At 65.0% G+C, this 56,106-nt stretch carries 53 protein-coding genes (1 of these 53 only partly in view); 28 read left to right on the top strand and 25 right to left on the bottom strand.

Annotation, left to right across the window (positions count from 1 at the left end):
- Window positions 1-162: the final stretch of a darcynin family protein gene (locus tag ABJO18_RS14780; RefSeq protein WP_348509193.1), read on the top strand. Its footprint begins 183 nt before the window's first position; 162 of the gene's 345 nt are visible here — the last part of the coding sequence; its start codon lies beyond the left edge, outside the window; its stop codon occupies window positions 160-162.
- Window positions 163-180: 18 nt separating this feature from the next.
- Window positions 181-2,409 (top strand): phosphoribosylformylglycinamidine synthase subunit PurL, encoded by a 2,229-nt coding sequence (gene purL, locus ABJO18_RS14775; RefSeq protein WP_271185948.1) that lies wholly within the window; start codon window positions 181-183, stop codon window positions 2,407-2,409.
- Window positions 2,410-2,994: 585 nt separating this feature from the next.
- Here purL and ABJO18_RS14770 read toward each other — a convergent pair.
- A complete protein-coding gene (locus ABJO18_RS14770; RefSeq protein ID WP_348506683.1) occupies window positions 2,995-3,939 on the bottom strand; it encodes a M20/M25/M40 family metallo-hydrolase in 945 nt (314 codons plus the stop codon).
- Window positions 3,940-4,025: 86 nt separating this feature from the next.
- A complete protein-coding gene (locus ABJO18_RS14765) occupies window positions 4,026-4,535 on the bottom strand; it encodes a YHS domain-containing (seleno)protein (protein WP_348515985.1) in 510 nt (169 codons plus the stop codon).
- Between the two features lie 121 nt (window positions 4,536-4,656).
- Here ABJO18_RS14765 and ABJO18_RS14760 point away from each other — a divergent pair, with 121 nt between their 5' ends.
- The 3 genes from ABJO18_RS14760 to grxD are packed head-to-tail and all read left to right on the top strand — an operon-like array spanning window position 4,657 to window position 6,083.
- Window positions 4,657-4,893 carry a BolA family transcriptional regulator gene (locus tag ABJO18_RS14760; RefSeq protein WP_348506679.1) on the top strand — a complete coding sequence of 79 codons (237 nt, stop codon included), beginning with the start codon at window positions 4,657-4,659 and terminating at the stop codon, window positions 4,891-4,893.
- A gap of 6 nt (window positions 4,894-4,899) precedes the next feature.
- Entirely contained in the window at window positions 4,900-5,721 is an 822-nt protein-coding gene (locus ABJO18_RS14755; protein WP_348506677.1) for an aldo/keto reductase, read from the top strand.
- 32 nt (window positions 5,722-5,753) lie between these two features.
- Window positions 5,754-6,083, top strand: a complete 330-nt coding sequence (gene grxD, locus ABJO18_RS14750; RefSeq protein ID WP_348506676.1) for a Grx4 family monothiol glutaredoxin — start codon at window positions 5,754-5,756, stop codon at window positions 6,081-6,083.
- 28 nt (window positions 6,084-6,111) lie between these two features.
- Here the strand turns inward: grxD and ABJO18_RS14745 are convergent, their stop codons facing one another.
- On the bottom strand, window positions 6,112-6,492 hold the full coding sequence (locus ABJO18_RS14745) for a hypothetical protein (protein ID WP_348506674.1): 381 nt from the start codon (window positions 6,490-6,492) through the stop codon (window positions 6,112-6,114).
- 399 nt (window positions 6,493-6,891) lie between these two features.
- On the opposite strand from ABJO18_RS14745, the gene ABJO18_RS14740 reads away from it, so the two are divergent.
- Complete coding sequence (locus tag ABJO18_RS14740; RefSeq protein WP_348506672.1) at window positions 6,892-8,103, top strand: potassium/proton antiporter; 1,212 nt, start codon at window positions 6,892-6,894, stop codon at window positions 8,101-8,103.
- Between the two features lie 78 nt (window positions 8,104-8,181).
- Here ABJO18_RS14740 and rpsD read toward each other — a convergent pair whose 3' ends face one another.
- Complete coding sequence (rpsD, locus tag ABJO18_RS14735) at window positions 8,182-8,799, bottom strand: 30S ribosomal protein S4 (RefSeq protein ID WP_348506670.1); 618 nt, start codon at window positions 8,797-8,799, stop codon at window positions 8,182-8,184.
- 255 nt (window positions 8,800-9,054) lie between these two features.
- Here rpsD and ABJO18_RS14730 point away from each other — a divergent pair, with 255 nt between their 5' ends.
- Window positions 9,055-10,155 (top strand): serine hydrolase domain-containing protein, encoded by a 1,101-nt coding sequence (locus tag ABJO18_RS14730; RefSeq protein WP_348506668.1) that lies wholly within the window; start codon window positions 9,055-9,057, stop codon window positions 10,153-10,155.
- Here the strand turns inward: ABJO18_RS14730 and ABJO18_RS14725 are convergent.
- Window positions 10,152-10,925 carry an RNA methyltransferase gene (locus ABJO18_RS14725; protein WP_348506666.1) on the bottom strand — a complete coding sequence of 258 codons (774 nt, stop codon included), beginning with the start codon at window positions 10,923-10,925 and terminating at the stop codon, window positions 10,152-10,154. The two genes, ABJO18_RS14730 and ABJO18_RS14725, sit on opposite strands and share 4 nt — an antisense overlap.
- Before the next feature lie 48 nt (window positions 10,926-10,973).
- Window positions 10,974-11,318: an EamA family transporter gene (locus tag ABJO18_RS14720; RefSeq protein ID WP_348506665.1), complete on the bottom strand. Its 345-nt coding sequence runs from the start codon at window positions 11,316-11,318 to the stop codon at window positions 10,974-10,976.
- Between the two features lie 163 nt (window positions 11,319-11,481).
- Between ABJO18_RS14720 and ABJO18_RS14715 the strand changes: the two genes are divergently transcribed.
- Together ABJO18_RS14715 and ABJO18_RS14710 are read left to right on the top strand one after the other, a co-directional pair.
- Complete coding sequence (locus ABJO18_RS14715) at window positions 11,482-12,492, top strand: glycosyltransferase family 2 protein (protein WP_348506663.1); 1,011 nt, start codon at window positions 11,482-11,484, stop codon at window positions 12,490-12,492.
- Complete coding sequence (locus ABJO18_RS14710) at window positions 12,485-15,028, top strand: hypothetical protein (protein WP_348506661.1); 2,544 nt, start codon at window positions 12,485-12,487, stop codon at window positions 15,026-15,028. The genes ABJO18_RS14715 and ABJO18_RS14710 overlap by 8 nt, the downstream gene beginning before the upstream one ends.
- 97 nt (window positions 15,029-15,125) lie before the next feature.
- Here ABJO18_RS14710 and ABJO18_RS14705 read toward each other — a convergent pair whose 3' ends face one another.
- On the bottom strand, window positions 15,126-16,565 hold the full coding sequence (locus ABJO18_RS14705; protein WP_348506659.1) for a hypothetical protein: 1,440 nt from the start codon (window positions 16,563-16,565) through the stop codon (window positions 15,126-15,128).
- Between the two features lie 206 nt (window positions 16,566-16,771).
- Between ABJO18_RS14705 and ABJO18_RS14700 the strand changes: the two genes are divergently transcribed.
- The 3 genes from ABJO18_RS14700 to ABJO18_RS14690 all read left to right on the top strand — a co-directional run bounded on the left by ABJO18_RS14700 (window position 16,772) and on the right by ABJO18_RS14690 (window position 18,998).
- Window positions 16,772-17,995, top strand: coding sequence for an NADP-dependent isocitrate dehydrogenase (locus ABJO18_RS14700; protein WP_271185933.1), 1,224 nt, complete (start codon window positions 16,772-16,774; stop codon window positions 17,993-17,995).
- 116 nt (window positions 17,996-18,111) lie between these two features.
- On the top strand, window positions 18,112-18,501 hold the full coding sequence (locus tag ABJO18_RS14695; RefSeq protein ID WP_348506657.1) for a hypothetical protein: 390 nt from the start codon (window positions 18,112-18,114) through the stop codon (window positions 18,499-18,501).
- A gap of 86 nt (window positions 18,502-18,587) precedes the next feature.
- The gene (locus ABJO18_RS14690) at window positions 18,588-18,998 is read left to right on the top strand and encodes a hypothetical protein (RefSeq protein WP_348506655.1); all 411 of its coding nucleotides are present in this window, start codon (window positions 18,588-18,590) and stop codon (window positions 18,996-18,998) included.
- Here ABJO18_RS14690 and sigJ read toward each other — a convergent pair.
- Both sigJ and ABJO18_RS14680 read right to left on the bottom strand, forming a co-directional pair.
- Window positions 18,995-19,870, bottom strand: coding sequence for an RNA polymerase sigma factor SigJ (gene sigJ, locus ABJO18_RS14685; protein WP_348506653.1), 876 nt, complete (start codon window positions 19,868-19,870; stop codon window positions 18,995-18,997). The two genes, ABJO18_RS14690 and sigJ, sit on opposite strands and share 4 nt — an antisense overlap.
- Window positions 19,867-20,796 (bottom strand): hypothetical protein, encoded by a 930-nt coding sequence (locus ABJO18_RS14680; protein WP_348506651.1) that lies wholly within the window; start codon window positions 20,794-20,796, stop codon window positions 19,867-19,869. Before ABJO18_RS14680 ends, sigJ begins: the two co-directional genes overlap by 4 nt.
- A gap of 167 nt (window positions 20,797-20,963) precedes the next feature.
- Here ABJO18_RS14680 and ABJO18_RS14675 point away from each other — a divergent pair, with 167 nt between their 5' ends.
- Window positions 20,964-21,947, top strand: a complete 984-nt coding sequence (locus ABJO18_RS14675) for a glycerophosphodiester phosphodiesterase family protein (protein WP_348506649.1) — start codon at window positions 20,964-20,966, stop codon at window positions 21,945-21,947.
- Here the strand turns inward: ABJO18_RS14675 and ABJO18_RS14670 are convergent.
- From ABJO18_RS14670 to recA, 3 genes are all read right to left on the bottom strand, one after another.
- Entirely contained in the window at window positions 21,944-22,402 is a 459-nt protein-coding gene (locus ABJO18_RS14670) for a nuclear transport factor 2 family protein (RefSeq protein ID WP_348515984.1), read from the bottom strand. The genes ABJO18_RS14675 and ABJO18_RS14670 overlap by 4 nt on opposite strands.
- Window positions 22,402-25,056, bottom strand: a complete 2,655-nt coding sequence (alaS, locus tag ABJO18_RS14665; protein ID WP_348515983.1) for an alanine--tRNA ligase — start codon at window positions 25,054-25,056, stop codon at window positions 22,402-22,404. The genes ABJO18_RS14670 and alaS overlap by 1 nt, the downstream gene beginning before the upstream one ends.
- Before the next feature lie 299 nt (window positions 25,057-25,355).
- Window positions 25,356-26,432, bottom strand: a complete 1,077-nt coding sequence (gene recA / locus ABJO18_RS14660; protein WP_348508573.1) for a recombinase RecA — start codon at window positions 26,430-26,432, stop codon at window positions 25,356-25,358.
- A 161-nt stretch (window positions 26,433-26,593) separates the two neighbouring features.
- On the opposite strand from recA, the gene mltF reads away from it, so the two are divergent.
- Window positions 26,594-27,964 (top strand): membrane-bound lytic murein transglycosylase MltF, encoded by a 1,371-nt coding sequence (gene mltF / locus ABJO18_RS14655; protein ID WP_348515982.1) that lies wholly within the window; start codon window positions 26,594-26,596, stop codon window positions 27,962-27,964.
- A gap of 6 nt (window positions 27,965-27,970) precedes the next feature.
- On the opposite strand, the gene ABJO18_RS14650 is transcribed toward mltF, so the two are convergent.
- Entirely contained in the window at window positions 27,971-28,822 is an 852-nt protein-coding gene (locus ABJO18_RS14650) for a DUF5694 domain-containing protein (RefSeq protein ID WP_348508575.1), read from the bottom strand.
- 116 nt (window positions 28,823-28,938) lie between these two features.
- Here ABJO18_RS14650 and ABJO18_RS14645 point away from each other — a divergent pair, with 116 nt between their 5' ends.
- The 3 genes from ABJO18_RS14645 to ABJO18_RS14635 are packed head-to-tail and all read left to right on the top strand — an operon-like array spanning window position 28,939 to window position 30,355.
- Window positions 28,939-29,472 carry a DUF305 domain-containing protein gene (locus ABJO18_RS14645; RefSeq protein ID WP_348508576.1) on the top strand — a complete coding sequence of 178 codons (534 nt, stop codon included), beginning with the start codon at window positions 28,939-28,941 and terminating at the stop codon, window positions 29,470-29,472.
- 31 nt (window positions 29,473-29,503) lie between these two features.
- Window positions 29,504-29,767, top strand: coding sequence for a Rho termination factor (locus tag ABJO18_RS14640; protein ID WP_348508577.1), 264 nt, complete (start codon window positions 29,504-29,506; stop codon window positions 29,765-29,767).
- Window positions 29,768-29,785: 18 nt separating this feature from the next.
- Window positions 29,786-30,355, top strand: a complete 570-nt coding sequence (locus tag ABJO18_RS14635) for an NAD(P)H-dependent oxidoreductase (RefSeq protein WP_348508578.1) — start codon at window positions 29,786-29,788, stop codon at window positions 30,353-30,355.
- Here the strand turns inward: ABJO18_RS14635 and ABJO18_RS14630 are convergent.
- Genes ABJO18_RS14630 through fliQ form a run of 4 tightly spaced genes read right to left on the bottom strand, consistent with a single transcriptional unit; the run spans window position 30,352 to window position 35,058 of the window.
- Window positions 30,352-32,898, bottom strand: a complete 2,547-nt coding sequence (locus ABJO18_RS14630) for an ATP-binding protein (RefSeq protein WP_348508579.1) — start codon at window positions 32,896-32,898, stop codon at window positions 30,352-30,354. The genes ABJO18_RS14635 and ABJO18_RS14630 overlap by 4 nt on opposite strands.
- Before the next feature lie 36 nt (window positions 32,899-32,934).
- Window positions 32,935-34,035 carry a flagellar biosynthesis protein FlhB gene (gene flhB / locus ABJO18_RS14625; protein WP_348508580.1) on the bottom strand — a complete coding sequence of 367 codons (1,101 nt, stop codon included), beginning with the start codon at window positions 34,033-34,035 and terminating at the stop codon, window positions 32,935-32,937.
- 10 nt (window positions 34,036-34,045) lie between these two features.
- Window positions 34,046-34,798, bottom strand: a complete 753-nt coding sequence (gene fliR, locus ABJO18_RS14620; RefSeq protein ID WP_348508581.1) for a flagellar biosynthetic protein FliR — start codon at window positions 34,796-34,798, stop codon at window positions 34,046-34,048.
- Window positions 34,795-35,058, bottom strand: coding sequence for a flagellar biosynthesis protein FliQ (gene fliQ, locus ABJO18_RS14615; RefSeq protein WP_271185914.1), 264 nt, complete (start codon window positions 35,056-35,058; stop codon window positions 34,795-34,797). The genes fliR and fliQ overlap by 4 nt, the downstream gene beginning before the upstream one ends.
- Before the next feature lie 112 nt (window positions 35,059-35,170).
- On the opposite strand from fliQ, the gene ABJO18_RS14610 reads away from it, so the two are divergent.
- The 4 genes from ABJO18_RS14610 (at window position 35,171) to ABJO18_RS14595 (ending at window position 43,084) form a co-directional block, all read left to right on the top strand.
- Window positions 35,171-37,084, top strand: a complete 1,914-nt coding sequence (locus ABJO18_RS14610; RefSeq protein ID WP_348508582.1) for a DUF885 domain-containing protein — start codon at window positions 35,171-35,173, stop codon at window positions 37,082-37,084.
- A 166-nt stretch (window positions 37,085-37,250) separates the two neighbouring features.
- Window positions 37,251-39,143, top strand: coding sequence for a DUF885 domain-containing protein (locus ABJO18_RS14605; RefSeq protein WP_348515981.1), 1,893 nt, complete (start codon window positions 37,251-37,253; stop codon window positions 39,141-39,143).
- A gap of 11 nt (window positions 39,144-39,154) precedes the next feature.
- The gene (locus ABJO18_RS14600; RefSeq protein WP_348507137.1) at window positions 39,155-41,071 is read left to right on the top strand and encodes a DUF885 domain-containing protein; all 1,917 of its coding nucleotides are present in this window, start codon (window positions 39,155-39,157) and stop codon (window positions 41,069-41,071) included.
- 159 nt (window positions 41,072-41,230) lie between these two features.
- Window positions 41,231-43,084, top strand: a complete 1,854-nt coding sequence (locus ABJO18_RS14595; RefSeq protein WP_348507138.1) for a DUF885 domain-containing protein — start codon at window positions 41,231-41,233, stop codon at window positions 43,082-43,084.
- A 65-nt stretch (window positions 43,085-43,149) separates the two neighbouring features.
- On the opposite strand, the gene fliE is transcribed toward ABJO18_RS14595, so the two are convergent.
- Genes fliE through flgB form a run of 3 tightly spaced genes read right to left on the bottom strand, consistent with a single transcriptional unit; the run spans window position 43,150 to window position 44,372 of the window.
- Window positions 43,150-43,464 (bottom strand): flagellar hook-basal body complex protein FliE, encoded by a 315-nt coding sequence (fliE, locus tag ABJO18_RS14590; protein WP_291886713.1) that lies wholly within the window; start codon window positions 43,462-43,464, stop codon window positions 43,150-43,152.
- Window positions 43,465-43,502: 38 nt separating this feature from the next.
- Window positions 43,503-43,916, bottom strand: coding sequence for a flagellar basal body rod protein FlgC (gene flgC, locus ABJO18_RS14585; RefSeq protein WP_348507139.1), 414 nt, complete (start codon window positions 43,914-43,916; stop codon window positions 43,503-43,505).
- Window positions 43,917-43,931: 15 nt separating this feature from the next.
- Complete coding sequence (flgB, locus tag ABJO18_RS14580; protein WP_348507140.1) at window positions 43,932-44,372, bottom strand: flagellar basal body rod protein FlgB; 441 nt, start codon at window positions 44,370-44,372, stop codon at window positions 43,932-43,934.
- A 106-nt stretch (window positions 44,373-44,478) separates the two neighbouring features.
- Here flgB and ABJO18_RS14575 point away from each other — a divergent pair, with 106 nt between their 5' ends.
- From ABJO18_RS14575 to ABJO18_RS14565, 3 genes are read left to right on the top strand one after another with little or no spacing between them, the layout of a single operon-like run.
- Window positions 44,479-44,808 (top strand): flagellar biosynthetic protein FliO, encoded by a 330-nt coding sequence (locus ABJO18_RS14575; RefSeq protein WP_348507141.1) that lies wholly within the window; start codon window positions 44,479-44,481, stop codon window positions 44,806-44,808.
- On the top strand, window positions 44,805-45,560 hold the full coding sequence (fliP, locus tag ABJO18_RS14570; protein WP_348507142.1) for a flagellar type III secretion system pore protein FliP: 756 nt from the start codon (window positions 44,805-44,807) through the stop codon (window positions 45,558-45,560). The genes ABJO18_RS14575 and fliP overlap by 4 nt, the downstream gene beginning before the upstream one ends.
- 13 nt (window positions 45,561-45,573) lie before the next feature.
- Window positions 45,574-45,924: a hypothetical protein gene (locus ABJO18_RS14565; RefSeq protein ID WP_348507143.1), complete on the top strand. Its 351-nt coding sequence runs from the start codon at window positions 45,574-45,576 to the stop codon at window positions 45,922-45,924.
- Between the two features lie 12 nt (window positions 45,925-45,936).
- Here ABJO18_RS14565 and ABJO18_RS14560 read toward each other — a convergent pair whose 3' ends face one another.
- From ABJO18_RS14560 to ABJO18_RS14540, 5 genes are read right to left on the bottom strand one after another with little or no spacing between them, the layout of a single operon-like run.
- On the bottom strand, window positions 45,937-49,383 hold the full coding sequence (locus ABJO18_RS14560; RefSeq protein ID WP_348507144.1) for a hypothetical protein: 3,447 nt from the start codon (window positions 49,381-49,383) through the stop codon (window positions 45,937-45,939).
- Entirely contained in the window at window positions 49,367-50,128 is a 762-nt protein-coding gene (locus ABJO18_RS14555; protein WP_348507145.1) for a hypothetical protein, read from the bottom strand. The genes ABJO18_RS14560 and ABJO18_RS14555 overlap by 17 nt, the downstream gene beginning before the upstream one ends.
- A gap of 3 nt (window positions 50,129-50,131) precedes the next feature.
- Window positions 50,132-50,533, bottom strand: coding sequence for a DUF6468 domain-containing protein (locus tag ABJO18_RS14550; RefSeq protein ID WP_348507146.1), 402 nt, complete (start codon window positions 50,531-50,533; stop codon window positions 50,132-50,134).
- The gene (gene fliM, locus ABJO18_RS14545; RefSeq protein WP_348507147.1) at window positions 50,530-51,663 is read right to left on the bottom strand and encodes a flagellar motor switch protein FliM; all 1,134 of its coding nucleotides are present in this window, start codon (window positions 51,661-51,663) and stop codon (window positions 50,530-50,532) included. Before fliM ends, ABJO18_RS14550 begins: the two co-directional genes overlap by 4 nt.
- Window positions 51,664-51,684: 21 nt before the next feature.
- Window positions 51,685-52,260: a flagellar basal body-associated FliL family protein gene (locus tag ABJO18_RS14540; RefSeq protein ID WP_348507148.1), complete on the bottom strand. Its 576-nt coding sequence runs from the start codon at window positions 52,258-52,260 to the stop codon at window positions 51,685-51,687.
- Between the two features lie 257 nt (window positions 52,261-52,517).
- Between ABJO18_RS14540 and ABJO18_RS14535 the strand changes: the two genes are divergently transcribed.
- The 4 genes from ABJO18_RS14535 to flgH are packed head-to-tail and all read left to right on the top strand — an operon-like array spanning window position 52,518 to window position 55,792.
- Window positions 52,518-53,270 (top strand): flagellar hook-basal body complex protein, encoded by a 753-nt coding sequence (locus ABJO18_RS14535; RefSeq protein ID WP_348507149.1) that lies wholly within the window; start codon window positions 52,518-52,520, stop codon window positions 53,268-53,270.
- A gap of 14 nt (window positions 53,271-53,284) precedes the next feature.
- Window positions 53,285-54,070, top strand: coding sequence for a flagellar basal-body rod protein FlgG (gene flgG, locus ABJO18_RS14530; RefSeq protein WP_271185899.1), 786 nt, complete (start codon window positions 53,285-53,287; stop codon window positions 54,068-54,070).
- A gap of 12 nt (window positions 54,071-54,082) precedes the next feature.
- Window positions 54,083-55,027: a flagellar basal body P-ring formation chaperone FlgA gene (gene flgA, locus ABJO18_RS14525; RefSeq protein WP_348507150.1), complete on the top strand. Its 945-nt coding sequence runs from the start codon at window positions 54,083-54,085 to the stop codon at window positions 55,025-55,027.
- A gap of 18 nt (window positions 55,028-55,045) precedes the next feature.
- Window positions 55,046-55,792, top strand: coding sequence for a flagellar basal body L-ring protein FlgH (gene flgH, locus ABJO18_RS14520; protein WP_348507151.1), 747 nt, complete (start codon window positions 55,046-55,048; stop codon window positions 55,790-55,792).
- The last annotated feature ends 314 nt before the right edge of the window (window positions 55,793-56,106 follow it).

Here is a 56,106-nt window from a genome sequence, read left to right as displayed (position 1 = left end):
ATGGTGGAAACGCCTGACCTGGCGGCCTATCGCCGCTTCATCGACTGCCTGCGCGATACCGCGCTGTTCTCTGCCCCCTATTTCGATGTCGAGGCCATTATTCCGGCCGTCGAGGACGATCATCGCAAGCATGACGACTTCCTCTCCGCCGACAAAGCCTAGACGAACCGAGACGCACCCATGACCCAATACGCCGAAGGCATCACCGCCGAGATCGTCGCCGAGCACGGCATCAATGACGAAGAATACGCCATCATCCTCGACCGTCTGGGCCGGGCGCCCAACCTCGTGGAACTGGGCATTTTCTCGGTCATGTGGTCGGAACACTGTTCCTACAAGTCCTCGCGCGCCCATCTGGGCCGGCTGCCGACGGATGGCGAGAAGGTGATCCAGGGCCCGGGCGAGAATGCCGGCGTGATCGATATCGGCGACGGCCAGGCCGCCATCTTCAAGATGGAAAGCCACAACCACCCCTCCTTCATCGAGCCCTATCAGGGTGCGGCGACGGGTGTGGGCGGCATCCTGCGCGACGTCTTCACCATGGGCGCACGCCCGGTGGCACTGATGAATGCGCTGCGCTTTGGCGCGCCGGACCATCCCAAGACGCGCCAGCTGGTTTCCGGCGTGGTCGCCGGCATCGGCGGCTACGGCAATTGCGTCGGCGTGCCGACCGTCGGCGGCGAGACGAATTTCCACGCCGGCTATAACGGCAATATCCTGGTCAACGCGATGGCGGTGGGCCTGGCCGATGCGGACAAGATCTTCTACGCCCGCGGCGCCGAGCCGGGCCAGCCGATCGTCTATGTCGGCTCCAAGACCGGCCGCGACGGCATCCACGGTGCCACCATGGCCTCGGCCGAGTTCGACGATGCTTCCGAAGAGAAGCGTCCCACCGTCCAGGTCGGCGATCCCTTCGTCGAGAAAAAGCTGATCGAGGCCTGCCTCGAACTGATGGCGACCGATGCCATCGCCGCCATCCAGGATATGGGCGCTGCCGGCCTCACCTCCTCCTCGGTCGAGATGGCCGACAAGGGCGGGATCGGCATCCATCTGGACATGGACAAGGTGCCCCAGCGCGAAGCCAACATGACGGCCTACGAGATGATGCTCTCGGAAAGCCAGGAACGCATGCTGGTCATCATGAAGCCGGGCCGCGAGGACGTTGCCCACGAGATCTTCCGCAAATGGGAACTCGATGTCGCCGTGATCGGCGAGACGACCGATACCGGCCGCATGGTGCTGACCCACAAGGGCGAGACCGTGTGCGACATCCCGGTGGCGCCGCTGGCCGACGATGCGCCGAAGTACGAGCGCCCCTATTTCGCACCGGAAGTGCGCGCCCAGATCCACGCCAAGGACATCGCCCAGCCCGATCATATGGGCGAGGTGCTGCTGAAGCTGATGTCCTCGCCGGACATGGCCTCCAAATCCTGGATCTGGAAACAGTATGACCGCCACGTGATGGCGGATACGGCGGCCTCCTCCGAGGATCCGTCCGACGCGGCCATCGTCCGCGTGCACGGCACCAGCAAAGCGCTGGCCATCACCACCGACTGCACGCCGCGCTATTGCTACGCCCACCCGTTCGAGGGCGGCAAGCAGGCCGTGGCCGAAGCCTGGCGCAATCTGACCGCCACCGGCGCCGACCCGATCGCGATCACCGACTGCCTGAATTTCGGCAATCCCGAGCGCGAGGAGATCATGGGCCAGTTCGTCGGCTGTATCGACGGCATGGCGATGGCCTGCGCCACGCTCGGCTTCCCGGTCGTGTCGGGCAATGTCAGCCTCTACAACGAGACCAATGGAGCTGCCATTCCGCCGACCCCGGCGATCGGCGGTGTCGGCCTGATCCCGGATATCGACAAGCGGGCCGGTTTCGGCGGCATGAAGGATGGCGATATCCTGCTCGTGGTCGGCGAGACCCAGGGTGTGATGGGCGCTTCGGTCTATCTCAAGGTCATCGAGGACCGCGAAGACGGCGACGCACCACATGTCGATCTGGACGCGGAGAAGGCCAATGGCGATTTCGTGCGCGGCCAGATCCGCACCGGCCGCCTGACGGCCTGTCACGATGTTTCCGACGGCGGCCTCGCCTGTGCCGCGGCCGATATGGCCCTGGCCTCGGATTGCGGCATCAAGCTGGCCCATGAGGGGGCCAACCCGCCGATGCACGGCTTCCTCTTCGGTGAGGACCAGTCGCGCTATCTGATCGCCGCCCGGAAGGAGGACGCCATCGCCATCCTGCAGGATGCCAAGGCGGACGAGATTCCGGTCCAGGTGGTCGGCCTCGCCGGCGGCACTGCGATCAGCGTCAACGGCGCCCACCCGCTCGAACTCGACCGCCTGCGTGCGGCCTGGGAAGGCTGGATGCCCGGCCTGATGGACCAGCTCGTCGAAGCGGCGGAATAGCGGGTCTCTCTCATTTTCCCCTCTCCCCCGCCGGGGAGAGGAATCAAAGGTGAGGGGCGGCCGCGACAGCGGCCCGCTAAAGGCTTGTCTCATGCGCGGCTCTGCCGCGCGCCCCTCATCCGCCGCTGCGCGGCACCTTCTCCCCAGAGGGGGAGAAGAAGGTTGGTGCGCCTCGGCCACGCTGTTCCCCCTCTCCCGCCGTCATCCTGACGAAAGTCAGGACCCAGACCGTAAAGGCAGACCTGGGCTGGGCGGGCTCAGCTCGTGCCAAGCCGTCATGGGAGATAAGGGTGTATTCGCGACCACCCAGCTCTATGAACTGGGCCCTGACTGAAGCCTGCGCCCGCGAAAGCGGGTGTCAGGGTGACGGTGATGGTTGCGGCTTCAGCGCTCGTTTTTCCCGGACGGAGGCCTGCGCAGGCAGGCTGCAGATCCGGGATCTACCGAGGGTCATTTCAAGCGATGAGCTTCTCGTTGGTCCCGGCACTCCGCCCGGCCTTCGCCGGGCTTTCAGCCGGGAAAAGCGGAATGGTGTTTAGGGGGTGGCGCCTACTCTCCCTACAAGGGGAGAAGCGGAAAAAGAGCCTACCGCCCCGCGGCTTCGCCGATTTCGTCCAGCCTCTCATCCGCCTCCCGGGCGAAGTCGAGGATGGCGGCGGAGGCGTCCTGGAAGAAGTCCAGCGTCATGTTCTCATAGGTGTCGGTCGGCTGGTGGTAGTGCGGGTGGAAGTCGACGCCGAGATAGATGAAGGGAATGCCGGCGACGTGGAACGCCCCCGAATCCGTCAGCAGCGTCCAGTCACCGCCCGGCTCCTCGGTCGGCTCGTCATAGCCCATCGGCATCGAGACATCGGCCCGCGCCGCGACTTCTTCGACCATCGGGACGAGGAAGGGGTAGTGATAGGTGCCGACGGCCCACAGGATGCGGTCCTGCGACATGGCGACCATGTCCATGTTGAGATTGAAGGTGATGTTCTCCACCGGGATGGGCGGATTGGCGACAAAGGCGCGCGCGCCCTGCAGGCCCCGCTCCTCGGCGTCGACAAAGGCGAAGATCACGTCATGCTCGGGCGGGTTGGCGACAAAGTCCGCGGCAATCGCGAGCACCGAGGCCACGCCGGAGGCATTGTCGTCGGCGCCGTTCCAGATCTGCCCGTCGCGCATGCCCTCATGGTCATAGTGCGCCGTAACGACCAGCGTGCGCGCGCTGTCCGACGTGCCCTCGATCTGCGCCAGGATGTTCACACCGGTAATGTCTTCGTCCGGGGTGCGCGGCAGGGAGAAGGTGAAGCTGTGCTCATAGCTGCCGTCCACGGGAGCAACGCCGATGCCCTCCAGACGCTCGATGATGTAGGCGCGCGCCAGGGCATTGCCCTCGGTTGCCACTTCGCGGCCTTCCATGTCGTCGGCGGCCAGGATGCGCAGATCTTCCAGCAATTGCTCGCGATCGAGCGCCGGCGCCTCCTGGGCGCACCCCGCCTGCGTAAGGACGGCAAAAGAAACGGCAGCGCTGAACAGGATGGACCGCATGAAAACTCCCCCGGATTGACCAATCCGGGGGAGCTTGCCACGGCACACGCCGGGAACACACTGAATTTTCGGTCAGTATCTGCGGTTTACTGGAACCAGCCGCGCGGCGGGCTGGCTGCGGGTTCCGCTTCCAGCTCCGGCCAGTTGGCATCGGCCTGCGTGATGAAACCGTCGATGTCGCGCTCCCAGCGGCGCTGGATGCCGGCATCGTAATTCATGTAGAGCACGCCATCGACAATCCGGTAGGCCTGCGGATCGGTACGCGCCTTGTAGCCGCGCGAGGCCGCCCAGGCGCAATGCCCGTCATAGGCGGGGATGTAGCGCTGCGGATTGGCCAGGAAGGCCTCGCGATTGGCCTCGCTGGCGAAATGCCAGACGGCCCCGTTATACTCGGCACTGATATCCGCCAGTCCCATCTGCGGGGTCTCGGCGGTGTAATAGGAAACCACGTCGAAACCGCTGACGGCCCTTCCGTCCCGGTCGACATATTGCTCGCCGGCAAAGGCCGCGCCGGCCAGCAGGAAGACCGCCAGCGCGAGATTGGCAGCGCCCAGCGACAGGCGAAGGCAGGTTTTGGCAGTCAACAACAGGCTCATGGTCTTTTCCCTTGCGGTCGTGGCGACTAGCTTGGCCCCCGATATGCGCCCGACACCGGTCCGGTAAAAGGCACAACGCAACACGCCGGATCACACATCCGTCACCGCCCGGAGAGCCGCCATGCCCATGCCTGCCGAGGATATCATCGCCCTGATCAAGGCCGGTATTCCCGATGCCGATGTCGAAATGGAAGACCTGGCCGGCGATAATGATCACTGGAAGGCGGTGGTCACGTCGGAAAGCTTCCGCGGCAAGCTGCGCGTCGCCCAGCACCAGATGGTCTATGCCGCGCTCGGCGACAAGATGGGCGGGGAGCTGCACGCCCTCGCCCTGGAAACCCGCGTGCCGGCAGGCTGAGCCGGCGTGATCGACGACCCGGCCTTCTCCCGTCTCGGCTTTGGCGTATCCGGCCCGCACGCCGGCTGGGCCATGCCGCGTCACGCCACGGAAGAGCTGGTGCGCCGGGCCGTCGGCCTGGGGATCACCCTGTTCGACACCGGCCCGTCCTATGGCAAGGGCGAGGCGGAACGCCGGCTGGGGCGCGCACTCCAGACCGTGCCGCGCGACAAGGTCTTCGTGGCCACCAAGGCCGGCATCGGCCCGGGTGGACGCCGTGATTTCTCCGCCGGCGCCGTGGAAATGTCCCTGCGCGCCTCGCTGGACCGGCTGGCGATGAACCATGTCGACCTCCTGCTGCTGCACGGTCCTGCCGCGGCCGAGATGAGCGACAAGCTGATCCGCCATCTCCAGGCCTTCCGCGAGCGCGGCATGGTGCGCTATCTCGGCGTTTGCGGCCGCGGCGGCGAGCTCGATGCCGCCATCGATACCGGGGCGTTCCAGGCGATCATGGCACCGGTCAATCCCGGGCTTTCCGACACAGAGACGGCCCGGCTGGAACGGGCCCGCGCGGCCGGACTGCGTGTGCTGGGTATCGAGGTGATGGCCGGCACCACACGCCGCCGCCTGCCGCGCTCGCGCAGCGATCTTTGGTACTGGGCCCGGCAGACCAGGCGCAGCCTTCTGGGTACGGCACCGGCCGTGCCGGTCAATACGCCGCAGCTGGGCCTGAAATGGGCGCTCGAAAACGGACCGGCAGATGCGCTAGTGTGCCTGACAACACGCCACGCCAATCTGGCCGAGAATGCCCGGCTGGCGGCCCTTGAAGCCCGAGCCTCCGCTTCCTAGCTGAACGGACAGATCCAACAGGGAGTCCCGCCATGACCACCGCCCACGACGCCATCAAGTCCACCGTCGAGAATAATGACGTCGTCCTGTTCATGAAGGGCACACCGGTGTTTCCGCAATGCGGCTTTTCCTCCGTGGTGGCGCGTGTGCTGGATCATCTCCAGGTCGATTTCGAGAGCGTCAACGTGCTCGAGGACGACGGTATCCGCCAGGGTATCAAGGAGTTCTCGAACTGGCCGACCATTCCCCAACTCTACATCAAGGGCGAGTTCGTGGGCGGTTGCGACATCGTCAAGGAAATGTTCGAGACCGGCGAGCTGCAGACCTATCTGCGCGACAAGGGCCTGATCGAGCCGGCCTGAGCCGCTTCAGAGCGCCACCCGGCTTGCGTCAGCGCGCCGCGACCACGCGGCGGCCGGGTGCTGGCGAGGCGCTTTCCAGCGGATTGAGCACGACGACCTCGCCCTGGGCGGGCACGCCCAGCTCATCGAGCGCGAACGCCAGCTGTACGCCCCAGGGCATTTCGCGGCTGCAGCTATCCGGCGCGTTGCGGGACAGGCTGACGGCGTAAACATCGCCCTCATAGCTGCCGACATCGACCGTGAAATCCGAGCGCGCGGTACAGCCATGACTGTCGGCGTGTACAACTAGGATTTCATTGTCGATCACACGCCAGTGCATCACCGGCTCAAGCGACGAATCGACTTCCGGCGCCCGGCCGAAGCCGGGAACGCGCATGTCGGAAAAGCGGATGCGCGGAAGCGCGCGCATGGCGGGCATCGGGGGCAGTGACGGCAGGAATGCGGAACGTCCCTCATCGCCCGCACGCCCGGTCGTCGAACATGCCGACGCCATCACCGCCACGCCTGCGAAAACACCCCAAACTGCTTTCACCCTTGCCCCCGTCCGTGTTGCCCAACACGAATTCCATACGGTCGGCTCTATCCCCCAGCGACCGTGATGGAGATCACATGAAACCGGTTACGTCGCGAGAATCAACCCCTTGCCCCTCTCAAGCGAACCATGTTCGCCGACTGCCCGCAGTCGTAGCAGGTCTGCCTGTCATTGCATCACCCTGTGTTCCCAACGGCAGTCGGCAATGTGCCAGCGACCGGCTAGAGTGTGTTTTGCCCTATCTTTCCGACCGTCTCCGGCTTTGCTGACGCCCTTATGCTGCACGTCCTGCTTCTGATCAGCGCCACCATCGCGCTGAGCATCATGCTCATCCCGCTTTCATCGCGCTTCCGGGCGCCGATCCTGCTTGTCTTCCTGGCGATCGGCATGGCGCTGGGTGAAGACGGTCCCGGCGGGATCGAGTTCGAGGACTTTGCGCTGACCTATTCGGCCGGCTCGATCTGCCTGGCCCTGATCCTCCTGTCCGGCGGGCTCGACACGCGCTGGACGGACGTGAAGGCAGCAGCGCTGCCGGCAGGCCTGCTGGCCGGTCCCGGCGTGATGCTGACCGCGGCCTTCGTCGGGCTCGCCTACAGCCTCCTGCTGGATGCCTCGCTGGCGGAAGGCCTGCTGTTCGGCGCGGTGGTCAGCTCCACGGATGCCGCCGCAACCTTCATGTCTCTGCGCCATGGCGGGATACGGCTGCCCCAGCGGCCGCGCCAGACCCTGCTGGTGGAGTCCGGCGTCAACGACCCGGTCGCGATCTTTCTCACCATCAGCCTGGTGGAAATCGTCGACAGCGGCAGCGGGCTCTCGCTGAACGCCCTTGCGGGTACACTGCCTCTCCTCGCCAGCCAGCTCGGCCTGGGATTGCTGACCGGTCTCGCGGGCGGCTGGCTGGCCTCCAGCCTGCTGGGCTGGCTCAGACTGCCCGCCGGTCTTGCTTCGCCCTTCCTGCTGGCGACAGGCCTCGCGACCTTCTCGGGGACCGGACTGATCGGCGGATCGGGTTTCCTAGCGGTCTATCTCTTCGGACTTGTCGTCGCCAATCACGGTGCCAAACCGCCGCAACGGGCCATCCATTTTCACGAAGGCCTGTCCTGGATTGCCCAGATCTGCCTGTTCGTACTGCTTGGCCTGCTGGTGACGCCAAGCGAGCTGGGCGGAGTGGCCTTGGGCGGGCTGATCCTCGCAGGCGCGCTCATCCTGGTCGCGCGGCCGCTGGCCGTCTTCGCCTGCCTGTTGCCGGCGCGCATGCCATGGCGCGAACAGGCCTATATCGGCTGGATGGGGATGCGCGGATCGGTGCCTATCTTCCTGGCTATCTTTCCGGTGGTCAGCCCCGGACCGATCACACCGGTCTTCTTCAACCTCGTCTTCGTGATCGTGGTGATCTCGCTGCTCGTGCACGGGCTGACGGCCGGCGTTTCCGCACACATGCTCGGCCTGGACGACCGGCAGGATCGCGACGGGCCGGACGCCGGCTGACACGGCAATCTCCACGCCAAGAAAAAGGCCGCCCCGGAGATCCGGAGCGGCCTGTTTTCCAGGTCGGATTTCGTCCTCTTACGAGGAGTAGAATTCGATGACCAGGTTCGGTTCCATCTGCACCGGATACGGCACTTCGGAGAATTCCGGCATGCGCACGAAGGTGGCCTTCATGGCTTTCGGATCCAGGTCGATATAGTCCGGGATATCGCGCTCGGCGCTTTCCAGGGCTTCCAGCACCAGGGCCATGGAACGGGAACGGTCACGAACCTCGATCACGTCGCCCGGCTTGCAGCGGAAGGACGGGATGTTGGTCTTGACGCCGTTCACCTTGACGTGGCCGTGGTTCACGAACTGACGCGCAGCGAAGACGGTCGGCACGAACTTGGCGCGGTAGACGATCGCGTCCAGGCGGCTTTCCAGCAGGCCGATCAGGTTTTCCGTCGTGTTACCCTTGCGGCGCGAAGCCTCGTCATAGGTGCGGCGGAACTGCTTCTCGGTGATGGAACCGTAATAGCCCTTCAGCTTCTGCTTGGCGCGCAGCTGCAGGCCGAAATCGGACATCTTGCCCTTGCGGCGCTGGCCGTGCTGGCCCGGGCCGTAGGAGCGCGAATTGACCGGAGACTTCGGACGGCCCCACAGGTTTTCACCCATGCGGCGGTCAATCTTGTATTTCTGCGAATGACGCTTCGACATGTTCTCTCTATTCGATGCGGCCCGGCGTGCTCTCCCTCATCAGCACGCGATCAAAACGGCGGTCCACGCATCGTCCCGTTAAAGTGAAACGATCCAGGGTCTGGCCCCGGCGAGGGAAGCGGGGGTTTTACCTGCCAGGACAGGGAAGTCAATGGGCGCGCTGCCGGTGCTGGCGGCAGGATCGCCAAGCCGCTGCGGGGCTCAGGTCACGAGACCTTGCCTTGACCCCGCCCGCCCCCGGTTTTAGGCAGACCTATGCGCCTGATTATACCGATTATTTTCTGCCTCGCCGCGGCTCCTGCAGAGGCCGCCGACCCGGCCGCCACCGCCCTGTCCCGGATGAACGCCGCTGTCGAAGACGGCCAGACACCAGGCCTGTCCGTCACCATACAGCAGGCAGACGGCCAGCGGATCGACCTGCACGCCGGCCTCGCCGACCCACGCGAGAACCTGCCCGTGGGCAGCGACACGCGTTTCCTGTCCGGCAGCACCGGAAAGACCATCGCGGCCCTGGTCGCGGTCCAGCTTGCCGAAGCAGGCGCGCTCGACCTCGACGCGCCGGTCTCCACCTGGCTGTCGGACCGCGACTGGTGGGACGATCTCGCCAATGCCGACGCGCTCACCCTGCGCATGCTGCTCAACCATTCCGCCGGCGTCCCGGACTATCTGGAAGACCTCGACTTCTTCCTGGCCGGGCTGACCCGCGGCAATCGCGGCTATTCCCCCGACGAGCTGGTCGGCTTTGTCGCGGGCGATGCGGCCGAGGGCGAACCGGGCGCGCACTTTTCCTATTCCGATACCGACTACATCCTGGTCGGCCTGATCATCGAGGCTGCCACCGGCGAGACGTTCTACGACCTGGCCCAGCGCCTGGTCGTCGAGCCGCTGGGCATGACGGGCACGGAGCCCCTGCAGGGCCGGACTTTCGAGCACCTCGCGGCCGGCCATACGCGCGGCCTGTTCGGACGGCAGGCGACGGCGCGCCGCGGCACGCTGAAATCCAATCTCGACCATGAATGGACGGGCGGCGGCTGGGTCACCACGCCGGGCGATCTTGCCACGCTGTACCGCGCGCTGGGCGATGAGGGCCGCTTCGCAGCAGAAGGCGCCGTCATGCGCGCGGGTCTCAACCCGTTCGACGAGGCCGGCACGCGCGGCTACGGGCTGGGCATCTATGTGCGCTTCCACGAGGACGGCGGCTACCGCATCTCCCATGGCGGCGATTTCGGCGGCTACCGGTCGGCGGCGATCCATGACAGCCGCACCGGCCTGACCCTCGCCGTTCAGGGCAATCACAAGGAATTCGAGGCGCCCGGCTTTGCCTTCGAACTGCTTGACGCCCTGACGGCGGATTAATCCTCCCGGACCACCCTCGCCTTGCCGCGGCCCAGGGCCAGGGCCTTCACGGCGCCGCGGAAGGTGCGCACTTCCTGCTCGGTCCAGCGGCCGCGGATAAAGGCATTGCGCAGGTTCTGGACCATCAGCGGCGTCTTGGAGGGGGGATAGAAGAATCCGGCTCTCTCGAGTTCGTATTCGAAATGCTCGAACATGCGCTCCAGGTCTTCGCGTTTGGCGATGTCCGAGACCGGCTCGAATTCCGCCGGCGGCGCTTCCTCGGCTTTCCACTCATAGGCAATCACGGCGATCGCCTGAGCCAGATTGAGCGAGGAGAAGCTGCGATCGACCGGCAGGGTGATGATGGCGTCGGCCATGGTCACCGCCTCATTGGGCAGGCCCGACTTCTCTCCGCCGAACATCACACCGACCCGTTCGCCAGCGGCGATGGCGGCCCGCATCTCGGCAACCGCCTGGCGGGCGGTGAGGACCGGCTTTTCCATGCCGCGCGGCCGCGCGGTGGTGGCATAAAGACGCGTGAAGTCGTGGGTCGCGTCGGCCAGCCGGTATTCCACGCGCGCATTGTCGAGCACCGGCGATCCCGCCGACATCGTGATCGCCTTGTCGTTCGGCCAGCCGTCCCGCGGATCGAGTACAACGAGTTCCGGCAGGCCGAAATTCCCCATCACGCGTGCGGCGGCGCCGATATTCTCGCCCAGCTGGGGCGTATGGAGGATGAAGGCGGGGGCGGTGCGCCCGGTCTGGTCCTGGTCCGTCATGGTGCGCGTCATGTCCCGTTGTGCGCGACAGATCAAGTCGCTTGCGCGCCGGTCAGGCGTTCAGCGCACGCACAGATACACACCCAGACAGACTAGCAGCAGGCCGACCGGATAGGACCAGCTCAGGCTCTCACCGAACAGGACGACCGAGGCGGCCGGCACGAAGATCGCGCCGAGCAGCGCGAAGGGATAAGCGCGCGAGAGCGGTGTGTCGGTCAGGATCCAGACCCAGAGGGCAGTGGCGCCGGCATAGATCACCAGGGCGGCAAACAGGGGCAATGAGGCATAGGCCCAGAGGCCACCGATCGCCTCGATGCGCGCCTTGATATCGATCGCGGCAAACTTGAACGCCACCTGCCCGCTCGCAAGCAGGATTGAAAACAGAAAAAGCACGGCGAGTTTCATGGCTGCCCCCTGACCCCGGCCCGTGGCAGAGCCCGGCTGTCCGCAATACAACTTCCAATGCCCTTCACGTCATGATAGCGCCTTTGGCCAGCATGAGAATGACCAAGGGATCGCCGTGAGTCTGCATCGAGATACAGGACCGGGTCCGCGCAGCAACCCTTCGGTGGAGACCCCGGCCTCGCCGCGCATCGCCGTGATTATTCCCGCCTATCGGGTTCGCGACCACATTCTGGGCGTTATCGGGGATGTCGGACGCGAAGTCTCGACGATCATCGTGGTTGATGACGCCTGCCCCGAGAAAAGCGGCGACTTTGTCGAACAGACCTGTAGCGACCCGCGGGTAACGGTCGTGCGTCACGACCGGAACCAGGGCGTGGGCGGTGCGGTGCTGACCGGCATGCGGGAGGCGATGGCGCGCGGCGCGGATGTGCTGGTCAAGGTCGACGGCGACGGACAGATGGATGCCACGCTTGCCGGCCACTTCGCGGCACCGATCGTCAACGGCCATGCGGATTATGTGAAGGGCAACCGGTTTTTCTATCTGGAAGCGTCCGAGACCATGCCTTTCGCCCGTCGGGCCGGAAATCTGGCTCTTACCTTCATCAGCCGGTTCTCGACCGGGTACTACTCGTTGTCTGATCCCACGAATGGCTATATCGCCCTTGATCGCCGGCTGGCGGAATGCCTGCCAATGGAAAAACTCTCGAAGCGGTATTTCTTCGAAACCGACCTCTTGTTCCGGATTAACACCCTGGGCGCCAAGGTTGTCGAGATTCCCCACAACGCGGTCTACGGCGACGAGGAAAGCAGCCTCGATGTCCGCTCGGAGCTATTCAAGTTTGCCGGACGGCACGTTGTCACGCTCGCCAAACGGCTCTTCTACCAGTATGTGCTCCGCGACTTTAATCCCGGCAGCGTGCTGCTCTTCCTGGGCCTCGTGTTCGCGGTTTTCGGCACGCTGGGCGCAATGTCGGCTTGGACCCAGAGCACACTTACAGGCATTCCCCGCTCAGGCGGCGCCGTCGCGCTGATCGAGGTTCTGGTTATCCTGGCGACGATATTCCTTGTCGGCTTCCTCAACTATGACATCGGCAAGGAACCCAAACAGCCGATTTCCTGGCTTCTCGGCATCGGCGTCGGCCGCCCCGCCAGCCAGTTCGAGACTGATGACTAGAGCGGCTGTCATTCCCGTCGCGACGGCGGCGCTCACCGGCGTTGTCGTTCTCGTTGCGCTCGCCGTTTTTGCCGTCTGGCCCGCAGAGTCTTCGGCGCGCTGGCTGCCGGGCGTAGGCGGTATCTGGACGTTTTTCCTGCCCGCACTTGCGACTGTCGCAACCATGCTGATCGTCCGTCCTTTTCTCGACAGGACGCGCAAATGGATCGCCTGGATGCCCGTCATCCTGTTCATGCTGTTCAGCTGGGGGCCTGGTGTAGCCGCCGGACTGCTCGTGCAGCTGGGTGCATCCACGCTGCTGGGGCTTGCCGTTGTCTGGCGGATCTCGACAGGCCTGTTTCCCCGCAGCGTGAGGGGCCGCCCCGGCGCCGGCCTGCTGATTGTCAGTACCGTGTCCGGTCTGGCAATGGTCAGCGGCGCGCTCTGGGCAGCGTTCTGGATTCCCCTGAACACAACGAACACGCATTTTGCCGGATATCTGGCACTGGGGGCGCTGGCCTGGGCCGCGCTCGGCCGGGACGGGCGCCAGATCGCACGGCTCAGCCTCGCCGTCGCCGGCCGCTCGGTGGGACGCGCACCGGCCGGATTTGCGCTCTTGGGCACCGCATGCTTCCTGACCTTCACATTGATGAGCCTGCTGCCCGAACTCGGTCCCGACGCCCGGGCCGCTTACCAGGGCTATTTCGAACATTTGCGGGTTCATGGCGAATGGCACCAGGCCCCCTGGCGCGCCGCCTGGGGGCTGCAGCCGCTGGGCGGGCTCCACCTCGCCGGCTCAGCCTATCTGATGGCAGGAGAAGGCGGCGCCCGGGCCCTGAACTGTGTCCAGGCCGCCCTCTATGCGGCGTGCGCTGCCGTGATCGCACACACGATTTTCCGGTCTCGAATCGCCGGCTGGGCGGCAGGCGCAATCGTGATCTCCACCCCGGTGCTGCTGAAGCTCTCCGGCGATTTTTACTACGACAATGCCGTCGCGATGTTCATCACAGGTGCCGTGGCTGCACTGGTTCTCGCGCTGAGGTCCCGCACAACGGCCGCCGTAGCGCCCTATCTGATCGGCTTCGGCCTGTGCCTCGCAGGCGCCGCCGCCAGCAAGAATTCGGCCTGGGTGATGAGCGTTTTCCTGTATGCGCTCGCCGTGGCAACGCTGTTCATGCAACATCGCCGCCCGATCGGATCCATAGCCATCCTTACCGCCGCCACCGCGATTGCCATGACCGTACTTCTCGTACCGGTCGTGCTGGCCACTTTCCTGCTGACGGGAAACCCGGTCTTTCCGTACTACAACCAGATTTTCCAGTCAGCTTTCTACCCGCCGAACCAGCACCAGACCCCGCATGAGGGCTTTGCCAGCCTCGACATGTTCGTCCGCCTGGTGTTCGACACCCAGTCCATATCGCCCCACGACCTGCGCGGATCGCTGGGCGCGGGTCTGCTGCTTGCCCTGCCCGCTGCGGCAGCTGCCCTCGTCAAGGGACAGCGCGTGTGGCTGGTCATTCTGGCCGGTCTTCTGGCGACCGTCGGCACCCTGACGTCCCTGCAGAACGACCTGCGGCTGCTATGGCCCGTTTTCCCGGCGCTGCTGGCGGTTGCCACAGGGATCGTGCTCGCGGTCTCCGCACCGGTTCCAGCCGCGTTACGGGCTGCGACACTAGCGCTGACGGCCCTTTGCGGGTTGCAGATCGCATTGCTCCCCACCGGCAGCTATCATCTGGCAGAATACAATATCTTTCAGGCTCTGCATCCCAAGAGCCGCGATTCGCTGGCCGAGTTCGGCGCGCCGTCCGCCAGGATCAACGCCATGCTCGACGGTCTGAGCCCGTCACCGCAGCGACGCCTGTACCTGTCGACATCGATCGGCCCCTCGGGCGCACTGAACTTCGAGGATGGCTGGTATACCGTCAATGCCCGGCACTATCTGCACCAGGCGCGCAACAGCGAGCATTTCACCACGGCGCTGCGCACCCTGGCGCCGGATGCGGTGGTTGTGGGGACAGAGGCAAGACGCCATTGGCTGCGTCCGGATATCTACAGCGTCCTCCGCGCCAACAGCTGGGCCGTGTTCGACTTTCCCGGCCATCAGGTATTCATGCTGGACAATACCCTCGCCTTCCCGGTCTCCGCGGCGAGCACGCCAGAACTGGCACAGCTTGTGGACCAGTCGCAGACTGTCGACGGCCTGGCGGCGGACGGCACTTTGCGGATCATCTTCCCTGTCCCGCAGGACGATGCGGAGTCCGCGAGCGTCGGCTTCACCTATACCTGCCCGGCCGACGCCAATCTGATCCTGACTTTCGGTGTATACAGGGACGATCACGCCCTGGTCGCGCGGCACACGCAACGCCCCTGCCTCGGCGACGATCCGCCGGGAACCGTCCGGATGGCAGAGATTCTGCCTGACCTTCAGGGTCTGAATGTCACGCTGGAGGCCCGGCTCTCCGACGCGGACAGCACCTTTGTCATCCGCGAGCTGGAGGCGGGCATCAAACCGCGCTTCACGCGCCAGTCCTATCTTGATCTGCTGGGCAACCGCTAGAGCGTGATCAGGTGAAGTGGTGACCGGTTCACCGGTTCGATCACGCGACCACCCAGGATTCTGGGGCAGGGGCGGTTCCGCAGGAAACGATCCTGCTCTAGTTCTGCGCGCCGAAGCCGGTCAGCTGGCCGGCCTCGTCAAACTCAGGAGACAAAGGCGTCATTGCCATCGCCGCACGCAGTTCGCCGGCCGGATCGACGACGCCCTCGATCACGATCCGGCGCAATTGCCGGACAAGGTCCGGATCCGCCCCCAAGCCCGACATGGCCGCGAAGAAGAGATCGGCGCTGACCGGCTCGTCCATGTCGAGTGCGGCGGACTGCATCGCCTGCCATATCGCATAGATGTCCCCGTTCGGTGCCCCGGCCTCGGCGATCAGCGAGACCAGGGACCCGCAGTCGTAATATGCGCCGAAATAGCCGCGCGCGCCTGCACCGCGCAGCGGACCGTCCTGCAGCGCAGGAAGACAGTCCGTCCAGGCCCGGGCATAGGCAGCATCGAGATAGGCCTGCGGATCGCCGGTCATGCCAGCAACCAGCGCATTCGCCATCGTGTTGGCGCCGCCTTCGTGGATCCAGCTGTCCGCCATATCGCCATTGCGGGCGCCGCTGGCATTCTGGAACTGGTGCGCCACTTCATGGGCGAAAAACCAGTTGAGATAGTTGCGCAGGCGCGGCGATTCCGTTCGCATCGCCTCACCGGACGTGTCCAGCATGATCACCGATCCGGAGACCCCGCCCTTGTTGGAAAAACCCGGATTGTCGTAGCCGCCAAAGGCGAAATAGAGCACGGCGCGCTCTTCCAGCGGACGCTGCCAGCGCGTTTCATAGAGATCGAAAATCGCCTCCATGTCCCGATCGATGGATGCAAGCACCCAGTCCGGCAGGCCCCGGTCGATGACGCCGATATAGCTGCGGCCCTCAACGATCTCGCCATCGCCGAGATAGACGAAACTCCCGCCGCCGAGCGACACGTCTTCTATCGCGCCCTCGCGCACAGCTCCCTCGAACACCATCCGCCGGCCGGAGCGGACCCGGACACCGAGCACGGGCTGGTCGCCGCGCCAGCGGTCGAGACGGCCTTCCAGCGCCGCAGCCGCATCGGCGTCGGCCACGGGCATCAGGTCGAACTGGCCGGTGAACAGGGCAAGACCGCCATCGGAGAAGTCGACGAAGGGGCTGTAATCGCCCTCCGGATTGACGAAGCGCGGCTCGGCAACCAGCGAAACCCGGGATACGGGCGCATCGAATACCAGCGTATCGAAACCGTTGAGGCGATCGAGACGTGCCCCCTCTCCCGCGACCTCCCAGGCGCCTACGCGATAATCGCCCGTGGACCGGCTGAAGATCATGGCGGTCTGCGGCGCCGCAAAGACATAGTCGACATCGAAACGGCCATCGGCCCGTTCCGAAACCGTTGCGGTCACACCGGTGCCCTCGATCAGGGCCGCGCTATCCGCCGGAGCGCCGCCCGCACCGTCACAGGCCGAAGCGATCATGGCGAGCGCCAGCGCGAACCCGATCCGAATGACTGTCATGATATGTCCCCGTGCCGATACGCCCCCCGGCGCCAGTGGCAGTTAACAATGTTCGAGGACTGAGAGAAAGTTACGGTGGCGGACAGGCGCGCGCTTTTTCAGGCCGGGCCTTCCTTGACTCAATGACCGATGCTAGAGAGCGCGCAAATTCTTTCGTGCGCTCGCGGGCGCACCTCCCGTACGTCCGAAAAGAAAGCAGAACACCCATGGCGAAGATCAAAGTCGATACCCCGGTCGTCGAGCTCGACGGCGACGAGATGACCCGCATTATCTGGCAGATGATCAAGGACAAGCTGATCCTGCCCTATCTCGACATTGATCTGAAATACTACGACCTCTCGGTCACCAAGCGTGACGAGACGGACGACCAGATCACCATCGACGCCGCCAACGCGATCAAGGAATACGGTGTCGGCGTCAAGTGCGCCACGATCACGCCGGACGAAGCCCGCGTTGAGGAATTCGGCCTGAAGAAGATGTGGCGCTCGCCGAACGGCACGATCCGCAACATCCTCGGCGGCGTTGTCTTCCGCGAGCCGATCGTGATTTCCAACATTCCGCGCCTGGTGCCGGGCTGGCAACAGCCGATGGTGATCGGCCGCCACGCTTTCGGCGACCAGTACAAGGCGACCGACTTCCTGGTTCCCGGCAAGGGCCGCCTGACGATGACCTTCACGCCGGAAGACGGTGGCGAGCCGGTCGAGTACGAAGTGTTCAACTTCCCGGGCGCCGGCGTTGCCATGGGCATGTACAATCTGGACGAGTCGATCCGTGACTTCGCGCGCGCCTCGTTCAATTACGGCCTGCAGCGCGGCTGGCCGGTCTACCTGTCGACCAAGAACACGATCCTCAAGGCCTATGACGGCCGCTTCAAGGACCTGTTCCAGGAAATCTTCGACGCCGAGTTCAAGGACGCCTTCCAGTCCAAGGGCATCTCCTACGAGCACCGCCTGATCGACGACATGGTCGCCGCGGCCATGAAGTGGTCCGGTGGTTTCGTGTGGGCCTGCAAGAACTATGATGGCGACGTGCAGTCCGACACCGTCGCCCAGGGTTTCGGCTCGCTCGGCCTGATGACGTCGGTGCTGATGTCGCCGGACGGCAAGACGGTGGAAGCGGAAGCTGCGCACGGCACCGTCACGCGTCACTACCGCCAGCACCAGCGCGGCGAGCAGACCTCGACCAACTCGATCGCCTCGATCTTTGCCTGGACGCAGGGCCTGACCCATCGCGGCCGCATGGATGGCAATGAAGACCTGCAGAAATTCGCCAAGACGCTCGAAGACACGATCATCAAGACCGTCGAGGCCGGCTACATGACCAAGGACCTCGCACTCCTGGTCGGCGAGCAGCAGGGCTGGCTGTCCACCGAGGGCTTCCTCGACAAGGTCGACGAGAACTTCCAGAAGGCCATGGCCAACTGGGGCTGATCCTTCGATCAGACGAACCTCATGAAGGGCGGAGCCTGCGGCTTCGCCCTTTTTTGTGTCCTCCCCTTGACGGGTGCGGTCTCAACCGACACCACTGGGCCGTGCAAGGGACCAAGATGACAAACGACCTGACCGGGGTCTGGTTCGGCGAGTACGGCTATCCGCTCGGCGAAGCCCCTGTGACTTTCATCGCCAGTATCGATGATCGCGGCGGCCTGCTGACCGGCCGGACCGACGAGCCCAACACGTTCGCGATGCCCGGTGCAGCGCGTCTGTTTGCCCATGTCCAGGGCGCCTGCAGGGACGGTATCGTCTCGCTTACCAAAACGTATGACGGCACCGGTGGCGCTATCCATTCCGTGGCCTATACGGGCGAATTGAGTCCCGATGGCAATACGGTTGCCGGCATCTGGCGCACGCGCGGATGGTCGGGCCGCTTCACCATGTCACGGCCTGTTGTTCCCGAGGCAGAATTCGATGAAGCGCTGGAAACCGTCGACGAGTAACACGCGACCTTGATTTTGGGCGCCCGGCGCCGATACTCGAATAGTTGTCATAAAGGACAGACCGCTGTCGGGCACGGGGACGCAGGGTGAATTTCAGCATCGACTTCGAAGCCGAGAACGGTCTGTGCGTCTACCGCATATCGGGGAAGCTTGCGCCCGATGAACTCCTGTCCGTATTCGCCATGGCCCGGATCCAGCCCGGCTGGTCGGACGATTATGACTTCCTGACCATTCTCGATCACGTCTCGCTGAGCGATATCCGGGCCGATTCCGTGACCCGCATGATGGAGACCATGCGCGAGAATGACGATGCCAGGCCATCGCACAAGCGGCGCGCTGCCATAGTCTGCAACGACCCGTTTTCCAAGGCCACGCTGACCTACTGGGAGCTGGCCAGCCGCAACAGGCTGACCACCGAAGAGCGCGTCTTCCAGCACGAAACCCAGGCCCGGGCCTGGCTCGCCGCCGCCCGCACCATGAGCAATACGGCCAATTAGAGCGGCAGTTTCAGCGGGTTTCGCATCACATAGATCCAGCCGATGCGGGAGGGATTGTCCGCCGCCGGTGTGACCGTCATTAGGAAATCGCTCGCGCCCCCGTCGAGAATACCGATCGCGGGCCGGCCATTCATCCAGACCAGATCCGGCACCCGGTCCGGCGGTTTTCGCGTCGCCAGGGCATGCATGACCTGCGCGGTCTCTGCCGCCCCCATGAGCGGACGCAGGGCGGCCCGCGCCTTGCCGCCACCATCGCTGATCGCAACGACATCCTCGGACAGAAGCGCCGCGATCTGCCCGATATCGCCCCTGGCATAGGCCGTCATGATGCCGGCCAGCAATTCCATGATGGCCTCCGGCGCGCTTCCCGCGCGTGCCGGGCCGCCGCGCGTCTTGCGCCGGGCGCGCGAAACCAGCTGGCGGCAGGCCGCCTCCGAGGTATCCAGAACCCCGGCGAGCGCCTCGTAGCCGGTGTCGAAGGCCTCGTGGAGAATGAAGGCCGCACGCTCGCGCGGTGTCAGGGCCTCCATCGCCCACAGGAGGGCCAGTTCAGCCTGCTGTGCCGTCTCGATCCGCGCCAACAGATCGTCTGCAGGATCGTGCAGCCAGGGTTCGGGCAGCCAGGGGCCCGTATAGGCCTCCCGGCGCACCCGCGCCTTGCGCAGCGCATCGATCGCCAGCCGCGTGGTAGCAGCAGTCAGCCAGGCCTGGGGATTGGCGACATCGCCGGTATCGGCACGGTCCCAGCGCAGCCAGACATCCTGGACCACATCCTCGGCCGCCGCCCGTTCGCCCAGCATGCGATAGGCGATCGAGATCAGACGCGGACGTTCGGCCTGGAAGGCCGACAGATCGGTTTCAAGGGCGGTCATGCGGCTGCCACTGTTTCCGTCTGGCCAGCCACGTCAAGCTTCTGGCAGGCCGCGCCGAAGCCCGTCAGCTTCTTCATCGTCGGATAGGTGCGCGAGACCACAACTGCCAGCGCCAGTTCCGACAGCGCCGCCTTGCCGTAGCGCTCGACGATTTCGTCGTGCATCGCCAGCGCCTCCGCCTGACCGGCCAGGACCGCGGCCGTATAGCAGAAGCCCAGCGCGGAGACCGGATCAGCCCGCTCGAAATCCCGCCGGATGAGCGCACGCACCGTTTCCGGGTCGGCACCATCGGCGCAGATCTTGTCGATCGTGATCTGCGCGCACGGCCCGCAATCCTCATTCAGCGACGCGGCCAGTGAGGCGCCATGAAGCAGCGCGGGCGGGGCTTGCCTGGAAGAAAGACCGGACAGGTCCTGCAATGCCGTCAGGAAGCGCACACTGTCCGGCACCGTGTCGACAAGCCGGTGCAGGTAGGCGGCATCGTAGGACCACTGCGCCTCGAACCGCCGCAGCCCCGCATGCACGAGGCGCGGCATCCCCGTCCCCAGTCCGCCCAGCGGCGCCCGCAGCGCAAGAAACACCAGGATCAGCGCAGGCAGGATCACACCGCCGGTCTCGACCACCCAGGCGGCGCGCGACACCGCGCCGTGCATGGTCAGGCCTGCCAGGTGGAAGCCGGCATGCAGGACCGGCCAGGCCAGCCCGGCCAGGATCAGGCTGCGGCGGCGCAGCCAGACGCCGGCCGCCATCGCCCCGGCAGAGACCAGAAAGGCAAATCCGATATCGACGATGAAATGCATATTGTATCCGCCGGTCGCGCTGACACCCGCCGTGCCGTCGAAAAACCCCTGCGGATCCGCGATCATTCTGGCGCCATTGAGCAGATAGAAGACGGCACCGAGATAGAGAAGACTGCGCTGGATCATCTGGAACTCCCTTGCTTTCGGGTTCCAGACGAACGGGCGAGGCGTTTTGTGACACCCTGGCCCCGAAAATTCCGGCTTCAAGCCCCGGCCGCGTCCGCTTTCAGCCGCGCATTGGCCCGATTTCCGCGCCACCGTCGCTTCAGGGACAGACGATCGAGGGGATTTTCATGCGATATGGCCGCCTTGCCGTTGCCGTGATCGGTGCGACGATGCTCGCCGCCTATCTGGGCAACGCATCCTGGCTGGCGCCGGAACCGGACCAGCCCTACTTCATTTCCCATCGCGGGGTGCATCAGACATTCAACCCGACCGGCGTCGGGCCGCAGGACTGCACGGCCACGCGCATCGCCCCGGTCACGCACACCTTCATCGAAAACACCCTCCCCGCGATCGGCGCCGCATTCGACGCCGGCGCAGAGATCGTCGAGATCGATATCCACCCCACCACCGACAACGAGTTTGCCGTCTTTCACGACTGGACGCTGGATTGCCGCACTGACGGCGATGGCGTGACACGCGAGCACAGCATGGCGGAAATCCGCGCGCTGGATGCGGGCTGGGGCTATACGGCGGATGACGGCGCGACCTACCCGCTCCGCGGTACCGGCATCGGCCTCATCCCGTCGCTCGGTGAGGTTCTCGACGCGTTTCCGGGCCGCCGTTTCGTGATCAATATCAAGAGCAATGACCCGCAGGAGGCTGAACGCCTCGCGGCCTATCTGGATGCGCGGAGCATCGACCCCGAACGCCTGATCGTCGTGGGAGCGCCTGCCCCCCTGACCCGCCTCGCGGAACTGCAGCCGGGCATTCGCCAGCTGTCCCGGCGAGGACTGAAGGATTGCGCCCTGCGCTATCTGCTGACGGGGTGGAGCGGCTTCGTCCCGCAGGCCTGCCGGAACACCGTGCTGATGCTGCCGAAGAATTATGCCCGCCTCGCCTGGGGCTGGCCCCGGCGGCTTGAACAGCGCATGGCGGATGCCAACACGCTTGTCTGGATGATGGGCGATCTGGACCGGGCGACGATGAACTCCACCGGTATCGATACGCTGGATGCTCTCGATGCGTTGCCGGACGGCTATTCGGGCGGCATCTGGACCAACCGGATCGAGCGCGTAAACCCGTCCGCGCTCGATCGGCAGGAAGCCCCTTAGTCCGCCCCGCCCGCGCGTTTCATGGTCACGAAGGTTTCCGCCTCGATGCGCCAGGCCGTACCGTCATGGCGCCATTTGGCGAAGTAGCGGCCGGAATAGCGCACGGACATCCCGTCCATCGACCAGCTGCCCCGCCAGCGGCCGGTCTCGGCGGCCAGTAATCCGTCCTCGCTGATCTCGATGCGGACCGGCGCGCGGACATAGGCGATATCCGGCATGCTGGCGAAGACCGCTTCCCAGGCATCCAGCTGAGCCTGGCGGCCCGTAATCAGCTGGGCTTCGTCGCCCGGCACCAGCATGGCCTCCTCGCTGAGGACCTCGGCGATCGCCGGCATGTCACGCGCGTCGAGCGCAGCGTTGAAGGCCTCCCGCGCCGCCGCGACCTGCCGCGCCAGCGCCTTGTCGCCGGTCAGCTGCACATCACGGGAGGCGGATGGTTTTGCCTTGCGGGCCATCAGCCAGCCAGCGCGGCGCGAATAGCATCCAGCCCGGCTGCGGCATTGGCGCCGTCGGGACCGCCGGCCTGGGCGAAGTCGGCCCGGCCGCCCCCGCCCTTGCCGCCCACAGCGCCTGCCCCGGCGCGCACCAGTTCGACCGCGCTGAACTGCCCGGTCAGATCGTCGGTGACGCCGACCGCCAGGGCCGCCTTGCCCTCATTGACGCCGATAAAGGCGGCGACGCCCGAGCCCATCGAGGCCTTGGCCTCGTCGATCAGGCCGCGCAGATCCTTGCCACCGACGCCCTCGACCACGCGGCCGATGAATTTGGTGCCAGCGATCTCTTCCGGACCGGCCGGCGCGGAGCCGCTGCCACCGCCCATGGCAAGCTGTTTCTTGGCCTCGGCGAGCTGGCGTTCCAGCTTCTTGCGTTCCTCCATCAAAGATGTGACGCGTGCCGCCAGATCGGCCGGTGTGACCTTCAGCGCATCGGCCGCGGCCCGGCCGAAGCCGATCTGCTCGTCGACATAGCGGCGGGCGCCCTCACCCGTCATCGCCTCGATCCGGCGCACACCTGACGAGACGGCGCTTTCCGACACGATCTTGAACAGGGCGATATCGCCGGTGCGGTCGACATGGGTGCCGCCGCATAATTCCACCGAATAGGCCGTGTCGGCGTCAGCCAGGGCCCGGCCCATGGTCAGCACACGCACCTTGTCGCCATATTTCTCGCCGAACAGGGCCAGCGCACCGGCCTCAATGGCCGCATCCGGGCTCATCTCGCGGGTCGACACGGCGACGTTCTGGCGGATCACGGCATTCACCTGCGCCTCGATCGCCGCAATCTCCTCGGCTGTCACCGACTTGTTGTGGCTGAAGTCGAAGCGAAGCCGGTCCGGGCCGACATAGGACCCCTTCTGGGTGACGTGCGGCCCCAGCACATCGCGCAGGGCGGCGTGCAGCAGGTGCGTGGCGGAGTGGTTGGCCTTGGTGGAAACGCGGCGCGGCGCATCCACGGACAGGCGTGCCGTATCGCCGGTCTTCACCTGGCCCTTCTCCAGCACGCCGATATGGGCATGCAGGTCGCCGGCACGCTTTTGTGTGTCTTCGACCCGGAATACGGCACCATTCTCGAACAGGATGACGCCGGTATCGCCGCACTGGCCGCCGCTTTCGCCATAGAAGGGCGTGCTATCGAAGACGAGTTCTGCTGTCCCGCCATCCGCCAGGCTGCCGGCCTCGGCGCCGCCGGAGACGATGGCGGCGAGACGCCCCTCGCCTTCCGTGCCGTCATAGCCGAGGAAGTGCGTCGCCCCCGCCGTGTCGCGCACGCCGAACCAGACAGCTTCGGGCGCCGCATCGCCGGAGGAGAACTTGCTGGCGCGGGCATCCGCGCGCTGCTTGTCCATCGCCTTGTCGAAACCGGCCTCGTCGACCGTCATGCCCTTGGCGCGCAGTGCGTCCTGGGTGAGATCGAGCGGGAAGCCGTAAGTGTCGTAGAGCTTGAACGCCGTCGAGCCGGGCAGCACACCCCCCTCGCCCAGGCCTTCGGTGGCCTCTTCAAGCAGGGACAGGCCGCGGCCCAGCGTGCGCTGGAAACGCTCTTCCTCGACCTTCAGCGTGTCTTCGAGCAGCGCCTGGGCGCGGCCGAGCTCGGGATAGGCATCGCCCATCTCGGCCTTCAGCACCGGCACCAGCTTCCACATCACCGGCTCGGTCGCGCCGAGCAGGTGGGCGTGACGCATGGCGCGGCGCATGATCCGGCGCAGCACATAGCCGCGGCCTTCATTCGACGGCGACACGCCATCGGCCATCATGAAACAGGTCGAACGCAAATGGTCGGCGATGACCCGGTGGCTCGCCAGGGCGTCGCCCTGCGCCTTCACGCCGAGCACGTCTTCCCCGGCGCGGATCAGGTTCGCAAACAGATCGACATCGTAATTATTGTGCTTGCCCTGCAGGATCGCCGCGATCCGCTCCAGGCCCATGCCGGTATCGATCGAGGGTTTGGGCAGGTCGATCCGGGTCTCCGCGTCGATCTGCTCGAACTGCATGAAGACGAGATTCCAGATCTCGATGAAACGGTCGCCATCCTCGTCGGGCGAGCCGGGCGGGCCGCCCGGAATATTTTCGCCATGGTCGAAGAAAATCTCCGAACACGGACCGCACGGACCGGTATCGCCCATGGACCAGAAATTGTCGGAGGTGGAGATGCCGATGATCCTCTCGTCCGGCAGGCCGGCAATCTTGCGCCACAGCGCCCGGGCCTCGTCATCCTCGGAGAAGACCGTGACGAGGAGCTTGTCCTTGGGCAGGGCGAATTCCTTCGTCACCAGCTCCCAGGCATGGCTGATCGCACGTTCCTTGAAATAGTCGCCGAAGGAAAAATTCCCCAGCATTTCGAAGAAGGTGTGGTGACGCGCCGTATAGCCGACATTGTCGAGATCGTTGTGCTTGCCGCCGGCGCGCACGCATTTCTGCGACGAGGTTGCGCGCGGAATGGCGCGCTTTTCCTTGCCGGTGAACACATTCTTGAACGGCACCATGCCTGCATTCACGAAGAGCAGGGTCGGATCGTCCTGCGGCACCAGCGGGGCCGATTGCACCACTTCGTGATCGTGGCTCGCGAAATAGTCGAGGAAGGTGGCACGGATGTCGCGCAGGCTGGCCATGGATTACGGTCCGTCGTGTTGCGGGCGCGGGTGAGACCGTGATGATCGCAAACCCGCCGATTTTTCAGGATATCATATAGAAACGGGTGCCCGGCCTAGCCAAGCACCCGTTCACAATCAAGCTGCGATTGCCGGAGCGGTGTGTCGCTGGCGCCTGTCCTGCGCCCGTACGACCCACCCCTGCCGTTCTCCGGCCTTCCCGCCGTCGCCTTCCCGGCCAATTCAGCCTTTCAGGCTGCCAGCCCAGCGCGTGCCAGCACTGACGGGCCGGTGCCTGCTGTTTCCGCTCGTCCGGATAATCAGCCGGCCGCGACCTCATCGTCCGCATCGGGCCCGGTCAGCATCTCCTCGGCGATCAGACCGGCATTGGCCCGGACCTTCTTTTCGATCTCGTTGGAGATGTCCGGATTGTCGAGCAGGAACTGGCGCGCATTCTCGCGGCCCTGACCGATGCGTTCGGAATTATAGGAGTACCAGGAACCCGACTTCTCGATCACATCGCCCTTGACGCCAAGATCGAGCAGCTCGCCCATCTTGGAAATGCCTTCGCCATAGAGGATGTCGAACTCGACTTCCCGGAAGGGCGGCGCAACCTTGTTCTTGACGACTTTGACGCGGGTCTGGTTGCCGATCACCTCGTCGCGGTTCTTGATCGCACCGATACGGCGGATGTCGAGGCGCACAGACGAATAGAATTTCAGCGCATTACCGCCGGTCGTGGTTTCCGGAGACCCGAACATCACGCCGATCTTCATGCGGATCTGGTTGATGAAGATCACCAGGCATTTCGACTTGGAAATCGAGCCGGTCAGCTTGCGCAGCGCCTGGCTCATCAGGCGCGCCTGCAGACCCGGCAGGCTGTCGCCCATCTCGCCTTCCAGCTCGGCGCGCGGGGTGAGGGCCGCCACAGAGTCGATCACGAGAATGTCGACCGCACCGGAGCGCACCAGCGTATCGGCGATCTCGAGTGCCTGCTCGCCGGCGTCCGGCTGGGACACCAGAAGCTCGCTGACATCAACGCCCAGCTTGCCGGCATAGACCGGGTCGAGCGCGTGTTCGGCATCGACGAAAGCGGCCACGCCGCCGGCCTTCTGGGCCTCGGCAACGGTGTGCAGCGCGAGCGTGGTCTTGCCCGAGCTTTCCGGCCCGTAGATCTCTATGATCCGGCCTTTCGGCAGACCGCCGATGCCCAGGGCAATGTCGAGCCCCAGGGAACCGGTGGAAATCGCTTCGATATCCATCGACGGACGCTGGCCGAGCTTCATCACGGAGCCCTTGCCGAAGGCCTTGTCGATCTGGCTCAGCGCGGCCTCGATGGCCTTCTGCTTGTCGGTGTTTTTATCGTCCTTCACGAGTCGAATCGCGCCCTTGCTCATAGCCTTCATCCCTTATTTCACGCCCCCGGGGTGCGGGCAACCGACGTCAGGCGTACCAGCTTTGTTCCCGGAACACAAGTGGAACATTTATGGTTAACAAAACGGAACAAACGGGTACATCCGGATTGAACAATGACGCATTCACGCTACAGTTCTGCATCATGGGACGTCCGTTTCTGTCAGCGGCGAAGGCGGTGCTGACCGTCTTTGCCGGACTCATTCTCGTTCAGTGCGCGCCGGACCGGCAGGGTCTGGACGACACTTCTCTGGCCGACATCCAGGCCCGCGGGGAGCTGGTCGTCCTCACGCTGGAGGGGCCGACCAGTTTCGAGATCAATGACGGGACACCGGCCGGATACGAGCTCGAGCTGGCGCAGGCTTTCGCGGACAGTCTGGGTGTCGCCGCCCGGTTCGAACCCCGGCGCGACATCGACAGCCTGTTCGACAGCCTGGACGCCGGCGAGGGCCATATCGCCGCGGCCAACCTCACCATCACGCCGGCACGGCGGACCCGGGTCTCGTTCGGTCCGGCCTACAAGTCCGTCACCGAGCAGCTGATCTGCCGGCGCGGCGGGCGCGAACCGACCACGCCGGACGCTTTGCCGGGCACCACGATCCGCGTGCTGGCCGGATCGAGCTATGAGGAAACTCTGGAAACCCTCGCACGGCAGCAGCCGGGCGTGCGCTGGAGCGCGCGGACGGCCGGATCGGCCATGCCGCTTCTGGAAGGCGTCGACCGCGGCACGTTCGACTGCACCGTCTCCGACAGTCATCTCGCGGACTTCGCGCGCCGGCGGCACCCCGAGCTCGATGTCGCCATGACGCTGACCGAGGAACGCCCGCTCGCCTGGGCCCATACCGGCCGTATCGATGGCCTGGACCAGGCGCTGGCGGACTGGTTCGCCTCGGCGCACGAGACCGGCCTGCTTGCCGATCTGGACGAACGCTGGTTCGGCCGTTTCGGCGCTTTCGACTACGTCGATGTGGCGCGCTTCGTACGCCGCGTGCAGAGCCGTCTGCCGCAATACCGCCCGGCCTTCGAACGGGCCGCCGCAGAACTGCCCTTCGACTGGGAATTGCTGGCGGCGCAGGCCTATCAGGAATCCCACTGGGACCCGGATGCGGTCAGCGCGACGGGCGTGCGCGGCCTGATGATGCTGACCCTGTCGACCGCCCGCCGGGTGGGTATCGAGGACCGCAACGACCCCGAACAGAGCATTGCCGGCGGTACCGCCTATCTCGCCGACCTCTACGAGCGCGTCCCGGACGGCGTGGCGGGCGAGGACCGGATCTGGTTCGCCCTTGCCGCCTATAATGTCGGCATGGGCCACATGTATGATGCGCGGGCCCTCGCCGAGCGGCTCGGCCGTGACAAGAATTCCTGGGACGGCCTCGCCCGCACCCTCCCCCTGCTCTCGGACCCGCGTTATTACGAGACTTTGCGCCATGGCTATGCCCGCGGCCACGAACCCGTGCGCTATGTGGAGAAGGTGCGGGAATACCGCGCCCTGCTGGACGCCCAGGGGATCTAGATTGCCCTATTCCGGAGCGGGCGCGTCCGGAACTGCCGGCAGGTAATCGAGCGGATCGGCCAGTGTCAGCCAGGGCGACTCTTCCACCAGATACCTCAGGATCGGGGCATGCCCTTGGCCGATAATTAACAGGATGCGTTCATCCTCGCGCCCTTCGACCACCTTCATGATATTCTGAAAAATCAGCAGATTACGCGTGTACCAATTGCCCACCGTATAGGCACCACCCGGATTGCCGTCCGCGCCCCAGCGCCGGATGAAATAGCCCAGATAGATATCCGAATTAGCGTCCAGCATGGCTTCGGTATTCATCCAGGCCAGCATCTCGCCAATGCTGTGCGTAGTCTGGCGGTGTTCTTCCTCGGCAACAAAGCCGTTGCCCAGCCGGTCCAGCATCGTGTTCAGAGCCGCCAAATGCGGTTCGCTGACATCCAGCGCCAGGTCCTGTTCCGCCATAAAGGGGTGGTTGGCATCGACCAGTGCCAGATCGGGTATGTCAAAGCGCGCGGCCAGGCGGAAGCCCAATTGCTGACGCTCATTGGCCGTCAGCTCGACCTCACCGGCCCGCCAGGCAGAATAGCGTTCATTGACGGCAGAGTCCGGCATGGCTTCAACAGCGACGATGGTCGGCCGGAACGCGGCCAGCCGGTCGACCACATCCAGAATTTCCTGCTGCCGCCGGGGCGCCAGGACATCGTCGGCGCGCGCATTGTACTGGTCCTGCCCCGGATTGGCGAAATGATACGTCCCCAGGATCAGCACTTCGGCGACCGGTTCGGGCCGCGGCGGCGTCTGGGCAAGCGTGGTGGACGCGGCGGCTGCAAGCGTGATCGCGGCCGTGATGACTGTTCGCAACATGAGTGGCTCCCTCTCGTCTCGAACAGGAGATGCCCGGGAGCGCGCAAACGGATGCAACGGAACTCCACCGGTCCCGCGCCCGTTGCAAGGGCACAAGCCGGCACGGAGCTCACACGATGTCCCCGACTGCCCAACGCTATCTGAAGTTCGCCGCGATGATCCTCACCTCGATGGTGGCGATGTTCGCGATCAAGTATCTCAACACCTACACGGCCGACCACGTGCATTTCTCGCGCACGCGCTTCTTCATGACCTTCATGATGGGCGCGGCCATGGCCGTGGTGATGCTGTCCTTCATGCTGTCCATGTACCGCAGCTCACGCATCAATCTGGCTATCTATGCCGGTAGTGTGGTGGTGTTTCTCGCCGCGCTCTGGCTCACACGAAGCCAGACCACGATCCACGACGAAGCCTGGATGCGGGCCATGATCCCGCACCACTCGATCGCCATTCTCACCTCCGAACGTGCCGGAATATCCGATGTCCGCGTCCGCGAGCTGGCTGACGGCATCATCGAGGCCCAGCGGCGCGAGATCGACGAGATGCACTGGCTGCTCGAGGACATCGCCGCCAATGGCGAAGCGCAAACGGCCGCGGAAGCGGCTGAACGTCCGGTGCCGGAATTCTCGGCCGGCAACGGGCCGTCATGAGCCCCAACACCCGCAACGGAAAGGTCCCGCCATGCCACAGAGAGATCCCGGCCCCTCGGTCAAGGATGGCGAACTCTACGAAAAGCTCCGCGACGAGGGCATGAGCAAGGAGAAGGCCGCGCGTATCGCCAATGCAAAAGCGGCGGGCGACCGGCCGATGCAGGCTGGCGGCAAGTCGCCGCCCTACGAGGACTGGACCAAGGAGGAGCTTTACGACCGCGCGCAGGAGATCGGCATCGAAGGCCGCTCCGACATGGACAAGTCAGAGCTGATCGGTGCCCTGCGCAACCACTAGAGCGAAAGGAGGCGTTTCATGACCCGCCCCATCACGATTGCCGGTATTTCAGGCAGCCTGCGGCAGGGGTCCTTCAACACGGCGGCCCTGCAGGCTGCGGCCGAACTGGCTCCGGACAAGGTGACGGTGAACCTGCTCACCCTGCACGATATCGAACCGTTCAGCGAGGACACCGAGGCCGAAGGCTGGCCGGACGGCGTCGCCGCGCTGCGCGAGAAGGTCGCCCCGGCAGACGGGGTGCTGTTCGCGACACCGGAATACAACTACTCGATCCCGGGCGTCCTGAAGAACGCCATCGACTGGTTGTCGCGTCCGACCGGCCAGGGCCCGATCACCGGCAAGCCCGCCGCGATCATCGGCGCCTCGCCCAGCCCCTTCGGCACAGCCCGTGCCCAGGCGCACCTGCGCCAGGTCGTCTTTTACAACGCGATGCCCTTGCTGCCTTATGACGAAGTGCTCGTCATGAAGGCCGGCAACAAGATCGAGGACGGCCGCCTCGTCGACGAGGAAAGCCGCGATTTCGTCAAGGAATTGATGGCCGACTTCGCCGACTGGGTGCGCCTGCACACGGAGAGGAAGGCGGCCTAGACCGACCCCGCCTGCTCGCCCAGCTCTTCCTTCACCTTCTCGGCCAGCTGCGTCAGCGTGAAGGGCTTGGGCAGGAAGCTCACATCCTGTTCCTTCGACAGCGTGTCGGAGAATTGTTCGGCGGCGTAGCCGGAGATGAAGACCACGCGGGTGCCTTCCAGCATGTCGCGGGCCTTTTCCAGAAGACCGGGACCGTCGAGGCCCGGCATCACGACGTCGGAGATCAGGAGGTCGAAACCCTCCTCGTCATCCTCGAGGATTTCGTAGGCCTCTTCACCGTCACAGGCTTCCACCACGTCATAACCGCGCTTGGCCAGTGTCTTGGCCGCGATGGCGCGCACAGCATCCTCGTCCTCGACCAGCAGGATACGGCCACGGCCTGAAAGGTCCTCCGGCGCCTTCTCGACGGTCTTCTCGGCTTCGGCCTCGCGCAGCTCGACCGTCTCTTCCTCGGTCGGTTCATGGCCGGGCAGGTAGATGGTGAAGGTCGTCCCGACCCCGACCTCGGAATCGGCGAACAGGAAGCCACCGGACTGCTTGACGATGCCATAGACGGTGGCAAGGCCCAGCCCTGTTCCCTTGCCCGCCTCCTTGGTGGTGAAGAAGGGTTCGAAAATCTTCTCCATCGTCGCCTTGTCCATGCCGTGCCCCTCGTCGGTGACGGCGATCGACAGCCAGTCGCCCTCACGCGGGTTGGGGGCGCCGGCATTGCGCACGACATCATCGCTGACGCGAGAGGTCTTCACGGTCAGCGTGCCGCCGCCATTCTCGCGCATCGCATCGCGGGCATTGGCGGCCAGGTTGATGATGGCCGTTTCCAGCTGGCCCTTGTCGGCCTTGATCATTGGCAGGTCGCGGCCATGGATGATGTCCAGCCGTACGGTCTCCTCGACGATCTGGCGCAGGAGCACGGAGACATCGGACAGGAGATCGCCGATATCCAGCGTCTCCATGCGGAAGGTCTGCTTGCGCGAGAAGGCGAGCAGTTTGCGGACCAGGCCGGCAGCACGGGCGACAGTCTGGTTGATCGCCTGCAACTCGGAATAGTCGGGATCGCCGACCGGGTGGCGATTGAGCAGCTCGTCCGTGTTCAAACGGACGGCGGTGAGCAGATTGTTGAAGTCGTGGGCCACACCGCCGGCCAGCTGGCCGACCGCCTGCATCTTGTTGGACTGGGAGAGCTGCCGCTCCATCTCCTTCCACGCCGTCACGTCGATGACGTAAGCAACGCGCTTGCCGCCGCGCGCGGGCGCAAAGGCGAGGTGGACATAGAGCTGACCGTCCGGCGTCAACAGCCGGGCTTCGGCCGGATCGCCACTGCCGGCCATGGCGGCCGAGAAAGCATCGACCGGCGAGCGGCCATCATCCCAGTTGAACAGGTCGCAGAAACGCGTGCCGGGTATGGCGCGGCCGCCGGTGAGCTGCATCAGCGCCGGATTGGTATCCTCGATGATGGCGGTTTCCGGATCGGCACCGTCCAGGCGCACCACCCCGAACGGCGTGGTGGCGAACATGTCTTCCATGGCCGTCCCCACCGCCGTGCCGCTCTCGGCCATGGACTGGGCGATACCCGGAGGCGCACCGGTCCGCGACAGGCCGTACATCACGGCCCGCCCCAGCGCGCCCTCGCCGGGCAGCCATTCGACAACGATCGCAACCGGACTCTCGATTCCATCGCGCGCCTTCAGGCGGGCATCGATCCGGGCAGCGCCCTCGCCGCCCCGGCTGTACAGCACGCTGCGCGCGCCATCGCCGGCGAGGATATCGCGCAGCGACGGGAAGGGCGCACCTTCAGTGAGGCCCAGCCATTCGCGGAAAGTGGCATTGCCACCGACGATCTCGCCATTTGCGCGCAGGGAGAACAGCGCCACCGGCGCATGCAAGCTCCAATCAGCGGACACCGGTTCCGCGCCGGATTCGCCGCTGCGCTCACCGGCGCCGACGAGACGCCAGAGGATCAGGCCATCGGCCTGGGGCGAGGCTTCCAGGTGGAAGCGGCGGATATCGCCCTCGCCCAGATCGAGCGGCGGCATCACCTCGCAGGCGCCTTCGCCGCGGGCCGCCGCGCGGGCCAACCGGTAGACCGTGCCATCGCCACCGCCAGCCCCGGCCCACAGGCGGTCAATGGTCGGCAGGCCGAAGCTCTGGCCGAAACCACCCGCCTTGCGGGCGAGCGCGTGATAGGCCGCATTACCCCAGCGCGGCGCTCCACGCCGGTCAGAAATCAGAACGGGCTCGGGAAAGGTCTCGATAGCCCGGAAAGCCAGCGCCGCGGGCGTGGGCGCACGATTCTTCTCGATCTTGCGGCGCAGATTGCGGCCCGCGGTCTCGCCGGCGGCAATGGCGTAGAGCACCAGGAAACCGACGGCGGCCAGGCCGGACAGATAGACAAAGCCCTGCCAGCCATCCTCGCCCGCAGCGACGACGGCGGCCCCGAAAGCGACCACGGCAATGGCGCCGCAGACCCAGAAGGCCACCCGGCCGATCGGCCGCGACCACAGCGGCTTGCGGGATTTCGGATCAGGGGCGGACGTCTCGGCCATGGGATGCTCCGGCACGGATCGGTGGAAGGCGTAAGCCTAGTCGGTCGACTCGCTCGGACGATAGCGTGCGCGGCGTCCCTGTGCGAGCGAGAGAACATAACCGATCACCTTGGCGACCGCCTGGAAGTGCTCGGTGGGGATTTCCGTATCGAGATCGGCTGTCGCGTGCAGCGCGCGTGCCAGCGGCGGATCCTCGACGATGGGGATGGAGTGCTCGGTGGCCAGTTCGCGGATACGCAGGGCCACGGCATCGACGCCCTTGGCGACACAGATCGGTGCCGGGGTCACGCCCTGTTCGTATTTCAGCGCGATGGCATAGTGGGTCGGGTTGGTGACGATCACCGTCGCGTCCGGCACCTGGGCCATCATGCGGCGCTGCGAGCGTTCCTGGCGGATCTGACGCAGCTTGGCGCGCACCATGGGGTCGCCCTCGGATTGTTTCAGCTCGTCCTTGATCTCGCGCTTGGACATGCGGTTGCGCTTGATGAAGCTCTGCCGCTGGAACATGTAGTCCAGCCCCGCGATTATCGCGTAGACGATCAGCGCGGCCAGCATCAGCTCAATGGCGGACTGGCGAACGATGGCCAGCACTGAAGCAATATCGAGCGCCGGCAGGCCGGCCAGCATTTCGCGCTTGGGATAGAGGACAACGAAGGCCGCCGCCGCGACCAAGGCCATCTTGCCGATCCCCTTGAGGAAGTTGGCGATGCCCTGGGGACCGAAATTGCGTTTGAAGCCCTCGATCGGGTTCAGCTTGTCCAGCTTGGGCTGGATCTTCTCGGTGGTGAACAGCATGCCCTGCTGGACGTAGTGACCGGCGAAACCGGCGACCGCCAGAAGCGCGATCGGCAGGCCGACAATGCCTGTCACATGCCAGGCCGTATCGCGCATCATCCGCATCACGGCATTCGGGTCGACGTCAAAATTGTGCGGCTCGGCGAAGAAGACCTGCATGTCCGAGGCGAGCGCGCGAGCCATCGGCGGGAAAGCAAAACTGATCAGGGCCAGGCCGGAAGCCAGCACGAACCAGCCCGGGATTTCCTGGGATTTGGCAACATCGCCCTTCTCGCGGGCATCATCGAGACGCCGCTGTGTCGGCTCTTCTGTTTTCTGGCTGTCGTCTTCGCCTTCTGCCACGCCAGCCTCCCTAATTCATGTCCGTCGCGAAGCGCTGCATGCGCTCCAGCCAGACAGCACTCATCGCCCCGAGGGAGATGGTGAGGATGAACAGGCCGACGATGATATTCGACGGCATGGCGATGAAAAAGATCTGCGCTTGGGGCATCAGCCGCGAGAGCACCCCCAGCGCCAGATAGAAAATGAGGCCGAACACGATCAGCGGCGCGGCCAGCTGGACACCGATATTGAAGGCGTCGATGAAGGCGTTGAGCGCCCATTGTGCGCCATCGGCCATGGACGGCACCTGCCCAGCGTCGAACACGTCGTAGGAATTCACCATCATCGCCAGCAAGAGGTGGTGCGTATTGGTGGCGAAGAGCAGCAGCAGGAAGGTGAGATTGAGCAAGGTCGCGACCAGCGCGCCCTGCTGCCCCTGCGACGGGTCGAAACTCTGCGCCATCGCCAGGCCCGACTGCATGCCGATCACCTGGCCTGCCACGGCTGCGGCCGACATGAAGATGCGCGCCACGGCACCGATCATCAACCCGGTAATCACTTCGCCCATCACCAGTCCGGCCAGCATCAGCGGCTGCTCCGGCAGAGCCGGCAGGCGCGGCGCGATCACGGGGCCGAGCACCACACAGACCAGCAGCGCAAAGGACAGACGGATGCGCATCGGGATGCTCGGCTCGCCGAAGCCCGGCATCAGCATCAGGATCGCACCGATCCGCGCAAAGACGAGACCGCCCGCGAAGACAAGTTCCGGCGCCTGCGGGATCATGGCGTGGAGATCCGGTCGAAGATCACCGTCATGAAGCCGGACATCAGCCCGCCCATCAGCGGCAGGAAGATCAGCAGCGCAATGAAGATGGCGATGATTTTCGGTACGAAAACCAGCGTCATCTCCTGCACCTGGGTCAGCGCCTGGAACAGGGCAATGGTGACGCCGACAGCCAGTCCGACCAGCATGATCGGAGCCGACATGGCCAGCATCAGCCAGATCGCTTCGCGTGCAAAATCGAGGACTTCCGGTCCGGTCACGTCTCGCCTCACCTTCTGCGGGGAGAATCGGTTTTACGGTTAATTATGTTTACGAATGCGTGCCGCGCGTTAAGAAAGAGTCAATTCAGCTTAATCGGGGGAGTTATCCATTATGCGTCTTCGCAGCTTTTTGATCGGCACGTCCTGCCTGGCCCTGATGGCCGCCTGCTCGCCGACCGACGATACCGCCGAAACCGCGACGCCGGCGTCCGAGACCTCTGCAGCCGGGACGGCGGCGCCGGACACGCAAGCCGCCGAACAGGCCGATGCCGGCGAGCAGACCGAGACCGAGCGCCTCTTTGCCTGGTTCGACGAACAATTCCAGGAAGAGCTGAACCGCTCGCCCCTGTTCAAGACCTATCTGGGCATGATCGACGATGTCGAGGCCTATGGCGAATGGGATGACGTGTCGGAAGACGCCTTCCGTGACACCCTCTCCCGCGAGGCGGCCCGCACCCGCTACATGCGCGAGAACTTCGACTATGACGCCCTCACCCATGAGGGCCAGGTCGCCTGGCGCTTTGCCGAATTCATCGCGGCGAACAACGCCCAGCAGGGCGAGTTCTGGGATCACGGCTATATCTTCACCCAGTTCTTCGGTCCCCACACCCAGCTTCCGACCATCCTGATCGGCTATCACCGTGTCGATACGGTCGAACATGCCGAGGCCTATATCAGCCGCCTCAACGGTCTGGGCGATGTAATCGAGACCTATACGGCCCAGGCCGATGCCCGCGCGCAGGACGGCGTCCTGGCCCCGGCTTTCGCCTATCCGATCGTGGTCACCGCCGCCCGGCGCTTCATCACCGGCGCGCCCTTCGACGACAGCGGTGAGGACAGCCCGCTGCTGGCCGACTTCCGCAACAAGGTCGAGGCCCTTGAGATCGACCAGGCCGAGAAGGATCGCCTGATCGCCGAAGCCGAAGCAGCCCTGACGGCCGAAGTCGGCCCGGCCTACACGGCGCTGGTCGAGACGATGGAGCGTCATGGCGAGATGGCCGATGGCCGCAACCAGGGCGCCTGGGCACTGCCGGAAGGCGAGAGCTTCTATCGCAGCCAGCTGAACAACTACACCACGCGGACCGACCTCTCGGCCGGCGACATCCACCAGACCGGTCTGGACGAGGTTGCCCGCATCCATGACGAGATGCGCGCCATCATGGAAGAAGTCGGTTTCGAAGGCACGCTGCAGGACTTCTTCGTCCACCTGCGCACCGACGACCAGTTCTACTATCCGGACACCGAAGAAGGCCGTCAGCAGTATCTCGACCAGGCCACCGCCTATGTCGATCACGTGATGGAGATAGCGCCGCAATACTTCAACACGCTGCCGGAAGCCGACCTGGAAGTCCGCGCGGTCGAGCAATACCGCATCGAGACGGCCACCGGCGCTTTCTACGAGTCCGGCGCCCTCGACGGCTCCCGCCCGGGTGCCTACTACGTCAACCTCGCCCACATGCGGGACAATCCGAACTATCTGATCGAGACGCTGTCCTACCATGAGGGCGCGCCGGGCCATCACTTCCAGATCGCCCTCGCCCAGGAGCTGGAAGGCGTGCCGATGTTCCAGCGCCTGCAGGGCTATTCGGCCTTCTCCGAAGGCTGGGGCCTCTATGCGGAAAATCTCGGCAAGACGATGGGCGGCTTCACCGATCCCTATCAGGATTTCGGCCGCCTCTCCTACGAGGTCTTCCGGGCTGCGCGCCTGGTCGTCGACACCGGCATCCACGCGATGGAGTGGAGCGAGCAGGACGCGATCGACTACATGGTCGCCAATACGCCGATGCCTGAGGGCGATATCGTCAATGAAGTGCGCCGCTACATGGTCTGGCCGGGCCAGGCGGTGTCCTACAAGGTCGGCATGCTCACCATCCTGGACCTTCGCCAGCGCGCCATGGATGCCCTGGGCGATGATTTCGACATGGGCGAGTTCCACGATGTGGTCCTGACCAATGGCTCGATCCCGCTCACCCTGCTGGAACAGCTGGTCGACGACTATATTGCGGCGAACCAGGCCGCCGAATAGACGAACCGCGTTTGACAGGCGGGGGCCTCACAGGGCTATCCTGCCGCACAGAACGTGACAGGAGTCAGCCGCTGCCGGTGCAGCGGCTGACGTCCGTTTGATCGTAGCCAATTCGGATAACGGCGCCGGCCTGCGACCCAGCCGCCGCCGGTCTGGGGAGACCGACATGAAGTATTCGATCCGTACACCGCTTGCTGTCTCGCTCATCGCCCTGCTGGCGGCCTGTTCCCAGCCCGACGACAGCGCCACGCCGCGTAACGAGTTGTCCGGCGCCGCCGTTGAAGCGGCCCGGGCCGCCCAGGCCGAACAAAGCGAAAGCGAACGCCTCTATACCTGGTTCGACGAACTGTTCGAGGCTGACCTCGTCCGCTCGCCGCAAACCCAGACCCAGCTTGGCCGGATCGACAATCTGGACGCCTATGGCCGCTGGGATGCCGTAACCGACGAGGCCGCCGCCGCTGACCAGCAACGCCGCATCGACCGCCTGGCCTATCTGCGCGACAGTTTCGACTATGACGCGCTCGACGCGGATGCCCGCGTCTCCTATCGCGTCTTCGAATACCTGCAGGAAACCGGCATCCGGCAGTATGAATTCCGCGACCAGAACTATGTCTTCACCCAGATGTTCGGTCCGCACACCGGCATGCCGACCCTGCTGATCAGCCAGCACCGGATCGAAAACGCCGATCACGCCGAAGCCTATATCCGCCGCCTTGAGGGGCTTGGCCCGGTTCTCGACACGCTGATCGTGCGCGCCGACGAACGCGCCGAGGCCGGCGTCCTGCCGCCGCGCTTCGCCTTCGACTACCTCATCGGCAACACACAGGCCCTGATCACCGGCGCGCCCTTTGACGACAGCGGCAGCGAAAGCCCGCTGCTGGCTGACTTCCGCGGCAAGGTCGAGGCGCTGGATATCGACCAGGAGGCAAAGGACGACCTCATCGCCCGCGCGACCGAGGCTCTGGAGAGCTCTGTCAGCCTGGCCTATCGCCGCCTGATCGACATGTTCGAGCGCCATGCCGAGATGACGGATACGCGTGACGGCGCCTGGAAGCTGCCGCGCGGCCAGGCCTATTACGAAAGCCAGCTGGCCAGCTTCACCACCCTGCCCGACCTGTCGCCCCAGGAAGTCCATGATATCGGCCTCGCCGAGATCGACCGCATCCATGGCGAGATGCGCGCCATCATGGACCAGGTGGGCTTCGAAGGCTCCCTGCAGGACTTCTTCGAGTTCATGCGCACCGACGAGCAATTCTACCTGCCGAACACGGATGAGGGCCGCGCCGAATATATCGCCGGCGCCAATGCGATCTTCGACACTGTGCGCGATGTGCTGCCGGATTATTTCGACACCATGCCGGAAGCCCCGCTTGTCGTACGCGAAGTCGAACCCTTCCGGGCAGCCGGTTCGCCAAGCGCCTTCTACAACTCGCCGGCGCTCGACGGTTCACGCCCCGGCATCTACTACGCCAACACGCTGAACATGCGGAACCTGCCGACCTACCAGATGGAAACACTGGCCTATCACGAGGGCATTCCCGGCCACCACTTCCAGCTGGCCCTGGCCCAGGAGCGTGAAGGCACGCCGATGTTCCAGCGTCTGCTCTACCTGTCGGCCTTCGGCGAGGGCTGGGCGCTCTATGCCGAGAGCCTGGGCAAGGATATGGGCCTGTTCACCGATCCCTATCAGGATTTCGGCCGCCTCGCCTACGAGCTCTGGCGCGCCGGACGCCTCGTGGTCGATACGGGCATCCACTCTCTGCAATGGTCGCGCGAGGATGCCATCGAGTATCTGACGGCCAACACCTCCTTCACGGAGGAAGAGATCGTCCGCGAGGTCGAGCGCTATATCGTCTGGCCGGGCCAGGCGACCTCCTACAAGATCGGCCAGATGCGTATCCGCGATCTGCGCGATTATGCCCGCGAAGAGCTGGGCGATGATTTCGACTGGGGCGAATTCCACGATGTCGTGCTGACCAACGGGTCGCTGCCGCTGCCCGTGCTGACCGAACTGGTCAACGACTATGTCGCCGGAAAGCGCGGCGACAGCCAAGAGTGAGGGGAAGAGTTATGACGAAGACCGCAATGACCTGGCTGGCCGGGGCGTCGGCGCTGGCCCTGCTGGCCGCCTGTTCGCAACCCGCCGAGGATCATTCCGCCGCTGGACAGACGCCGGCCGGCGCCGACCGGCCGGAGGCCGGTTCTGCAGGCGCTGAAGCCGCTGGCGAGACGTCGCAGACGGCCGATGCGACCGAAACCGAGAGCGAGCGTCTGAACGCCTGGTTCAACGAGGTGTTCGAGGCAAACCTGGCTCGCAGCCCGATGTACCAGACCTATCTGGGCCGCAAGACGGATTACGATCGCTGGAATGATGCCTCGCCGGAATTCGAGGCCGAAAGCCATGAGATCGGCCAGGCCAATCTCGCCTATATGCGCGAGAATTTCGATTTCGATGCGCTGGACGAGAGCGCACAACTCTCCTGGCGCCTGTTCGAATACGACGCCGAGCGAAGCGAAGCCGGCTGGCGCTGGCGCGATCACGGCTACACCTTCACGCCGCGCTCGGGCCCGCACATGAATACGCCCACCTTCCTGATCAATAATCACCGGGTGGACACGCTTTCGGATGCGGAAGCCTATGTCGCGCGGCTGGAAGGCATGGGTGAGTATCTCGACCAGAATATCGCGAATTCGCGCCGCTCGGCCGAGCTGGGCGTTCTCACGCCGCGCTGGACCTATGATCCGATGATCGCCACGGCGCGCAATGTCATCACCGGTGCCCCCTTCGATGACAGCGGCGAGGACAGCCCGCTGATGGCCGACTTCCGCGGCAAGGTCGAGGCGCTGGATATCGACCAGGCCGAGAAGGACCGCCTGATCGCCGAAGCCGAGGCAGCCCTGACATCCGTCGTCGAACCCGCCTATCAGCGGATCATCGCCCTGTTCGAAGAGCAGGCGGAAGTCGCCACCGACGATGACGGTGTGTGGAAACACCCCGATGGCGGCGAGTTCTACAACTACCTCCTGAACAACTACACGACGATGGATCTGTCCGCCGAGGAGATCCACCAGCTCGGCCTCGCCGAGGTCGAGCGGATCCATGGCGAGATGCGCGCCATCATGGATCAGGTCGGTTTCGAAGGCTCGCTGGCCGAGTTCTTTGAATTCATGCGCACTGACGAGCAGTTCTACTATCCCAACACCGACGAAGGCCGGGCCGACTATCTCGCCGACGCCACCGCGCTGATCGACACGATGCGCGAGACCCTGCCGCAGATGTTCAACACCTTCCCGGAGGCCGAACTGGAAGTGCGCCGCGTCGAGCCGTTCCGCGAAAACGCGGCCGGCAAGGCCTTCTACCAGCGCCCGGCTCCGAACGGCACGCGCCCCGGCGTCTACTACGCCAATCTGCGCGACATGGCCGACATGCCGACCTACCAGATGGAAGCGCTGGCCTATCACGAGGGCATTCCGGGCCACCACATGCAGCTGGCCATCATGCAGGAACTGGACGGTGTGCCGGCCTTCCGGCGCTTTGGCGGCTACACCGCCTATACCGAAGGCTGGGGGCTCTACACCGAATACCTGCCCAAGGAATTCGGCTTCTACTCCGACCCCTATTCCGACTTCGGCCGGCTGGCGATGGAGTTGTGGCGGGCCTGCCGCCTCGTGGTCGACACCGGCCTGCACTATCACCAGTGGACGCGCCAGGAAGCGGTCGACTACCTCCTGGAAAACACGCCCAATCCGGAAGGCGATGTGCGCAATGCCATCGACCGCTACATCGTCTATCCGGGCCAGGCCAATGCCTACAAGGTCGGCATGCTGGAAATCCTGCGCCTGCGCGGGGTGGCGGAGGAGGCCCTCGGCGAGGCCTATGACATCCGCGACTTCCACGATGTCGTCCTGACCCAGGGCGCCATGCCCCTGGCCGTGCTGGAAGAGCGCGTGAACAACTGGATCGCGGAGACACAGGCGGCGGAATAAACCGCCTTCTGCCCGTCGGCATTCAAAGGCCCTCCGCTTGCCCGGAGGGCCTTTTCGTTTGCGGCAACCGGCGCGGTATTACGGCGCTGTAAGCGCGGCGCCAGAGTCCCGAAGGACGGCGTCCCCGATCTTGCCGATTCAACAGGCTGAGGGGAAATCATGTCATTTGCCAAATTCGCACCGCTGCGTGCCGTCCTGCTGGCGTCCAGCATCACCGTATCGGTTGCCGCCGCGGCACCCGCATTCGCACAGGGCGCCGCGCTCCAGTCCATCGCGCAGGAAACGGAAACCGATCGCCTGAACGCCTGGTTCGCAGGCAATTTCGAGGAAGAGCTGGAATACTTCCCGGCCAACAAGACCGGGCTGGGCATTATCGACGAGGACTATGGCCGCTGGAACGATATCAGCCAGGACGCACTCGAGGCCGCAAACCAGCGCAGCCTGGCCCGGCTTGAGGAGATGCGCACGCGGTTCGACTTCGACGCACTCGACCCGGTGGGCCAGATGTCCTGGCGCCTGTTCGAATACAGCGCCGAACGCGCCGCGGAGTCTGAACCTTTCGACCGCTACGGCTATGTCTTCAACCAGCTGTTCGGGCCGCATACGGGCTATCTGGCCTTTCTGATCGGCCAGCACCGGATCGAGACCGCGGATCACGCCGAGGCCTATATCCAGCGGCTGTCGACCCTGGACGATGTGATGGACATGCACATCGCCGAAGCCGAATACCGGTTTGACCAGGGCATCGAGGCGCCCGCCTGGGTCTATGACCGCGTCCTGTCCACAGTGCAGGGCCTGCAGACCGGCGCCCCCTTCGATGACGGTCCGGATCATCCCCTCTGGGCAGACTTCCAGCGCAAGGTCGGCGCCCTCGACCTGACGGATGCCGAACGGACCGCGCTGCTGGACCAGGCCCGCACGGCCCTGCTCGAAGACTTCGGACCGGTCTATGCGCGCCTGGAAGCCATGCTGGTGGATCATCGGGACCGCTCGACGACGGCCGATGGCGTTGCAGACCTGCCCGATGGCGAGGCCTTCTACAACAACCTGCTCGCCGGCTTCACCACGACCGACATGACGGCGCAGGAAATCCACGCGCTGGGCCTGGCTGAAGTCGACCGGCTGCACGCCGAAATGCGCGAGGTGATGGCGCAGACCGGTTTCGAGGGCAGCCTGCAGGATTTCTTCGTCTTCCTGCGCGAGGACCCGCAATTCTACTATCCGGACACCGAAGAGGGCCGCGCGGCCTACATGCAGCGCGCGACGGAAATCATCGAGACGGTGCGCGAACGCCTGCCCGAATTCTTCGGCACCCTGCCCGAAGCGGAACTGGTCGTGCGGCGGGTGGAACCCTTCCGCGAGGCCGGCGCCGGCCTGGCCTTCTACGAGAACGCCACGCCCGATGGCTCACGGCCCGCGGTCTACTATGTCAATCTGCGCGACATGACGAGCGTGCCCACCTACCAGATGGCGACGCTGGCCTATCATGAGGGCATTCCGGGCCACCATCTGCAGCGGTCGATCCAGCAGGAAATGGAGAACCTGCCCCGCTTCCGCCAATTCGTCGGCTACACCGCCTATGCGGAAGGCTGGGGCCTGTATGCGGAATCCCTGCCGGTCGAGATGGGGCTGTATTCGGACCCGTATCTCAATGCGGGCCGCATCGCGATGGAGCTGTGGCGGGCTTGCCGTCTGGTGGTCGATACCGGCCTGCATGCCAATGGCTGGTCGCGTGAGGAGGCCATCGCCTACCTGCAGGAGAACACGCCCAATTCAGACGCCGACATCATTCCGGCGGTCGAGCGCTATGTGGTCTTCCCCGGCCAGGCGACAGCCTACCAGGTCGGCAAGAACCATATCGTCGCCCTGCGCGAGCAGGCAGAGCGCACGCTGGGCGATGCCTTCGACGTTCGGGCCTTCCACGACACGGTTCTGGCCTCAGGCCAGATCCCGCTGTCGATGCTGACCGAGGAAGTCGGGGCCTGGACGGCCTCGGTCCAGTCCGCGCAATAGAAGCAGACAGAAAAAGACCCCGGCCACGGCCGGGGTCTTGTGTATCTTCGTATCGGTCAGCGGCCCTAGATCGGCATGCGCAGGATTTCCTGGTAGGCGCGGACCACCTCGTCGCGCACGGCAACGACGGTTTCCAGCGATATCTCGGCGGCGGAGACAGCCGTGACCACGTCCAGCAGCTCGGCTTCACCGGCGGCGGCGGCGGCGGTCATCTGTTCGGCATTGGCCAGGGCGCCGGACGTATCGGCAATGGCCGAGGAGACCATATTGCCGAAGTCGAGCGACGGCGTCGCTTCGGCTTCTTTGGCACCACCCACCGATTGCTGGGCGGCACGGACCGCGGCCTGATAGGCCTGGACGGCGGAAAGATCGGCTGCCATGGGCTCACATCCTCATTCTGAGAGCGGCGCGCGCGGTTCTAGCGGCGCAGCAGGTCCAGCGTACGCTCCTGCATGCGCCGGCTGTTTTCGATCATGTTCAGATTGGCTTCGTAGGAGCGCATCGCCTCACGCATATCCATCATCTCGACCAGGGTCTCGACATTGGAGGTGCGCACATAGCCGGCTTCGTCCGCGGCCGGGTGGCCGGGATCGAATTCCAGCGTGAATTCGCTCTGGTCGTAGGCGACATCATTCATGCGGACATGGCTCAGCCCCGTCACGCGATCCAGCTCGGCCTCGAAGACCGGGATCTGGCGGCGATAGGGATCCCCGCCCGGCTCGCGCGCCGTGGAATCGGCGTTGGCCAGGTTTTCCGAGATGATGCGCATGCGCGCTGCCTGGGCCCGAAGGCCGGCTGCAGAGATCGACATGGCGTCAGATGCGTCGCTCATCCTCTAGCTCCTCGATTAACGCCCGGCCGGCTTGATCGCCATACGGATCAGCCCCAGGCTCTTCTGGTACAGGGTCAGCGCGCTCTCGTACTGCATGCGCGTTTCCTGGGCCCGCACCATCTGTTCTTCCAGCACGACCGAATTGCCGTTGACCGTGGTCTCGGAATCCGGCGCGTCGGTCGTTCCCCAATTGCGCGATGCCGAACCGCCGGCAGAACCGGACATGTGCCCGGCCTCGCTGGTCAGCATGCGCACGCGCGACGGGCCATTGCCGGCCTCGTGGCCGCGCATCTGGCGCTGTACCGCGCGATTGAATTCGCTCTCGTCGAGATCCTTCGCGGTGTAGCCGGGCGTGTTCGCATTGGCCACATTCTCCGAGATCACCCGCTGGCGCTCGGTGTTGAAGCTCATCGACTGTCGAAGAAGTGCCAGCACTGACACGTCGTCGGGCCGCATCCGCGAATCCCCTTTTCTACCGTTAACGAAGGTGGGCCGTCACAGTTAACGCGCACTTAACCGCATCACCGGACAAGCGGGTAATCTCTTATGAGGCAATGGCCCGATGAGCGACATCGTCAACTGGACCCACTACTTCTTCGCCGTCTCGGTGCTTGCCGTGCTCGTGGGCGGGCTCGGCCTGTTCGGCTATGCCGTGCGCCGCGGCTGGATCCTGCAGGGCATGACCGGCCTGCGCGGCTTCGGCGCTGGCACAGAGCGCCGGCTGAGCCTCAAGGAAACCCTGGTGATCGACCCGCGCCGCCGCGTGGTCATCGTGCAGGCTGACGACACCGAACATGTGGTCCTTCTGGGAGCGGAAGCGGAAACCGTGCTGGCCAGCCGGCCGGCCGCTGCGCCCCGGACCCCCGACATCGAGACGGAGGATGCGGCATGAAAAAGGGCTTCTGGGTCTGCGCCGCGCTTTTCGTCCTCGGCATCATCACCCTCCTGGGGGCCGGAGCCGAGGCGCAGAGCATCACGATCGATACCGGCACCGAAGGCGATCTGACCGAGCGTGTGCTGCAGCTGATCGCCCTGCTCACCATTCTCTCGCTGGCGCCGTCCATCATCATCATGACGACCAGCTTTGTGCGGATCATCGTCGTGCTGTCGCTGCTGCGCACCGGGCTGGGCCTGCAGCAGAGCCCGCCGAACGCCGTCCTCGTCTCGCTGGCGATCTTCCTGACCGGATTCATCATGGCGCCGGTCTTCACCCAGTCCTACGAACGGGGCATCCAGCCCCTGATGGAAGACGAGATCGAGCTGACCGAGGCCTTCGACCTGTCGACCGGTCCGCTGAAGACCTTCATGCTGGCCCACACGCGCGAGGACGATCTGGCGCTGTTCATCGAGATGTCGGAACAGCCTCTGCCCGATACGCCGGAAGCCACCTCTTTCTGGATCGTCGCGCCTGCGTTCATGATTTCCGAACTGCGCCGCGCCTTCGAGATCGGCTTCCTGCTCTTCATCCCCTTCCTGATCATCGACCTCGTCGTCTCCTCCATCCTCATGTCGATGGGCATGATGATGCTGCCGCCGATCGTGATCTCCCTGCCATTCAAGCTGATCTTCTTCGTCCTGATCGACGGCTGGCGCCTCGTCACCGGCTCGCTGATGCAGAGTTTCGGGACGATAGGCGGGGGCTGACCGGGGGCCTTGCATGGACAAGGGCGAGGTCAGCCTTCTCAGAACATTCGCCACTGTCGGTTTTCACACCGCCATCTGCTCTTCAATCGGTATCGCCATGTTCCGGGAAGACGCCCACTGGCTTGCCGTGATTGCACTCGGCTTACTCATGGCGACTGTCGTCAGCACCGCCCAGGCTCTGTTTATCCCGAAGAGAAGTACGTCTTATTTCAAGGCAAACTTGGCGGTGCTGGCCAGCTTGATCATTGCCGGTCTGGTGGTCTTCGCGGTGAATTCGCTTTTTCCAGCCGTCCCCGCAGCCGGGATGCTGATCTGGCTATTCGCCTGGAGCATCTTCGTGCTCGCAATGGCGAACCTGACCTAGCCCGTCAGATCCCTAGCTCGGTCCACCGCTATTGGTGAAGCGGTCGCGGAAGGGCTCCATGAAGGCGTCCAGCGTGTCGATGCTGGCGATCCGCGTGGCGAGATCGGAGAATCGGGCATTGCCCGCCGGCGCGCTTTCATCGGTCAGAAGCTCGAACGCTGCCGCCTGTTCCGTCCCGGCCATGGCATCGCCATAGCGCTCGCCCAGCCGCACGGCGGATTCGGTGTCGCGGGCCAGGGAATAGGCAATCGCCGCACGCATGACATCGGCTTCTTCGGACGCATCCAGCGGCTCGGTATCGGCAAAACGATTGCCCAGCAGAGCCTCGAGCCGCCGGCCGGCCATCGGCCAGTCCCGCTGGGTCCAGGCGATATCGGCGCGCAGCCGGTTGGCGGGGGCCGAGCGGTCGGAGGCGATCAGTTCCAGCGCCTGCTCATGGCGGCCCAGCTCGGAATAGGCGCGGGCCTCGAGCAGGTAGCGCTCATTGCGCAGCTCTTCGGACAGGCCGGCGATGCGGGATGTCCGCAAGGCGTTGATCGCGTCCTCATAGCGCCGGTCCATCAGATAGACGACCGCGAGATCGGTCGCGACGCGGGCCCGGGCGAGCGGTTCGCGCAGGCGGTATTCCACCTGGTGCTGCAGCAGTTCGGAAGCCGGATCGAGCAGGTCGAAGGCGATCAGGCGTTCGGCCAGGCGGCGCACCATACGGTCGCCATCGGCCCCGATCGGCACGAGGTGCTGGTATTCATAGAAAATCGCGACGGATTCGACCGGGTCCATACGATCCGCCTCACCATCGAGGAAGAGACGGCGGAAGATCGCGTCCATATCCTCACCGATCCGGCGGCCGGCTTCGGTATCCGGGAAGCGCGCCTGGGCGGTGTCCATCGTTTCCAGCCCGCGCGCATATTCGCCGGCGCTGACATAGAGCTCGCCGAGCGCCCGGACGGTATCCAGTTCGATCGTGTCACCGCGCCAGCGGAAGCGCAGGTTTTCCAGCGCATCGATCGCCTCGGTGCGGGTGATCTGCCCCGCAGCCAGCTGCAGGCGATAAAGGTCGGACAGCGCCTTGGCTTCCATCTGCGCATCGCCGGAATCCGACAGATCCTGCAGCAGCGCGATGGCCTGTTCGACCTGGCCATCGGCCTCGGCCAGGCGCGCCTGGATGTATTGCGCCTCGCGACGCGTACGGTCATCCGGTTCACCCGCCTCGGCGCGGTAGAGCAGGTCCTGGGCAGCGGCGTAGTCGTGGAGCTCCATCGCGGCACGGGCATGCGCGACCTGGAAGCGCGACTGCCAGACCGGAGGATAATAATAGATCGTGCTGTCACCGGACGCGAAACGGCGGCGGGCATCGGCCCAGCGCTCCTCGCCGACGGCTGTCATCGCACGCCACAGATCGGCGGCGGGATCGACGGCCAGCGCGGGGTGAGAGAAATAGGTCTGGGCGTCCGTCAGCCGGTCCATCATGTAGCTGGCGACACCCTGCAGCGAGCGCACATGGGGATCGTTCGCCAGCGAGGCATCCTGCTGGATTGCAAGGTCAAGCATGCCCAGCGCTTCCGGTGCCAGCTCGTTGGCCAGAAGGAAGCGGGCCAGTGCGATCTTGCCGTCCGTGCCCTCTTCCAGCGCCGCACGGCGCAGACGCGCATTCCAGTCGCGGCGGAAATACCCGTCGCCATCCCAGGCGTCGAAATAGACCAGAGCCGGCGAGGAAATATTCGCGAGGACCGAGCTTTCCGCGCCCGCGGCAGCGGCATCCGATGCCGGCGACAGGTTGAGCCCTTCGGGCCGGCTGATCGCCACGCCCGAGGTGATGAGGCTGATCTCGATATCCTCGGCGATGGCTTCCACGGCGCCGCCCTGGGCGCTGGGCAACAGCGCACCGCCGACAAAGTCGCGGCGGGCGGTCAGGCCCTGTACCGGCGCGCCGGCCGTCACAACGCCGATCCGGTCTCCCACAACGGGATCCTCGATCCAGCGGATGGCTCGCGGATCGGCGATATCCATCAGGATCCGCCCCGGCCGGGTGCGGCGGGCATCGCGGCGGACATTGATCGGGCGCGGCGGCGAGTCGATCCGTTCGGAGAACACCACCGTCCAGCGGGCGCCATCGATCCGTGCTTCGGCTTGCGAGGTCGAGGGCACGGCGATGCGCGCAGCCGACCAGTCCTCACCGCGCACGGCCGTGTAGTCGCGCACATGGCGGCGATTGGCCATTTCCATCTCGCGCAGGTCGATGTCGGCAGCAGCGTCAAAGACAATCCAGACCGCCTCGCCCCGGCGGAAAACGGCCGCTCCCAGCGGCGCTGCCCAGTCGAACTCGACCCGCAGATCGCCGTTGAACTCGGAGACATTCGCGCGCACACGACCATCGGCCGGTACGGGGTCGCCGCCCTCGGCGACAATCGGCGCGTCGGCCGAGGCGTATTGGGTCTCGGCAACCGGTTCGGCTTCTGCGGGCTCGTCTTCAGCGGGCAGGGGCTCGGCTGCTGGTTCCGGCTGCAACTGCGCAGGACCGCGGGCCGCCGTCTCTGCGGTATCCGCGACCGTTGCTGCTGTATCGGCACTCTCTTCCGGAGCCGTCTCTTCCGGTTCAGGCTCACCGCCCGCTTCCGCTGACAGATCGCCAAGCTGGGCCAACAGGGCTGCCGCGCTTGCCACGTCCGGATCGGGCAGGTCGACGACGACGCGACCGCCCTCATTCCAGGCCCGCACCTCGACACCGTCCATCACGTCCAGCGTGAGAACCCAGTCATTCACATCGCGCTCGCCGCTGACGCCTTCCAGGAAGCGCGGCGGCGATCCGCGCAGACGGCCCAGCTCGATGTCGGCCGGGGCGTCAAAACGGACGGTCGCTGTATGGCCGGTCTGCGCGAGTTCGAAACCGACCTCGCGGGGCCAGAGAAACTCGATCCGCGTGTATTCGGTCGCCTGCCCGACGCGGTATTGCACCGGCAGTGCATCGACAAGCGGCACGGGCGGCGGATTGGCCGCGCGCTCGGCAGCCAGGCGCGCCTCTTCGCGCTCGCGCGCCTCGCGCGGCGACACGATGGGCGCAGGCGCCGGCGCGCCGACGGGGACGATGTCGATCGCCACCTGGTCATAGCTCGACGACACATGGGCGTCGGCGGTCTGGTTGAGGGCGATACGCAGGGTCGAACCGTCGCGGTCGAGACGCGCACGGGCCGCCAGATCGCCCAGCTGGTCGGCCAGACCGGCGACATCCGCCTCCAGCGGCTCGCTCAGACGGACGATCAGAACCGTGTGTTCGACATCGGCAGCGGCAGAGGGGCGCGCGTTGGCGATCGCATCGTCATAGTCGATAACGATGCGCGCGCCCGCACCCGTGCGCTCGACGACAAACGCCCCGGCCGTCTGGGCCAGGGCTGTCGAACCGAGCAAGGCGAGGGTCAGCCCGCCGGTCAAGGAGGCGATATGTCTAGCCGCCTTCGGCAAGCCGGGCCTCCAGCTCCGCAACAGTGTCGGGCAGGTCGCTGCGGGTGGCCATGCGCTGGGTCACGGCGGCGGCGGCTTCCGGCGTCATCTCGGCCAGGATCGGACCGAATTTGCGTTGCGACATGCGCGAGGCGATCTGGATCTGAGTGTCCATGTCCAGGCTGGCAATCCGCTCGGCGGCATCGCCCGGATCCATGGCACCATACCAGTCGACGATCACCTGCATGTCCTCGCCCTCGCGTTCGGACAGGCTGTCGGTGAGCTCCATGATCTGCGTGCGCAGCGTATTGAGCTCTTCGATCTTGCCATCGACGCGCTGTTCCATGGCAAGCATCAGGGCTTCGCGGGTTTCCAGTTCCTGTTCGCGGCGATCCAGTTCGGCAGAGCGTTCGCGCAGACGATAGAAGACGCGGTCTTCCTCGGCCGTGCGCATGCCGCTGGCAATGCGTTCGGCGAAGGCGGCAGACACGTCACCGGCCGGCTGGAACGCCGTGTCCGGAACAGGCGATGCGGCCGGCGTCTCCGCCGCATGCTCGCCGTCTTCGGCTTCATGTGCGGCGTCCGTATCGGCAGACGCGTCATGGCCGTCACCGCTTTCCTGCGGCGTCGCCTCTTCGGCGAGCAGCGTGGCCGCATGGGCTTCCCACCAATCGGCGGCGCCATTGGCGACCGTCAGGGCTTTCAGACCGAACAGGCCGCCCATCAGGACGGCGAGAACGGCGAGCAGACGAACCGGTTCGCGCATGACCTATCTCACATCCTTCAGATCGTTGATGACGCGCGAGCCGGCGCCTTCGGGAAAGATCTCGCTGGCGCGGCGGCGGCCCGGAGCCGGCGCGCGGCGCGCAGACAGGCTGTCCGCCCGGCGATCGGCCTCGCCGGTGATCAGCCGCAGTTCGTCGGCCAGCTTGCGGGCCTCCGCGACGCGCGTCTCCAGCACCTCGCCGGACTGGCTGGTGGCGCGCTCGAGGGCAAGCAGGCTGGCCCGGGCACGATCGGTCGCTTCATTGAGTGCGATCACGGAGGCCTGCACGCCGTCCTGCCCCTTCTTCAGGGCATTCAGGCGGCGGTCGACACGCCAGCACATCACGACGGCAACGACGAGAAGCGCGGCCACCAGGCCTTCGAAAACCAGAGCTGCGAGCGTCATGCGAACCTCATCATTGCTTTCTTGGCCCCCGGCGAGAGCGGACCGCTCAGGCGCAGGGCAACACTGTGTCCGATACGGCCCATTCGGCCGCGGGTGAGCGGCACCTGGCCGCAACGCAACTCCACCTCGCTGTTCGGGGTGGCGTCGAGGAAAAGCGTGTCGCCGACCTTCAGATCGGCAATCTTGCCCAGCGGCATCCGCTGTTCGTCCAGCACCGCCTGGACTTCCATATTCGTCGACCACAACTCGGTGGCCAGGTGGCCTTCCCAGATATTGTCGCGGCCGAACTTCTCGCCCATGAACTGCTGCAGCAGCATCTTCCGGATCGGCTCCAGGGTAGCATAGGGCAGCAGCAATTCGATGCGGCCGCCACGATCTTCCATGTCGATGCGCAGCTTCACGAGGATGGCGGCGTTGGCCGGGCGGGCAATCGCGGCAAAGCGCGGATTGGTCTCCACGCGTTCCAGGTCGAAATCGACTTCCGTCAGCGGCTGGAAAGCCTGTTTGGCATCGCCCAGCACGACCTCGATCATGCGCTGCACCAGCATGCGTTCGATCGTGGTGTAGGGACGGCCTTCAATGCGCATGGCCGAGGTGCCGCGGCGGCCGCCGAGCAGCACGTCCACGATCGAGTAGATCAGGTTGGAGTCGACCGTCAGCAGGCCGTAATTGTCCAGCTGCTGCGCCCGGAACACGGCCAGGATCGCCGGCAGCGGGATCGAGTTGAGATAGTCGCCGAAGCGGATGGATGAAATATTATCCAGCGACACCTCGACATTGTCCGAGGTGAAATTGCGCAGGCTGGTCGTCATCAGCCGCACCAGGCGGTCGAAGACAATTTCCAGCATCGGCAGGCGCTCATAACTTACAAGCGCCGAATTGATGATCGCGCGGATGCCGGACTTGTCCGCCGCATCGTCATCGGTCAGCGAGAAGCCGAGCAGGCTGTCGATCTCGTCCTGGTTGAGGATGCGCTCGGGCCCGCCGCCAACGGTCGGCAGATCATTGTCGTCGTCGTCGCCGCCGCCGACCATCGCCTCCCATTCGGACGCCAGGTCGAGGTCGTCACCGTCCTCGGCCATTGCCTCCCATTCGGCGGCCAGCGCGTCTTGATCCAAGTCGTCAGACATCGGTATCCGTCCAGTTAAGCGTTAGTCGACAATCAGGAATTCCTGGATGAGCACGGCATCCACCTGGGCCGGCTCGATGGCCAGATTCACCCGGCGCAGCAATTCCAGCCGCACGCGGTGCATGCCCGCCGACCCGTAGAGATCGTCCTCGCGCAGCTCGCGCAGGAACATGATGAACTGGTCCATGATCGGATCCACATGCGACTGGAGAATGCTCTCCATCTCCGGATTCGTGGACTCGAAGCACAGTTTCAGCTGCACCAGAACCGGGCGGCCATCCGAAGACCGGATGTTGGTGGTGATCGTCTCCACCTCGCCATCGCCCTCGCGCAGGTCGAAATAATGCGGTTCGGCATGTTGTTCGGCCGCGGCATGCGTATCGCCACCATGGCCGTCACCGCCCGATTCGCCGTGCGACGAATCGGCATGCTCGGCCGCATCATCGCCGCCACCGGAGAACAGAAGGAAGCCGCCGACACCCGCGAGCAGCAGGATCAACACAGGCAAGCCAATGAAAAGAATGAGCTTTAGGGGGCTCTTCTTGGCTTTTTCTTCGCCTTCGGCGCCGTCTTCGGTTTCTGTTTCTTCGTCGGCCATTGCGGGCTCCAAACGGGGAATCGTCTGGGCCCTATTAACGGTCACTGCGGTTAACGTTTCGTAGTCCTCCCCCCGCCCCGGCAACTTCTTCCCACCCGCCCGGACAGGATTGCCGGACCCGGCAGGCCTGTCCCCCAAGGCGATCGGGCCAAGTGGCTGATAACCAACAAAATTAACCTTGGCACGCTGCGTGCAACTTGTCGGGCAATCGCTGCGATACGACGGCGACACCAGGTATCCAGAAAGGAAACCGCCCGATGGACAACGCAATCATGATCGGCCTGACGCGCCAGATGACCCTTCGCCGGGACATGGACGTCATCGCCAACAACATCGCGAACGCGAACACGGCCGGCTTCAAGGTCGAGTCGCTGCTTCTCGAGAACCAGCCCGCCCGCACCGCCGAACACGCCGACGGACCGTCAGAGCTTCAGTACGTGACGAACTGGGGCATGGGCCGCGACTTCAGCCAGGGCGCGCTCGATTTCACCGGCCGCCAGTTCGACGTCGCCATCGAGGGCGAAGGCTTCTTCGCCGTCGATTTCAACGGCACCGAACAATATACCCGTGACGGCCGCTTCCGCACCGATGCCAACGGCCAGCTGGTCGCAGCCGACGGTGCCCCGGTGCTGGACGCCGACACCCGAGCCCCGATCCTGCTCGATCCCAGCGCGACCGAGACCCTCGTGGTCGACGGCGGCGTGATCATGCAGGACGGCCAGGCCGTCGGCCGCATCGGCGTGTTCGAAGTGCCCAACCGCTCGCTGATGACCAAGGAAGGCAATGGCCGCTACACGGTCGCCAATGCCGACGATCCTGAAAACCAGCCCCAGCCGGCCTTCGATCCGGTCGTGCGCCAGGGCTATGTCGAGCGCTCCAATGTCGAGTCGATCACCGAGCTGACCGACATGATGAGCATCATGCGGACCTACCAGTCCGTGTCCAAATTCCTGAACGATGCCGAAGACCTGAACAAGCGCGCCATCGAGCGCCTCGGCCGCGTCTCTTAAGGAGGAGTTGAACCATGCGCTCCCTCACCACCGCCGCCACCGGCATGCAAGCCCAGCAGCTGAATGTCGAAGTGATCTCGAACAACCTGGCCAACATGAACACGACGGCCTTCCAGCGCCAGCGTGCCCAGTTCCAGGACCTGCTCTACCAGAACGTCCAGGCCATGGGGATGAACTCCTCCGACGCCGGCACCATCGTGCCGACGGGCGTCCAGGTCGGTCTCGGCGTCCAGGCCGACTCCATCTACCGGATCACCGAACAGGGTCCGCTGTCGAACACCGGCAACACCTACGACCTGGCGATCTCGGGCCGCGGCTATTTCCGCGTCCAGCTGCCTGACGGTTCCGATGCCTATACCCGCGCCGGCAATTTTGCCCTAAGCCCGGAAGGCGAGATCGTCACCTCCGACGGCTACACGGTCGCACCGGGCATCGCCATTCCGCAGGGCGCCCGCGAAGTCTCGATCAACGCCCAGGGCCAGGTCCAGGCGCTCATCGACGGCCAGACCGAACCGTCCACCGTGGGCCAGCTGGAACTCGTGACCTTCTTCAACGAGGCCGGCCTCGAGGCCACGGGCGACAATCTCTATCTGGAAAGCGCCGCCTCCGGCACCGCCTCGGTCGGCACGCCGGGTTCGCCGGGCTACGGCATCATCCGCCAGGGCTTCGTGGAAGGCTCCAACGTGAACTCGGTTGCCGAGATCACCGCCCTGATCCAGGCGCAGCGCGCCTACGAAATGAACGCCCGCGTCATCACGGCATCCGACGAGATGCTCGCTGCTTCCTCGAACCTGCGCTAACGGAGCGAATAGATGACCCGCACGTCTCTCCTCGCCCTCACCTGCCTGGCCGCCTCGGCGCTGATTGCGCCGCAGGCCCTGGCCAGCGACGCGGTGGTGCTGCGCGAAACCCTCCTCGTCGATGGCGCACACATCACGCTTGGCGACCTGTTCACGGTCGACGGCGAAGCCGCCGACATCGTGGTCGCCCGCGCCCCGGAACCGGGCGGCCGCACCTCGCTGACGGTGGAATATGTCCGCCGCATCGCCGCCGAGAACGGTCTGGACTGGGCCAATGCCGCCAGCGTCCGCCGCATCACGGTGGCCCGCGACAGCCAGGTGATCGACGCCGCCACGCTGACCGACCTCCTGGAAGGCGAGCTGTTCGCCGAAGAAGGCCGCGTCCACGAAGTGCGCCTGTCGAACACCGCCCTGGCGCTGCATGCACCGGTCGATGCGACCGGCGGTCTGCAGGTCGAATCCCTGAATTTCGACCCGCGCTCGGGCATGCTCGTCGCCGACATCACGCCCTATGACGGTGCCCAGTCGGTGCGCATCACCGGCCGCGCCTACGTCACGGTCGACGTTCCGGTCCTGGCCCGCGCCATTCCGGCCGGTGCCGAGATCTCCGACGCCGATATCGAATGGGTGTCGCTGCGCTCGGACCGCCTGCGTCCGGACTCGCTGCTCGATCCGGACTCCATCATCGGCCTGGAAACCCGCCGCGCCCTGCGCCCGGGCGAGCCGCTGCGCGGCTATGACCTGCAGCGTCCGCTGATGATCGAACGCGGTGAGCTCGTCACCCTCGTCTTCGAAGCCCCGGGCATCCAGCTCTCCGTGCGCGCCCGCGCCATGGAAAACGCCGCCGACGGCGAGGTGGCCCGCTTCGTCAATCTGCAATCCAGCCGCACGGTGGAGGCCCTCGTCGACGGGCCGGGCCGTGCCCGCGTCGGCGCCTCGCCGGCCGCCAGCTTCTGATATCCAGGGAGAACCCCCATGATCCGCAAAATCGCAATCCTCATCATCGGCGCGGCCACCCTGCAGGCCTGCGCAGCCACCGACCGCCTGTCCTATGTCGGCCAGACGCCGCCCATGACACCGATCGAGAACCCGGCCGTCCTCGCCGGTGCCGGTCCGCAGCAGATCCCGATGCCGCCGGCATACGCCACGCCGCGCCAGCACACCTCGCAGACCAACTCGCTGTGGAACGCCAATTCGCCGACCTTCTTCGGCGATCCGCGCGCCGCCCGCGTCGGCGACATCGTCACGGTCAATATCGACATTTCCGACCGCGCCCAGCTGCAGAACTCCACCAACCGGACGCGCTCCTCGGCGGAAGATGCCGACCTGACGCAATTCTTCGGCGCCGATCTGACCGGCTTCTTCAACGACAATATCGACCCGGCCTCGCTCGCCAGCCTGGGTTCGTCCTCCTCCTCGCAGGGCGCCGGCTCGGTCAACCGGACGGAAAGCATCTCCCTGACCGTGGCCGCCCTGGTCACCTCGGTTCTGCCCAATGGCAATCTGGTGATCGCCGGCCGTCAGGAAGTGCGCGTGAACAATGAAGTGCGCGAACTGCTGATCACCGGCATCGCGCGCCCGCAGGACATCGCTTCGGACAATACGATCGCCCACACCCAGATCGCCGAAGCCCGTATTTCCTATGGCGGCCGCGGACATCTCACCGACGTCCAGCGCCCCCGCTACGGCCAGGAGATCTACGACCTCCTGATGCCCTTCTAGGACCACAGACCCCGCCACCATCGGGTTCCACTGAGGCCGTCGCGTTCACTCGCGGCGGCCTATTTTTTTGTGAGCCCCCCGGGGAGAGGTGCGCGCGGCAAGGCCGCGCCCGAGAAGAGTCTTTTCTGGCCGCTTCCGCGGCCGCCCCTCACCTTTGATTCCTCTCCCCCGGCGGGCAGGGCTATCGCATATGGGCGATGGCGTTGAGGAGGTAGTCGTTTTCCCAGGCGCAACGTTTCATGCGTCTTCGTATGGATGTTTTGGGGTCGTCGATGCGCTGCAGGAGGCTCATGGCGAGGCGGGTGATGAGGGCG

Origin of the sequence: Maricaulis sp., assembly GCF_039978735.1 — a bacterium.
Taxonomy (GTDB): Bacteria; Pseudomonadota; Alphaproteobacteria; order Caulobacterales; family Maricaulaceae; genus Maricaulis.
Note: the sequence above shows the minus strand (reverse complement) of the source record. Positions and strands in the feature narration are given on the sequence as shown.

Excerpts from the sequence above, each read along its gene's own strand:
- purL (WP_271185948.1), top strand. The coding sequence starts at position 181 with ATGACCCAATACGCCGAAGGCATCACCGCCGAGATCGTCGCCGAGCAC.
- ABJO18_RS14770 (WP_348506683.1), bottom strand. The coding sequence starts at position 3,939 with ATGCGGTCCATCCTGTTCAGCGCTGCCGTTTCTTTTGCCGTCCTTACG.
- ABJO18_RS14765 (WP_348515985.1), bottom strand. The coding sequence starts at position 4,535 with ATGAGCCTGTTGTTGACTGCCAAAACCTGCCTTCGCCTGTCGCTGGGC.
- ABJO18_RS14760 (WP_348506679.1), top strand. The coding sequence starts at position 4,657 with ATGCCCATGCCTGCCGAGGATATCATCGCCCTGATCAAGGCCGGTATT.
- grxD (WP_348506676.1), top strand. The coding sequence starts at position 5,754 with ATGACCACCGCCCACGACGCCATCAAGTCCACCGTCGAGAATAATGAC.
- ABJO18_RS14745 (WP_348506674.1), bottom strand. The coding sequence starts at position 6,492 with ATGCGCGCGCTTCCGCGCATCCGCTTTTCCGACATGCGCGTTCCCGGC.
- ABJO18_RS14740 (WP_348506672.1), top strand. The coding sequence starts at position 6,892 with ATGCTGCACGTCCTGCTTCTGATCAGCGCCACCATCGCGCTGAGCATC.
- rpsD (WP_348506670.1), bottom strand. The coding sequence starts at position 8,799 with ATGTCGAAGCGTCATTCGCAGAAATACAAGATTGACCGCCGCATGGGT.
- ABJO18_RS14730 (WP_348506668.1), top strand. The coding sequence starts at position 9,055 with ATGCGCCTGATTATACCGATTATTTTCTGCCTCGCCGCGGCTCCTGCA.
- ABJO18_RS14725 (WP_348506666.1), bottom strand. The coding sequence starts at position 10,925 with ATGACGCGCACCATGACGGACCAGGACCAGACCGGGCGCACCGCCCCC.
- ABJO18_RS14720 (WP_348506665.1), bottom strand. The coding sequence starts at position 11,318 with ATGAAACTCGCCGTGCTTTTTCTGTTTTCAATCCTGCTTGCGAGCGGG.
- ABJO18_RS14710 (WP_348506661.1), top strand. The coding sequence starts at position 12,485 with ATGACTAGAGCGGCTGTCATTCCCGTCGCGACGGCGGCGCTCACCGGC.
- ABJO18_RS14705 (WP_348506659.1), bottom strand. The coding sequence starts at position 16,565 with ATGACAGTCATTCGGATCGGGTTCGCGCTGGCGCTCGCCATGATCGCT.
- ABJO18_RS14700 (WP_271185933.1), top strand. The coding sequence starts at position 16,772 with ATGGCGAAGATCAAAGTCGATACCCCGGTCGTCGAGCTCGACGGCGAC.
- ABJO18_RS14695 (WP_348506657.1), top strand. The coding sequence starts at position 18,112 with ATGACAAACGACCTGACCGGGGTCTGGTTCGGCGAGTACGGCTATCCG.
- sigJ (WP_348506653.1), bottom strand. The coding sequence starts at position 19,870 with ATGACCGCCCTTGAAACCGATCTGTCGGCCTTCCAGGCCGAACGTCCG.
- ABJO18_RS14680 (WP_348506651.1), bottom strand. The coding sequence starts at position 20,796 with ATGATCCAGCGCAGTCTTCTCTATCTCGGTGCCGTCTTCTATCTGCTC.
- ABJO18_RS14675 (WP_348506649.1), top strand. The coding sequence starts at position 20,964 with ATGCGATATGGCCGCCTTGCCGTTGCCGTGATCGGTGCGACGATGCTC.
- ABJO18_RS14670 (WP_348515984.1), bottom strand. The coding sequence starts at position 22,402 with ATGGCCCGCAAGGCAAAACCATCCGCCTCCCGTGATGTGCAGCTGACC.
- alaS (WP_348515983.1), bottom strand. The coding sequence starts at position 25,056 with ATGGCCAGCCTGCGCGACATCCGTGCCACCTTCCTCGACTATTTCGCG.
- recA (WP_348508573.1), bottom strand. The coding sequence starts at position 26,432 with ATGAGCAAGGGCGCGATTCGACTCGTGAAGGACGATAAAAACACCGAC.
- mltF (WP_348515982.1), top strand. The coding sequence starts at position 26,594 with ATGGGACGTCCGTTTCTGTCAGCGGCGAAGGCGGTGCTGACCGTCTTT.
- ABJO18_RS14650 (WP_348508575.1), bottom strand. The coding sequence starts at position 28,822 with ATGTTGCGAACAGTCATCACGGCCGCGATCACGCTTGCAGCCGCCGCG.
- ABJO18_RS14645 (WP_348508576.1), top strand. The coding sequence starts at position 28,939 with ATGTCCCCGACTGCCCAACGCTATCTGAAGTTCGCCGCGATGATCCTC.
- ABJO18_RS14640 (WP_348508577.1), top strand. The coding sequence starts at position 29,504 with ATGCCACAGAGAGATCCCGGCCCCTCGGTCAAGGATGGCGAACTCTAC.
- ABJO18_RS14635 (WP_348508578.1), top strand. The coding sequence starts at position 29,786 with ATGACCCGCCCCATCACGATTGCCGGTATTTCAGGCAGCCTGCGGCAG.
- ABJO18_RS14630 (WP_348508579.1), bottom strand. The coding sequence starts at position 32,898 with ATGGCCGAGACGTCCGCCCCTGATCCGAAATCCCGCAAGCCGCTGTGG.
- fliR (WP_348508581.1), bottom strand. The coding sequence starts at position 34,798 with ATGATCCCGCAGGCGCCGGAACTTGTCTTCGCGGGCGGTCTCGTCTTT.
- ABJO18_RS14610 (WP_348508582.1), top strand. The coding sequence starts at position 35,171 with ATGCGTCTTCGCAGCTTTTTGATCGGCACGTCCTGCCTGGCCCTGATG.
- ABJO18_RS14605 (WP_348515981.1), top strand. The coding sequence starts at position 37,251 with ATGAAGTATTCGATCCGTACACCGCTTGCTGTCTCGCTCATCGCCCTG.
- ABJO18_RS14600 (WP_348507137.1), top strand. The coding sequence starts at position 39,155 with ATGACGAAGACCGCAATGACCTGGCTGGCCGGGGCGTCGGCGCTGGCC.
- ABJO18_RS14595 (WP_348507138.1), top strand. The coding sequence starts at position 41,231 with ATGTCATTTGCCAAATTCGCACCGCTGCGTGCCGTCCTGCTGGCGTCC.
- fliE (WP_291886713.1), bottom strand. The coding sequence starts at position 43,464 with ATGGCAGCCGATCTTTCCGCCGTCCAGGCCTATCAGGCCGCGGTCCGT.
- flgC (WP_348507139.1), bottom strand. The coding sequence starts at position 43,916 with ATGAGCGACGCATCTGACGCCATGTCGATCTCTGCAGCCGGCCTTCGG.
- flgB (WP_348507140.1), bottom strand. The coding sequence starts at position 44,372 with ATGCGGCCCGACGACGTGTCAGTGCTGGCACTTCTTCGACAGTCGATG.
- ABJO18_RS14575 (WP_348507141.1), top strand. The coding sequence starts at position 44,479 with ATGAGCGACATCGTCAACTGGACCCACTACTTCTTCGCCGTCTCGGTG.
- fliP (WP_348507142.1), top strand. The coding sequence starts at position 44,805 with ATGAAAAAGGGCTTCTGGGTCTGCGCCGCGCTTTTCGTCCTCGGCATC.
- ABJO18_RS14565 (WP_348507143.1), top strand. The coding sequence starts at position 45,574 with ATGGACAAGGGCGAGGTCAGCCTTCTCAGAACATTCGCCACTGTCGGT.
- ABJO18_RS14555 (WP_348507145.1), bottom strand. The coding sequence starts at position 50,128 with ATGCGCGAACCGGTTCGTCTGCTCGCCGTTCTCGCCGTCCTGATGGGC.
- ABJO18_RS14550 (WP_348507146.1), bottom strand. The coding sequence starts at position 50,533 with ATGACGCTCGCAGCTCTGGTTTTCGAAGGCCTGGTGGCCGCGCTTCTC.
- fliM (WP_348507147.1), bottom strand. The coding sequence starts at position 51,663 with ATGTCTGACGACTTGGATCAAGACGCGCTGGCCGCCGAATGGGAGGCA.
- ABJO18_RS14540 (WP_348507148.1), bottom strand. The coding sequence starts at position 52,260 with ATGGCCGACGAAGAAACAGAAACCGAAGACGGCGCCGAAGGCGAAGAA.
- ABJO18_RS14535 (WP_348507149.1), top strand. The coding sequence starts at position 52,518 with ATGGACAACGCAATCATGATCGGCCTGACGCGCCAGATGACCCTTCGC.
- flgG (WP_271185899.1), top strand. The coding sequence starts at position 53,285 with ATGCGCTCCCTCACCACCGCCGCCACCGGCATGCAAGCCCAGCAGCTG.
- flgA (WP_348507150.1), top strand. The coding sequence starts at position 54,083 with ATGACCCGCACGTCTCTCCTCGCCCTCACCTGCCTGGCCGCCTCGGCG.
- flgH (WP_348507151.1), top strand. The coding sequence starts at position 55,046 with ATGATCCGCAAAATCGCAATCCTCATCATCGGCGCGGCCACCCTGCAG.